The 55,070-nt window shown below is 68.0% G+C and carries 58 protein-coding genes and 1 tRNA gene (2 of these 59 running past the window's edge); 32 read left to right on the top strand and 27 right to left on the bottom strand.

Annotated elements, in window-relative coordinates; all coding sequences use genetic code 11:
- A protein-coding gene (locus ABE424_RS06800; RefSeq protein ID WP_176989816.1) for a LysR substrate-binding domain-containing protein crosses the window boundary here: on the top strand, positions 1-658 show its 3' portion. Its footprint begins 254 nt before the window's first position; 658 of the gene's 912 nt are visible here — the last part of the coding sequence; its start codon lies beyond the left edge, outside the window; it ends in the stop codon at positions 656-658.
- Here the strand turns inward: ABE424_RS06800 and ABE424_RS06795 are convergent.
- The 8 genes from ABE424_RS06795 to ABE424_RS06760 form a co-directional block, all read right to left on the bottom strand.
- Entirely contained in the window at positions 628-1,824 is a 1,197-nt protein-coding gene (locus tag ABE424_RS06795; RefSeq protein WP_346490911.1) for a hypothetical protein, read from the bottom strand. The genes ABE424_RS06800 and ABE424_RS06795 overlap by 31 nt on opposite strands.
- On the bottom strand, positions 1,821-2,825 hold the full coding sequence (bla, locus tag ABE424_RS06790; RefSeq protein ID WP_346490912.1) for a class A beta-lactamase: 1,005 nt from the start codon (positions 2,823-2,825) through the stop codon (positions 1,821-1,823). The genes ABE424_RS06795 and bla overlap by 4 nt, the downstream gene beginning before the upstream one ends.
- On the bottom strand, positions 2,822-3,865 hold the full coding sequence (locus ABE424_RS06785; RefSeq protein WP_176989819.1) for a DUF1611 domain-containing protein: 1,044 nt from the start codon (positions 3,863-3,865) through the stop codon (positions 2,822-2,824). Before ABE424_RS06785 ends, bla begins: the two co-directional genes overlap by 4 nt.
- Before the next feature lie 159 nt (positions 3,866-4,024).
- Positions 4,025-6,220, bottom strand: a complete 2,196-nt coding sequence (locus ABE424_RS06780) for a TonB-dependent receptor (protein WP_346490913.1) — start codon at positions 6,218-6,220, stop codon at positions 4,025-4,027.
- 155 nt (positions 6,221-6,375) lie between these two features.
- Positions 6,376-7,707, bottom strand: a complete 1,332-nt coding sequence (locus ABE424_RS06775; protein ID WP_346490914.1) for a peptide MFS transporter — start codon at positions 7,705-7,707, stop codon at positions 6,376-6,378.
- 19 nt (positions 7,708-7,726) lie between these two features.
- Positions 7,727-9,727: a serine hydrolase domain-containing protein gene (locus tag ABE424_RS06770; protein WP_346490915.1), complete on the bottom strand. Its 2,001-nt coding sequence runs from the start codon at positions 9,725-9,727 to the stop codon at positions 7,727-7,729.
- Positions 9,724-10,722: a dipeptide epimerase gene (locus ABE424_RS06765; protein ID WP_176989823.1), complete on the bottom strand. Its 999-nt coding sequence runs from the start codon at positions 10,720-10,722 to the stop codon at positions 9,724-9,726. The genes ABE424_RS06770 and ABE424_RS06765 overlap by 4 nt, the downstream gene beginning before the upstream one ends.
- 33 nt (positions 10,723-10,755) lie before the next feature.
- Positions 10,756-12,738 carry a serine hydrolase domain-containing protein gene (locus ABE424_RS06760; RefSeq protein WP_346490916.1) on the bottom strand — a complete coding sequence of 661 codons (1,983 nt, stop codon included), beginning with the start codon at positions 12,736-12,738 and terminating at the stop codon, positions 10,756-10,758.
- A 324-nt stretch (positions 12,739-13,062) separates the two neighbouring features.
- Between ABE424_RS06760 and ABE424_RS06755 the strand changes: the two genes are divergently transcribed.
- Positions 13,063-13,698 carry an XRE family transcriptional regulator gene (locus ABE424_RS06755; protein ID WP_176989825.1) on the top strand — a complete coding sequence of 212 codons (636 nt, stop codon included), beginning with the start codon at positions 13,063-13,065 and terminating at the stop codon, positions 13,696-13,698.
- Positions 13,699-13,785: 87 nt separating this feature from the next.
- Here ABE424_RS06755 and ABE424_RS06750 read toward each other — a convergent pair whose 3' ends face one another.
- The 4 genes from ABE424_RS06750 to ABE424_RS06735 form a co-directional block, all read right to left on the bottom strand.
- Complete coding sequence (locus ABE424_RS06750; protein WP_346490917.1) at positions 13,786-14,247, bottom strand: SRPBCC family protein; 462 nt, start codon at positions 14,245-14,247, stop codon at positions 13,786-13,788.
- Between the two features lie 2 nt (positions 14,248-14,249).
- Positions 14,250-14,564, bottom strand: coding sequence for a metalloregulator ArsR/SmtB family transcription factor (locus tag ABE424_RS06745; RefSeq protein WP_176989827.1), 315 nt, complete (start codon positions 14,562-14,564; stop codon positions 14,250-14,252).
- A 222-nt stretch (positions 14,565-14,786) separates the two neighbouring features.
- Complete coding sequence (locus ABE424_RS06740) at positions 14,787-17,906, bottom strand: discoidin domain-containing protein (RefSeq protein WP_346490918.1); 3,120 nt, start codon at positions 17,904-17,906, stop codon at positions 14,787-14,789.
- 97 nt (positions 17,907-18,003) lie between these two features.
- Positions 18,004-18,867: a LysR family transcriptional regulator gene (locus tag ABE424_RS06735; protein WP_346490919.1), complete on the bottom strand. Its 864-nt coding sequence runs from the start codon at positions 18,865-18,867 to the stop codon at positions 18,004-18,006.
- 122 nt (positions 18,868-18,989) lie between these two features.
- Between ABE424_RS06735 and ABE424_RS06730 the strand changes: the two genes are divergently transcribed.
- Both ABE424_RS06730 and ABE424_RS06725 read left to right on the top strand, forming a co-directional pair.
- Positions 18,990-19,769 (top strand): NAD(P)H-dependent oxidoreductase, encoded by a 780-nt coding sequence (locus tag ABE424_RS06730; protein ID WP_346490920.1) that lies wholly within the window; start codon positions 18,990-18,992, stop codon positions 19,767-19,769.
- A 126-nt stretch (positions 19,770-19,895) separates the two neighbouring features.
- Positions 19,896-20,924, top strand: coding sequence for an aminoglycoside phosphotransferase family protein (locus ABE424_RS06725; RefSeq protein ID WP_346490921.1), 1,029 nt, complete (start codon positions 19,896-19,898; stop codon positions 20,922-20,924).
- 9 nt (positions 20,925-20,933) lie between these two features.
- Here the strand turns inward: ABE424_RS06725 and ABE424_RS06720 are convergent, their stop codons facing one another.
- The 10 genes from ABE424_RS06720 to ABE424_RS06675 form a co-directional block, all read right to left on the bottom strand.
- Positions 20,934-22,241, bottom strand: a complete 1,308-nt coding sequence (locus ABE424_RS06720) for a HipA domain-containing protein (protein WP_346490922.1) — start codon at positions 22,239-22,241, stop codon at positions 20,934-20,936.
- Complete coding sequence (locus ABE424_RS06715) at positions 22,238-22,588, bottom strand: helix-turn-helix transcriptional regulator (protein ID WP_346478030.1); 351 nt, start codon at positions 22,586-22,588, stop codon at positions 22,238-22,240. The genes ABE424_RS06720 and ABE424_RS06715 overlap by 4 nt, the downstream gene beginning before the upstream one ends.
- A gap of 230 nt (positions 22,589-22,818) precedes the next feature.
- Positions 22,819-23,706: a DMT family transporter gene (locus ABE424_RS06710; protein WP_346490969.1), complete on the bottom strand. Its 888-nt coding sequence runs from the start codon at positions 23,704-23,706 to the stop codon at positions 22,819-22,821.
- A 32-nt stretch (positions 23,707-23,738) separates the two neighbouring features.
- On the bottom strand, positions 23,739-24,788 hold the full coding sequence (gene murB, locus ABE424_RS06705; RefSeq protein ID WP_176989834.1) for a UDP-N-acetylmuramate dehydrogenase: 1,050 nt from the start codon (positions 24,786-24,788) through the stop codon (positions 23,739-23,741).
- A complete protein-coding gene (locus ABE424_RS06700) occupies positions 24,785-25,840 on the bottom strand; it encodes a quinone-dependent dihydroorotate dehydrogenase (protein ID WP_346490923.1) in 1,056 nt (351 codons plus the stop codon). Before ABE424_RS06700 ends, murB begins: the two co-directional genes overlap by 4 nt.
- A 9-nt stretch (positions 25,841-25,849) precedes the next feature.
- The gene (locus ABE424_RS06695) at positions 25,850-26,620 is read right to left on the bottom strand and encodes a class I SAM-dependent methyltransferase (protein ID WP_346490924.1); all 771 of its coding nucleotides are present in this window, start codon (positions 26,618-26,620) and stop codon (positions 25,850-25,852) included.
- A gap of 7 nt (positions 26,621-26,627) precedes the next feature.
- The gene (locus ABE424_RS06690) at positions 26,628-26,912 is read right to left on the bottom strand and encodes a DUF4190 domain-containing protein (protein WP_346478034.1); all 285 of its coding nucleotides are present in this window, start codon (positions 26,910-26,912) and stop codon (positions 26,628-26,630) included.
- 50 nt (positions 26,913-26,962) lie between these two features.
- Complete coding sequence (locus ABE424_RS06685) at positions 26,963-27,748, bottom strand: SDR family NAD(P)-dependent oxidoreductase (RefSeq protein WP_346490925.1); 786 nt, start codon at positions 27,746-27,748, stop codon at positions 26,963-26,965.
- Positions 27,748-29,280, bottom strand: coding sequence for an aldehyde dehydrogenase family protein (locus tag ABE424_RS06680; protein WP_346490926.1), 1,533 nt, complete (start codon positions 29,278-29,280; stop codon positions 27,748-27,750). Before ABE424_RS06680 ends, ABE424_RS06685 begins: the two co-directional genes overlap by 1 nt.
- A 183-nt stretch (positions 29,281-29,463) precedes the next feature.
- Positions 29,464-30,108 carry a phosphatase PAP2 family protein gene (locus ABE424_RS06675; protein WP_346490927.1) on the bottom strand — a complete coding sequence of 215 codons (645 nt, stop codon included), beginning with the start codon at positions 30,106-30,108 and terminating at the stop codon, positions 29,464-29,466.
- Positions 30,109-30,252: 144 nt separating this feature from the next.
- Here ABE424_RS06675 and ABE424_RS06670 point away from each other — a divergent pair.
- Positions 30,253-30,329: transfer RNA gene (locus ABE424_RS06670), tRNA-Arg, on the top strand.
- Between the two features lie 87 nt (positions 30,330-30,416).
- Here the strand turns inward: ABE424_RS06670 and ABE424_RS06665 are convergent.
- Positions 30,417-30,581 carry a hypothetical protein gene (locus tag ABE424_RS06665; RefSeq protein ID WP_346490928.1) on the bottom strand — a complete coding sequence of 55 codons (165 nt, stop codon included), beginning with the start codon at positions 30,579-30,581 and terminating at the stop codon, positions 30,417-30,419.
- Between the two features lie 16 nt (positions 30,582-30,597).
- Complete coding sequence (locus tag ABE424_RS06660; protein ID WP_346490971.1) at positions 30,598-30,969, bottom strand: hypothetical protein; 372 nt, start codon at positions 30,967-30,969, stop codon at positions 30,598-30,600.
- A 156-nt stretch (positions 30,970-31,125) separates the two neighbouring features.
- On the opposite strand from ABE424_RS06660, the gene ABE424_RS06655 reads away from it, so the two are divergent.
- From ABE424_RS06655 to ABE424_RS06610, 10 genes are all read left to right on the top strand, one after another.
- Positions 31,126-31,614 carry a YetF domain-containing protein gene (locus tag ABE424_RS06655; protein WP_346490929.1) on the top strand — a complete coding sequence of 163 codons (489 nt, stop codon included), beginning with the start codon at positions 31,126-31,128 and terminating at the stop codon, positions 31,612-31,614.
- 93 nt (positions 31,615-31,707) lie between these two features.
- Positions 31,708-31,947 carry a hypothetical protein gene (locus ABE424_RS06650; RefSeq protein ID WP_346490930.1) on the top strand — a complete coding sequence of 80 codons (240 nt, stop codon included), beginning with the start codon at positions 31,708-31,710 and terminating at the stop codon, positions 31,945-31,947.
- 190 nt (positions 31,948-32,137) lie between these two features.
- Positions 32,138-33,301, top strand: coding sequence for a zinc-dependent alcohol dehydrogenase (locus ABE424_RS06645; RefSeq protein ID WP_319207935.1), 1,164 nt, complete (start codon positions 32,138-32,140; stop codon positions 33,299-33,301).
- Position 33,302: 1 nt separating this feature from the next.
- Positions 33,303-34,295 carry an acyl-CoA dehydrogenase gene (locus ABE424_RS06640; protein WP_346490931.1) on the top strand — a complete coding sequence of 331 codons (993 nt, stop codon included), beginning with the start codon at positions 33,303-33,305 and terminating at the stop codon, positions 34,293-34,295.
- Positions 34,283-35,041 carry a PIG-L family deacetylase gene (locus ABE424_RS06635; RefSeq protein WP_346490932.1) on the top strand — a complete coding sequence of 253 codons (759 nt, stop codon included), beginning with the start codon at positions 34,283-34,285 and terminating at the stop codon, positions 35,039-35,041. Before ABE424_RS06640 ends, ABE424_RS06635 begins: the two co-directional genes overlap by 13 nt.
- Entirely contained in the window at positions 35,038-35,625 is a 588-nt protein-coding gene (locus tag ABE424_RS06630) for a class I SAM-dependent methyltransferase (RefSeq protein WP_346490933.1), read from the top strand. The genes ABE424_RS06635 and ABE424_RS06630 overlap by 4 nt, the downstream gene beginning before the upstream one ends.
- Positions 35,622-36,335: a glycosyltransferase gene (locus ABE424_RS06625; RefSeq protein ID WP_346490934.1), complete on the top strand. Its 714-nt coding sequence runs from the start codon at positions 35,622-35,624 to the stop codon at positions 36,333-36,335. The genes ABE424_RS06630 and ABE424_RS06625 overlap by 4 nt, the downstream gene beginning before the upstream one ends.
- Positions 36,335-36,604, top strand: a complete 270-nt coding sequence (locus tag ABE424_RS06620; protein ID WP_346490935.1) for a hypothetical protein — start codon at positions 36,335-36,337, stop codon at positions 36,602-36,604. Before ABE424_RS06625 ends, ABE424_RS06620 begins: the two co-directional genes overlap by 1 nt.
- A gap of 169 nt (positions 36,605-36,773) precedes the next feature.
- The gene (locus ABE424_RS06615; RefSeq protein ID WP_019183020.1) at positions 36,774-37,223 is read left to right on the top strand and encodes a PA2169 family four-helix-bundle protein; all 450 of its coding nucleotides are present in this window, start codon (positions 36,774-36,776) and stop codon (positions 37,221-37,223) included.
- Positions 37,224-37,382: 159 nt separating this feature from the next.
- Positions 37,383-37,670, top strand: a complete 288-nt coding sequence (locus ABE424_RS06610) for a hypothetical protein (RefSeq protein ID WP_046272599.1) — start codon at positions 37,383-37,385, stop codon at positions 37,668-37,670.
- A 54-nt stretch (positions 37,671-37,724) separates the two neighbouring features.
- Here ABE424_RS06610 and ABE424_RS06605 read toward each other — a convergent pair whose 3' ends face one another.
- Positions 37,725-38,213, bottom strand: a complete 489-nt coding sequence (locus ABE424_RS06605; RefSeq protein ID WP_346490936.1) for a GNAT family N-acetyltransferase — start codon at positions 38,211-38,213, stop codon at positions 37,725-37,727.
- A gap of 89 nt (positions 38,214-38,302) precedes the next feature.
- Between ABE424_RS06605 and ABE424_RS06600 the strand changes: the two genes are divergently transcribed.
- Positions 38,303-38,992 carry an AraC family transcriptional regulator gene (locus ABE424_RS06600; protein WP_346490937.1) on the top strand — a complete coding sequence of 230 codons (690 nt, stop codon included), beginning with the start codon at positions 38,303-38,305 and terminating at the stop codon, positions 38,990-38,992.
- Positions 38,993-39,058: 66 nt separating this feature from the next.
- The gene (locus tag ABE424_RS06595) at positions 39,059-40,006 is read left to right on the top strand and encodes a DMT family transporter (protein WP_346490938.1); all 948 of its coding nucleotides are present in this window, start codon (positions 39,059-39,061) and stop codon (positions 40,004-40,006) included.
- Here the strand turns inward: ABE424_RS06595 and ABE424_RS06590 are convergent.
- On the bottom strand, positions 40,003-40,137 hold the full coding sequence (locus tag ABE424_RS06590) for a hypothetical protein (protein WP_346490939.1): 135 nt from the start codon (positions 40,135-40,137) through the stop codon (positions 40,003-40,005). The genes ABE424_RS06595 and ABE424_RS06590 overlap by 4 nt on opposite strands.
- Between ABE424_RS06590 and ABE424_RS06585 the strand changes: the two genes are divergently transcribed.
- The 4 genes from ABE424_RS06585 to thrC all read left to right on the top strand — a co-directional run bounded on the left by ABE424_RS06585 (position 40,136) and on the right by thrC (position 45,129).
- Positions 40,136-40,264, top strand: a complete 129-nt coding sequence (locus ABE424_RS06585; RefSeq protein WP_346490940.1) for a hypothetical protein — start codon at positions 40,136-40,138, stop codon at positions 40,262-40,264. The genes ABE424_RS06590 and ABE424_RS06585 overlap by 2 nt on opposite strands.
- 89 nt (positions 40,265-40,353) lie before the next feature.
- Positions 40,354-42,876: a bifunctional aspartate kinase/homoserine dehydrogenase I gene (thrA, locus tag ABE424_RS06580; RefSeq protein ID WP_346490941.1), complete on the top strand. Its 2,523-nt coding sequence runs from the start codon at positions 40,354-40,356 to the stop codon at positions 42,874-42,876.
- On the top strand, positions 42,873-43,805 hold the full coding sequence (locus ABE424_RS06575) for a homoserine kinase (protein WP_346490942.1): 933 nt from the start codon (positions 42,873-42,875) through the stop codon (positions 43,803-43,805). The genes thrA and ABE424_RS06575 overlap by 4 nt, the downstream gene beginning before the upstream one ends.
- Positions 43,806-43,836: 31 nt before the next feature.
- Positions 43,837-45,129, top strand: a complete 1,293-nt coding sequence (gene thrC, locus ABE424_RS06570) for a threonine synthase (RefSeq protein ID WP_346490943.1) — start codon at positions 43,837-43,839, stop codon at positions 45,127-45,129.
- Positions 45,130-45,178: 49 nt separating this feature from the next.
- Here thrC and ABE424_RS06565 read toward each other — a convergent pair whose 3' ends face one another.
- Complete coding sequence (locus ABE424_RS06565; RefSeq protein WP_179459088.1) at positions 45,179-45,940, bottom strand: helix-turn-helix domain-containing protein; 762 nt, start codon at positions 45,938-45,940, stop codon at positions 45,179-45,181.
- A 141-nt stretch (positions 45,941-46,081) separates the two neighbouring features.
- Here ABE424_RS06565 and hisS point away from each other — a divergent pair, with 141 nt between their 5' ends.
- From hisS to hisIE, 11 genes are all read left to right on the top strand, one after another.
- Positions 46,082-47,479: a histidine--tRNA ligase gene (gene hisS, locus ABE424_RS06560; protein WP_346490944.1), complete on the top strand. Its 1,398-nt coding sequence runs from the start codon at positions 46,082-46,084 to the stop codon at positions 47,477-47,479.
- 23 nt (positions 47,480-47,502) lie between these two features.
- Positions 47,503-47,769 (top strand): hypothetical protein, encoded by a 267-nt coding sequence (locus ABE424_RS06555; protein WP_346490945.1) that lies wholly within the window; start codon positions 47,503-47,505, stop codon positions 47,767-47,769.
- Positions 47,770-47,933: 164 nt separating this feature from the next.
- Positions 47,934-48,254 carry a YerC/YecD family TrpR-related protein gene (locus ABE424_RS06550; protein WP_346488947.1) on the top strand — a complete coding sequence of 107 codons (321 nt, stop codon included), beginning with the start codon at positions 47,934-47,936 and terminating at the stop codon, positions 48,252-48,254.
- A gap of 11 nt (positions 48,255-48,265) precedes the next feature.
- Positions 48,266-49,177 carry an ATP phosphoribosyltransferase gene (gene hisG, locus ABE424_RS06545; RefSeq protein WP_121036643.1) on the top strand — a complete coding sequence of 304 codons (912 nt, stop codon included), beginning with the start codon at positions 48,266-48,268 and terminating at the stop codon, positions 49,175-49,177.
- A complete protein-coding gene (gene hisD, locus ABE424_RS06540; RefSeq protein ID WP_346490946.1) occupies positions 49,174-50,469 on the top strand; it encodes a histidinol dehydrogenase in 1,296 nt (431 codons plus the stop codon). Before hisG ends, hisD begins: the two co-directional genes overlap by 4 nt.
- Positions 50,466-51,554 (top strand): histidinol-phosphate transaminase, encoded by a 1,089-nt coding sequence (gene hisC, locus ABE424_RS06535; RefSeq protein WP_346490947.1) that lies wholly within the window; start codon positions 50,466-50,468, stop codon positions 51,552-51,554. Before hisD ends, hisC begins: the two co-directional genes overlap by 4 nt.
- Positions 51,551-52,624 carry a bifunctional histidinol-phosphatase/imidazoleglycerol-phosphate dehydratase HisB gene (gene hisB, locus ABE424_RS06530; protein ID WP_346478063.1) on the top strand — a complete coding sequence of 358 codons (1,074 nt, stop codon included), beginning with the start codon at positions 51,551-51,553 and terminating at the stop codon, positions 52,622-52,624. The genes hisC and hisB overlap by 4 nt, the downstream gene beginning before the upstream one ends.
- Positions 52,621-53,223 carry an imidazole glycerol phosphate synthase subunit HisH gene (gene hisH / locus ABE424_RS06525; protein ID WP_176989876.1) on the top strand — a complete coding sequence of 201 codons (603 nt, stop codon included), beginning with the start codon at positions 52,621-52,623 and terminating at the stop codon, positions 53,221-53,223. The genes hisB and hisH overlap by 4 nt, the downstream gene beginning before the upstream one ends.
- Complete coding sequence (gene hisA, locus ABE424_RS06520; RefSeq protein ID WP_346490948.1) at positions 53,220-53,954, top strand: 1-(5-phosphoribosyl)-5-[(5-phosphoribosylamino)methylideneamino]imidazole-4-carboxamide isomerase; 735 nt, start codon at positions 53,220-53,222, stop codon at positions 53,952-53,954. Before hisH ends, hisA begins: the two co-directional genes overlap by 4 nt.
- On the top strand, positions 53,948-54,724 hold the full coding sequence (gene hisF, locus ABE424_RS06515; RefSeq protein WP_070472955.1) for an imidazole glycerol phosphate synthase subunit HisF: 777 nt from the start codon (positions 53,948-53,950) through the stop codon (positions 54,722-54,724). Before hisA ends, hisF begins: the two co-directional genes overlap by 7 nt.
- Positions 54,714-55,070 carry the 5' portion of a bifunctional phosphoribosyl-AMP cyclohydrolase/phosphoribosyl-ATP diphosphatase HisIE gene (gene hisIE, locus ABE424_RS06510; protein ID WP_346490949.1) on the top strand. Its footprint extends 282 nt past the window's final position, so the window shows 357 of its 639 coding nt (coding positions 1-357); its start codon is at positions 54,714-54,716; the stop codon falls past the right edge of the window. Before hisF ends, hisIE begins: the two co-directional genes overlap by 11 nt.

Genomic DNA, 55,070 nt, shown 5'->3' with positions numbered 1-55,070 from the left:
CAGCGAGCCGATGTTCCTGGCCAACACCCTCCCGGGCCGGGTGCGGATCGGCGCGTCCTACACGGTGCTGGGCTACTTCCTGCCGAGCCTGCTGGCGCGCTTCAAGCGCTCCTACCCGCAGGTGGAGGTCGACCTGGTCGACATGGACCGCGCCGCGATCGAGCAGGGCGTCAGCAGCGGCGACCTCGACTTCGGCTTGTGCATCATTTCCAACATGGCCGAGCCCTATGTGCTGCGGCGCCAGGTGCTGATCCGCTCCCGCCGCCAACTGTGGCTGGCCGAGTCGCATCCGCTGCTGCAGCTGCCGGTGATCAGCCCGGCCGATGTGGAGCCGTATCCTTACATCATGCTGATGGTCGACGAGGGCCAGGAGTCGGCGATGCGCTACTGGCGCTCGGTCGGGCGCGAACCCAACGTCGTGTTCCGGACCTCGTCGCTGGAAGCGCTGCGCGGCATGGTCGCCTACGGGTTCGGGGTCAGCATCCTGTCGGACATGGTCTATCGGCCGTGGTCGCTGGAGGGGCGCCGGATCGACGTCCGCACCCTCACCGACGCGGTGCCGCCGATGGAAGTCGGCCTGGTCTGGCGCCCGGACGAAGACCTGTCCGCGCCGGCACGCGCACTGCATCAGTTCCTGGTCTTCGCCTGTGGCGGATGAGCGCCGATGGCATCGGCCAACGCGGGACGCGGATCGGGCAGGTCGCCCACGGGCGCGGTGAAGGCCTGCCCGCGGCGCGACCCGATCTGCCACGCCGAATAGGCCAGCAACGGTACCACGTAGGTGGCCAGGATCGCGTAGGCCAGCAGCCGGTATCCCTTCGCGATCAGTGCCACCAGGCCGATGCCATCGGCCATGAACACGGCCATCAGCAGGATCGCCACGATGATCGCCACGCGTACCCCGCGCTTGGGTGCGGCACCGGTGCGCTCCTTCCAGTTGACGCTGATGCGGCCATCCACGGAGGCCATCAGCGTGACCCCGGTTTCCACCAGTGCCACCATGATCATCAGGCGGAACAGCCACTGGAACCACGGCAGGCCGAGCTGGCCGAGCATGAGGTCCGACGGCAGCGGCGCGTCGGCGATGTCCGGCAGGAACGCGATCATGCAGACGTAGAAGACGATCGCCGGCAGGATCGCCAGCGGGCCGGCCAGCGCACCGGCGATCACCGCATCGCGGCGGCACAGCAGGTGGCGCACGACCAGCAGGATCGAGACGGCGGCGAACATGTTGTAGCCGGCGTAGGTGACGCCGTTGAGCACCCAGTCCTTGCCCAGTTCATGGGTGTTGGAGAGCTGTGCCATCGCGCCGCCGCCGAAGCGGTACAGGATCAGGCACGCCGCGATGGCGTACACCAGGTACATGAAGGCCGACATCAGCTTGAACATGCGTTCGACGGCATTGGTGCCGGCCTGCACGACGCCGGTGATGATCGCCACCAGCACCAGCGTGCCGACGATCCGCGGCCAGCCGAACATGGTCGCCGCCAGTTCGCCGGCGGCCGCGCCGAAGACCGCCAGCACCACCACGATCAACGCCAGGTAGGCGACTTCGAAGGTCCACCAGCCACGGCCCAGCAGATGCCGGAAGAAGGTGCGGTAGTCGTTGGCACGGATCGCCCGTGCCAACAGGAACGTCAGGATGCAGATCACGCTCCAGATCAGCATCGACAACACCATCGCGGCCAGGCCACCCCACGGGCCCGATGGCAGGAAAAACTCCGCCAGCTCACGGCCGGTCGCGTATCCGCCGCCGATCACGGCCGACTTGAACGCCAGACCGGGCAACAGATACCGCTGGAACCGGCTGGCGGCGGCGGTCACTTGCGGGCGGCCGTGGGCTGCAGCAGGTAGAAGTCGCGCACGGTGCGCGCGATCTCGGCGATCACCCGCTCGCGTTCGCTGCGCGGGGCATTGCTCGCTTTGACGAAGACCGAGATGGCGAACTGGTTGCCGTCGGGCAGGGTGACCACGCCGACGTCGTTGACGGTGCCGGCGACGGTGCCGCTCTTGTCCGCCACCTTGGTGCCCGGCGGCAGGCTGCCGCGCAGGCGCGCGCTGCAGGTCCGGCAACGCTCCATGATCTGCACCAGCACCTCGGTGCTGGCCGGGCTGAGTGCCTTGCCGGTGAACAGCTGGGTCAGCAGGGTCGACATCGCACGCGGCGTGGAGGTGTCGCGCGGATCCTTGTCGAAGGCCTCGCTGCCGGACTTGGTGCGCTTGACGACCTCGGGGTCGAGGGTCAGTTCCGCGACGCGCTCCTTGGTCAGCGGCTCATCGCCGAGGCCGAAGATGTCGCTCAGCAACTGCCGGGTGTTGCGGTCCAGGCGCTGGCCTTCGATGCCGTGTGCGCGCAGCCAGGCGGTGACCGCGGCCGGTCCACCGGCCTGGGCCACCAGCACGTCGGTGGCGGTGTTGTCGCTCTGGGTCAACATCACTTCGAGCAGGTTGTGCACCGACAGGCTGACGCCGTCGTGGATGAAACGGTCGGCGATCACTTCCGAATCGACATAGAAGGATTTCGGCACCGGCACCATCGTGGTCAGCGCCAGTTCGCCGGCATCCACCTTGCTCAGGATCACGGCGGCGACGGCGACCTTGAACGTGCTGGCCATCGGGAAGCCTTCATCGGGATTCAGATGCACCTGCTCGCCCTTGCCATCCAGGCGCCATGCCGAGACACCGACCTTGCCGTCGATCAACGTGGCCAGGCGTGCGACTTCGGTTTCCACCGGACTGGTCCGGCTGGCGCTGAAGGCGGCGAGCGGGCTCAGGCCCAGCATGGCCGCGACGCACAGGCTCAAGGTACGGGATGTCATCTTCATGCGATGCAGGCCTCCAGCAAACGGTTGAATTCCCCATCTTGCCGCATCGGGTCGGCCACCGGCAGACCCAGGCGCGCGCTGACCTCCGCACAGGCGGCAGACGCCGCGGCTTCGGTCATGCCATGGGTGTTGAGACTGACGCCGACGCAGCGGATGTCCGGGTTGGTACGGCGCCCGAGCTGCACGGTCAACGCGATCACTTCCTCGATGGAGGGCAGTGGATAGTCCGGATAGCCGAGCACATGCTTGCGCCCCGGCTGGTGGCAGACCACGAACACATCCGGCTGGCTGCCGTGCAGCAGTCCGAGGCTGACGCCGGCGTAGGCGGGATGGAACAGCGAGCCCTGGCCTTCGATGACGTCCCAATGGTCGTCGGCTGCATTCGGGCTGAGCAGTTCGGCGGCGCCCGCCGAGAAATCGGCGACCACCGCGTCCATCGGAATGCCGCTGCCGGCGATCAGGATGCCGGTCTGGCCGCTGGCGCGGAAGTCGGCATCCACGCCGAGCCCGCGCAGGCCGCGGGCCAGGGCCAGTGCGGTGTACTTCTTGCCCAGCGCGCAGTCCGTGCCGACCGTGAGCACGCGCTTGCCGGTGCGCTTGCGCCCGTTGCCGACCGGAATGCCGCGCGGCGGCACGCGGACGTTGATCAGCTCGCGCCCATGGCGTTCGGCGGCGGCGGCCAGTTCCGGGATGTCACCCAGCTTCTGGTGCATGCCGCTGACCAGGTCCAGGCCGTTCTCGAGGGCGTCGACCAGCGCCGGCAACCACTGCGGGGGAATCACGCCGCCGCCGTTGGCCACGCCGATCACCATCGCACGCGCACCGGCGGCGCGCGCCTGGGCCGGCGTCATGGTGGGCAGGCCGGTGGTGATCGGGCAGCCGGGCAGGCTCCATTCGGCTACACACACTTCCGGCGCCCAGTCGTGCAGGCCGATCGCGGTCTTGGCGAAGCCGGCTTCGGTGGTGTCGCCCAGGAACAGCAGGTACGGCTGGGGGAGGGCGGCGAGGGCCTGTACGGCAGCGGTGGGCGTCGGGCTCATGAGGGTTCCAGTGGTCGCGGGAGAGAAGAGAGGAGAGGCGTTCACGGCGAGGACTCGCTGTTGTTTGACCTGGTTCGATCTGTATAAGTCCTAATCAGAGAATATGCAACCTAATCAGGATAATTCTCTACTCTCTTCTGACGGTGTGCCGGGAGCCCCTCAGTAGCGATAGTCGATCGACATGCCGATGGTGCGCGGCTGCAGCGGAACGCCGGTCACGGCGACGTAGCGGTTGAGTGCGTCCCGAACGGCGCCGGTCGAGACATAGGCGCGCTCGTCGGTGGCGTTGCGCGCGTACAGACGCACGGTCCACGTCATATTGGTCAGCTCGGCGTGCAGGTCCAGCGCGTTGTAGCTGTCGATGTCGTACGCACCGGCCACCCGCTCGCCGGTGACGCGATACCCGGCGCCGATCCGGCCCTGCCACTGGTCGCTCACATCGATGTCGTAGTCGATGGTGCCCGACCAGCTCAGCCGCGGCGTCATCGGCATGCGGCTGCCGGAGACCAGGCCGCTGGACGGCGGCACGTCACCGATCTTCGAATCGATGTAGGCGGCATTGAGGCCGAGCGTCAGGCGCTCGGCCGGCCGCACCATGAAGCTCAGTTCCGCGCCCTGGCTGCGCGCGCTGCCGGCGTTGCCCATCCAGCTCAGGCCGTTTTCCGAAACGCGCACCTGGATGTCGTCCCAGTCGATCCGGAACAGGGCCATGTCGATCATCGCGCGACGGTCCCAGAAGTGCGATTTGAAACCGAGTTCGAGGTTGTCCAGCGTATCGGCCTTGGTCATCGGCACCACGCCGGAGGTCGATACGTTCGGCCCGCCCGGGCGGTAGCCGGTGGCGTAACGCGCGTAGATCATCGAGCTGTCGTTGAGGTGCCAGCGCGAGGCCAGCTTCCACGTCGTCACGTTGTCATCGGCGGAGTCGGCCAGATCGATCGGCCGCGGGCCGTACAGCAGGCCGATGCTGTGCTGCTCGAAATCCTGCTGGTTGCGCGCGTGCCGCACACCGGCGGAGACATCGAAGCGGGGGCTGAACTTGTAGGTGACATCGGCGAAGATCGCCTGCTCGTCATAGGTGCCGGGCAGGCTCGCGGTGCCGGGATTGAAGGGCAACGGGATGCCATTCGCATCGTAGGCGCTGACCTGCTGGCGGTTGGTGTTCTTCTCACCGGTGAAGAAGGTGCCGAGCAGCCATTCGAAGCGCTCGCTCTCCTTGGAGCTGAGCCGGAACTCCTGGGTCCATTTGCGGGTGCCGAGGAACACATCGAACTGCGCCTGGCCGGCCGGGTACGGGGTCAGCAGGGGCCATGCCGCGCCGTACACCAGCGTGGAATCCTGCACTTCATCCATGCGGGTTTCGGAGAAGCTGATGGCCGACACGAAATCGACGTTGCCCAGATCCCAGTCCAGGATCGCCGAGTAGTAGTCGGTCTCCATCCGGTACGGCGTCGCGCGCTGCAGGATGCCTTCCAGCGGCCCGCGGATCGGCTCCAGCGTGGGATAGGTCAGGCCCACCGCACTGGAATTGTCGGCGTCCACGATCTGCGACAGCGCCTGCACGCGCAGGTTGGCGGTGTCGCTGATGCGCCAGGTCAGCGCCAGGCGCGAGGCCAACTGGTAGTAGCCGTTGCTGTCCTTGGCATCCTCGCCGCTGAGGTCGGGCTGGTCGACGTAACCGGGGGTGCCCTGGCGCGACAGACTGGCGCGCATGCCCAGCTTGCCTTCGATCAGCGGCACGTTGAAGGAGGTGCGCACGCCGCTGCCCACGTCGCCGGCTTCCTTGGTGGCGTTGACGTCCATCCCCGCGCGGAACTCGAAGCCGTCCGGATCGGCCGCCTTGGTGATGTACTTGAACAGGCCGCCCATCGAGCTGGCGCCGTACAGCGTGCCCTGCGGGCCGCGCAGCACCTCCACGCTCTGGATGTCATACGGCAGCAGATCCAGCGCGTAGGTGGTCGCGCGCTGCTTGTTGCTGCTCGGGCCGATCGGGGTGTCATCGATGTAGGTGCCGATGATCGAGCCGCCGCCAAGCGGTGCCACGCCGCGCAGCGCCATCGTGGTCTGGCCCGGTGCGCCGCCACTGTCGACCTGGAAGCCGGGCACGTAGGCGGCGAAGTCGTTCAGGCGGGTTGCGCCGAACGCTTCCAGGCGCTCTTCGCTGATCACGCTGACGCCGGCCGCCACCTCCATGACGTTCTCGCTGCGCTTCTGTGCGGTGGCCACCACGCGATCGAGCTCGACGACATCGGGCGTGCTGCGGCCGCCTTCGGCATCGGCGTCCTGGGCCATCGCCGCGGTGGCGAGGCTCATGCAGCACAGCGTGACGGTGGAGGCGAGGATCGAACGTTTCATCGGCTTGCGCATGTGGCGGGCTCTCTGGAATCAGGAACGAAGTCGGTCAGTAGGCACAACAGTCATCCACGGCCGGGGCGGCTGTGTGGCGGGCTGACGCGGGGGGAGCAGGGGCACGCGTGCCGTCGACACCGTGCCGTGCCGGCACGGCGACCTCATCGCGCGGTCACTGCATCGTCAGCCGGGGCGGCCTCCTGCGCTGCAGGTGACCCATTGCCAGCGAGCAAGGGCCGGGCACGTCGCTCCAGGCGCAGCAGCAGCACGGCGACGATCAGGCAGGTCCCGGCCATCAGCGAGAAGAACACCGCGCTGGAGAGCGTCGACCACAGCGTGCCGACCGCGCCGGCCAGCAGGTTGCCGCCGAACGACGCGAGGAACCAGAACGCGATGATCGTGGCGCCGAAGCCGACCGGCGCCAGGCGGGCGAACAGGCCCAGCCCGACCGGCAGGATGAAGAGCTCGCCGAAGGTGAAGATCGCAAAGAACAGCGCGGCCCACAGCCAGCCGACCTTGGCCGTTGGTTCGCCACCGAGGATCGCCACCAGCGCGAACGACAGTCCGACCACGGCGGCACCGATCGCCATCTTGGTCAGTGCGGCCGGCTCGCGCCCATCGCGGGCCTGCCGCATCCAGCGTCGCACCAGCAGCGGGGTGATCAGGAAGACCAGCAGCGGATTGAGCGAGAAGAACCACGTCATCGGAAGGGTGAAATCCGCGGTGAGCACGCGGTCCACGCCGGTGTCGAGCCAGATCGCGATGGTGTTGCCGATCTGCTCGTAGGCAAGACGGAACACCACGATCAGGCCGGCAATCATCGCCATCAGGTGCAGCAGCGGGCGATAGGCCGGTTGCCACAGCGCGGAGAAGGGCAGCGTGGCGCGCTCGCTGCGCGGCGGATCCGGCGGCAGGTGGCGGCGGCCGGTGATGTAGATCACCAGCCCCAGCAGCATGCCGATGCCGGCCGCGGAGAATCCGACGTGCCAGCCATACACCTCACCGAGCGTGCCGCAGACCAGCGGGGCGAGGAACGCACCGAGGTTGATGCCCACGTAGTACACATTGAACGCCGAGCCACGGCGCGGATCATCGCGCTGGTACAGGTCGCCGACCTGGCCGGGCAGGGTGGGCAGGAACAAACCATTACCGAGCACGATCGCCAGCAGTGCGGGATACAGCAGCGCATCGAAGGCCATCAGGAAGTGCCCGAACGCCATGATCGCGCCGCCCAGGATCACCGCACGTCGCTTGCCCAGCCAGCGGTCGGCGAGCATCCCGCCGAACACCGGGCTGAGGTAGGCCAGCGCGGTGTACAGGCCATAGACCATCGAAGCCTGTTCCTGCGAGAACAACAGCTGCTTGGTCATGTAATAAACCAGCAGCGCCCGCATGCCGTAGTAGGAGAATTTCTCCCACATCTCGGTGAGGAACAGGATGGTGAGGCCTGGCGGTTGCCCGAACCAGGACTTGCGCGGTGCGTCGAGGGTCATCGGGCGGCGCGTCCGGGGGTCAGAGCTGCAGGCCGGTACTGATCAGGCGCTGGGTAATGGCGACGAACGCCACCACCAGGCCCGACAGTGCGACCACCCAGGCGCCATAGCGGCGCATGCGCGGCCAGCTGGCCGGCGCGCGGACGGCCACCCAGACCAGTGCGACCGCGGCAATCACGCTCAGCCAGGACAACGCCTGGACCAGGATCAACGGCCCGTTGCTGTAACTGGAGATGCCACCCGGCGCGGACATCGACTTCACATACGCCACCCAGGCGATGACGCTGCCCAGCAGCACAGTGATCGACAGCGTCTGCAGCCAGCGCAGGCCACGGCCTTCGAGCGGCGCGCTGGCACGGTAGTAACGGCGCACGAACACGCCACCCACGCGCAGCACGGCCGACAGCGTCAGCAGCCCCAGTGCGACGATCAGCGCAGGGCGCAGCCACGCCGGCGAACGCCAGCCGGGGATCGGTTCGAAGCCGAACACCGAGGCGAACGGGCCGCCGGAGAAGTACACCGGCCGGCCGTCCTTGACCTTCACTTCCAACAGGCCGCGACCGTTTTCCTGCTGCCACAGCCACGGCGACACCTCGCGCCAGCGCAGCAGCTGGCCGTTGAGGCCCTTCTGGCCATCGACGGTGATCGTGCCGTCTTCCTGCGGGTGCACGCGGATCGGTGCGAACAGGGTCAGCATGCGCAGATACGAACTGTCCGAGCGGCGCGTGCTCTGCCAGCTCACCCCCGCCAGCGCCGCGGCGTGTTCGCGCGCGGTTGCCGCATCCACGCCCGGGCCGGCGGCCTGGATCGGCAGGGTCGGCAGGAAGTTCTCGACGAAGCGCTCCCACACCTGGGCACGCAGCGCCGAGCCGGCCGCATCACGCCCGACGCTGTTGGTGGAGACGAACACGCCGATGTTGCGCTCCGGGATCATCCACAGCCACGAGTAGAAGAACAGCATCGTGCCGCCGTGCGAGCGGGTGTCGTAGCCACCGGTGTCCGAGGCCATCCAGCCCAGGGCCATGCGCGGCAGATGCGGCAGGATCGCCGGCTGCGGGGTCAGCATCTGTGCGTTGGTCTCGGCGCGCATGATGCGCTGGCCGTCGAGCTCACCATGATTGAGCGTGGCCATCATGAAACGCGCCATCGCCGACCCCGAGGCATACAGGCCGCCCACGCCCGGTGCGGTGTTCTTCTCGGCCGGGTAGCTTTTGCCCGAGCCCAGCAGATAGCCCTTGGCGGCGTGTGGCAGCAGCTCGGCCGGCAGCTTCTGTTCGAAGCTGGCGTACTGCATGTCCAGCGGCTGCAGGATGTGCTGCCTGGCGTAGTCCTCGAAGCGCTGTCCGCTGACGCGCTCGACGATGTACGAGGCGATGCCGGTGGCGTAGTTGGAGTACGCCGGTGTCGTGCCCGGTGTGGAAATCTGGTTGGGCACCCATTCCTTGAGGTAGTTGTCGCGGTTGGCCGGATGATCCGGACCCAGCACGATCAGGTAGCGCATGCGCTCTTCCAGACCGCTGGTGTGGGTCATGATCTGGCGCAGCGTGATCGGCTCACCCTTGGCCGGGACCTTGATGTCCAGGTAGGTGTTGATGTCGGTGTCCAGGTCCAGCTTGCCCTGTTCGACCAGCTGCATCACCGCGGTCCAGACGAACAGCTTGGAGATCGAGCCGGGGCGGAACAACGTGGTTTTGGGATCGACCGGCGTGCGCTTCTCGACATCGGAGAAACCAAAGCCGCGCTCGGTGACAACCTTGCCGTTCTCGACCACGGTGACCACGGCGCCAGCGAGATCACCCTGGGCCATCAGGTAGGGCACCAGGCCATCAAGGAAGGTGTCCACGCGTGCGGCATCCAGCGTGCCGGTGGCTGCCTGCGCGGGCGCGATGCTGTCAGCCGCTTCGGTGGTCGCGGGGGCCGCCGGTGCAGCGACGGGGACCGGTGCCTGTGCATGCACTGGCGAGAACGCGGCAGTCGAGGCCAGCAGCAGGCCGGAGATCAGCGGGCGCCAGATGCTCATGCGTGCACTCCCTTGCCCCACACGGCGTCGTCGCAATGCACCAGTCCGTCGTCGTAGCGCAGGCCCGGGGTCCGGTCATCGCGCAGGAACAGCGGGCCATCGAGATCGACCACGTCGCAATGCTGGCCCACGATGAAGGCCGGGCCCATCGCCCAGCTGCTGCCGATCATGTTGCCGACCATCACCTGCATGCCCAGCGAGCGGGCCTTGCCGACCATCGCCAGGCTTTCGGTGAGCCCGCCGGCCTTGTCGAGCTTGATGTTGATGACGTCGAACAGACCCGCCAGCGCCTCGATCTCCGAAGCATCCTGCACGCTCTCGTCGGCGGCGAACGGCAACGGCCGCGCGAAGCCCTTGAGCTCGGCTTCGCGGCCGCGCGGCAAGGGTTGTTCCAGCAGCTTGATGCCGTTCTCCAGCAGCACCGGAATCAGCGCATCGAGCACGTCCACGCTGTAGCCCTGGTTGGCGTCCACGCCCATCCACACATCCGGGCGTACCTTGCGCACCGCACGCACGCGCTCGATGTCGATATCCAGATCACCGCTGAGCTTGAGCTTGAGTGCCTTGGCCGGCGCATAGCGTCCGGTCGCGATCGACTGCATCGTCGCCGGGTCATCGGCGCCCAGGGTCCAGGTGGTCAGCAGCGGCCGCGTCTGCGACAGCCCGGCCAGCGCCCAGGCATGCGTGCCGCTACGGCTCGCTTCCAGATCCCAGAGCGCGCAGTCGAGTGCGTTGCGCGCGCCGCCGCGGGGCAGCAGCTGCTGCAGCTCGTCGCGGGTGATGCCGGCTTCGATGCGCGCACGCAGCAGTTCCAGCGTCGCCAGCATCTGCTCGGGCGTGTCATCGAAGTAGTACACACCGCTGGCTTCGCCACGGCCGCGATGGCCGCCGTCTTCCAGTTCCACGCGCAGTACCGGGGCGTGTTCGAACACGTAGCCGCTGATCCGGAACGGGGCCAGCAAGGCAAGCGTATCGATCTGCAGGGTCAGTTTCACAGGATGTCTCCAGCCCCGTGGCGGGGCCATGGGTCAGTAGTTGAGAGCGAAGTCGGCCAGGCCCATCAGGACCAGCGAATAGGCGAGCACGCAGGCCGCGATCAGCAGCAGCGCGGCCCAGAGGCGGGCGAGCCAGCCGCGACGAATGCGTACCGTCTCCACCAGATTCCAGGCCGTCGAACCGATCCCGCCGACGATCGCGATCACCGTGGCGATGCCGAGCCCGATCACTGCCGGATCGAGGCGGTCATCGAGGCGGGCGAAATCCGCCGATGCCCAGGTCATCACCGCCATGGCCGCAGCAGGCACCAGCAGCATGAACCAGCAGGCGAAGCGGCTCAGGCGATAGGCCAGCAGTGTCCTGCGTGGCCAGCCCAGCACGCGCCCATGACGGCGGCGCACGAACGCGGCGATCGGCCACGCCAGCGCGGACAGCGCCAGCACGGCCACTGCCCCGGTCAGTGCCGGCTTCAGCCACAGCGCCGAGCGGTAGCCTTCGGCACGCAGGAACACGTTGAACGGCGAAGACGAATCCACCGCAAAGCCGATCGGCGCGCCGTCCTTGACGATGGCGGCCAGGCGCAGCTCGCTGTTGCTGGCCTGCCACAGCCACGGGGCGATCGGCTTGAAGGTGGTGGGCTGCCCGTTGGGCTGCTTCAGGCGCGGCAGACGCAGGCCGCCATCGTCGAGGGCTTCCAGGCGGGTCTGGGTGAGGATGCCGGTGCGGCCGATGCCGGTCTCCGCACGCCGCGAATCCAGGTAGCTCGGCGCCGCCAGCAGGCGGGCCTGCTGCTTGGCCAGTGCCGCGTCCACAGGCGGTGCCGGGGCGGGTGCCGCGGCCGGGAAATAGCGGTCGGCGAAGTTCTCCAGCAGTTCACGCCGGATCGGGCCGGTGATGCCGTTGGCGCCCGCGCTGTTGAGCGAGACGAACAGGCCGACGTCGTGATCGCGGAACAGGAACAGCTGCGAGTGGAACGAGTAGGTGTCACCGGCGTGAGACACCACGCGCTGGCCATTGACATCGATCTCGTAGAAGCCGAGCGCCATGGTGTTCAGCGGCGGCGCGAAGCGCGTCTGCGGGGTCAGCATCAGCTGGCTGGTCGCGGCTTTCAGAATGGCCGTGTCGTGGCCGCCCGCCGCGCTCAGGTGCGCGATCATGAAACGCGCCATGTCGCTGCCGGTGGCCGACAGTGCGCCGGCCGGAGCGGACGGGGTGACTTCGAAGTCGCGCGGTTTGCCCGAACCCAGTGCATAGCCCTTGCTGACCAGTGCACGCAACGCCGGCGGCAGCGGTTGCCGGAAGCTGGCGTGCTGCATCTGCAGCGGCACGAAGATGTGCTGCTCGACGTACTCGGCAAACGGTTGGCCGGACACGCGCTCGACGATGTAGCCGGCCAGGCTGGTGCCGTAATTCGAATAGGCGGGCACGGTGCCCGGCGCGAAGATCTGCGCCGGCACCCGTCGCTTGAGGTACGGTCCCAGCGCGATGTCACCGGCTTCGGCCACCGCCTCGCTGGTCCACATGTACTTGATGTTGGCCTCGAAGCCACCGGTATGCGTCATCAGCTGGCGCAGCGTGATCGGCAGGCCGCGTTCGGGCACCTTGAAATCCAGGTACTGGTTGATGTCCGCGTCCAGATCCAGCTTGCCGGCCTCCACCAGCTGCATCACCGCGGTCCAGGTCATCAGCTTGGAGACCGAGGCCATCCGGAACAGGGTGCGGTCCGGATCCACCGGGGTCTGTTTTTCCACATCCGAGACGCCGTAACCGCGACGGACCAGGATCTGGCCGTCCTTGACCACGGTCACCACCGCGCCGGCGATGTCGCCGCGCGCGATGGCATACGGCATGAACCCATCCAGCCAGGTGGCCGCGTCATCCGCGGTCAAACGGGCAGCGGTGTCCACGCGGGTGGGCGCGGCCTCCGGGGGCGGGGACGACGGCCGCTGTGCATCGGCCTGGAAAGACAGCAACAGCCCACAACACAACGCGACAAGCCCTGACAACGCACGCATGTGACGATCCCCTCTGGAACTGGAAGACGAGGCGCCCCGCGGAAACGATCGGAGGACCCAAAACCATCTCAATCAGACAACAATATTCCTGATCAGAGAAATGTCAATTGCGCGTGATCTCGTCCGGCGGTCGCCGGACAGGGGTGATTGCGAGCGTTATGTGCCCTGGATACGCCATTCCGGGGCCAATGAGAACGATTACACGGCGTTGACAGGCGCCATAAGAGGCGAACGCGACAAGAAACCATCCTGATCAGGATGGCATTCATCTCTACGTAGTATCGTATCGACAACTTCACCAGCAATAGCCCAAAGGTCCTGTCGATGAGCCCCAAAAGCCCGACGCTCGGAACCCTGCTGCGCGGCCTGCGCACGCGCCAGGGTTGGACGCTCAAGGAAATGAGCGAGCACACCGAAATTCCCCTGTCCACGCTGTCCAAGATCGAGCACGACCGCCTGACCTTGACCTACGACAAGCTCCAGCACCTCGCGCAGCGCCTGAACCTGCGCATGTCCGATCTGTTCTCCGAGCCCGACGCCGACAGCGCGCCGAAGCCGGTCACCGCACGGCGCAGCCTCGGCTCGCTCGACAAGGCGTTGCGGGTCCAGACCGACAACTACGATTACTACTATCTGTGCACCGAACTGCGCCGCAAGCGGATGATCCCGATCCTGACCAAGGTGCGGGCCAAGACCACCGCCGAGTTCGGCGACCTGGTCCGCCACCCGGGCGAGGAGTACGTGCACGTGATGGAGGGCCGCATCCAGGTCCACACCGAGTTCTATGATCCGGTGGTGCTGGAGACCGGGCAGGGCATCTACATCGACAGCCAGATGGGGCACGCCTACATCGTCGATACCGGCTGCGAGGAAGCGGTGCTGCTGGCCGTGTGCGCGAGTGCGGACGAAGACCTGATGGAATCGCTGATCACCCTGCATGAGCATGAGGGGAGTGTCTGAGCGCGTTGTCGCGTACAGCGGTCGAGCGAGATGTGTTGAATGAAAAGGGCGCCCAAGGCGCCCTTTTCTGTGATCTTCCCGCCCGGATCAGGCCAGTGGCTTGGCGAAGACGTCCATTCCCCTGCCGGTCTCCAGCAGTGATTTCAGGCTGGACAGGACAAGCGGCCAGCCCTGCCGGATGCCGGTGTCCATGCCGCTGCCCGGCTCGAGCTGGTCATGGGTCACGGTGAGCCGGACCATGCCGTCATACGGCACGATATCGAACGTCACCCGGCTGTAGGCCTGCGCGTCATCGGCCTGCGACGCGGCGGCCCAGCTGATGACCAGGCGCGAGGGCGGAGTGCTTTCGACCACCTCGCCGACCAGCTCGACTTTCCTTGCCGCGTCGGCACGGACGTGCTGCCAGCGTGAACCGGGCTGCCAGTCCGATACGTTTTCATGGCCCCAATAGGTGCGGGCGATCTCTGGCCGGGTGATGGCCTCGAATACGCTTTCGGCGGTGGAGGCGATATAGATCACGTGGATGAAGCAGGTAGACACCGTGGACATCATCATTCTCCTTCGAGTTCTTTTTTCAGGTCATGCAGCAGGCTCAGCCGTTGGTGCTCGAACTTGCGTACCCACCGCTCGTAAACCTCGTGCAGGGGCACGGGGTTGATGAAATGCAGCTTCTCGCGGCCGCGCCTGACGGTGCTGATCAGGTTGGCGTCTTCCAACAGTCCCAGGTGCTGGGTGACCGATTGCCGTGCCATCTGCAGGTGCGCGCAGAGCTGCCCCAGCGACTGCCCGTTCGTCTGGCAGAGCGCATCCAGCAGCGCCCTGCGGGTTGGGTCGCCCAGCGCCTTGAACACCTTGTCTGCATCCATCCGCGTTCCTCGCTGCTCGTGATCCAGGTAACGCCCTGTGCATGTGATGGCGCCCGTCGACGATCCGATGATATGCAGGTAAATACCTGCATGTCAATGCCGGTCATGCCAGGCACCGCCACGACCGGACCAAGGCTTGCGTCGTCCCGTCGACCGGCAGGGCTGACCGGGTTCTAGCCCTTCATCGGCCGACAGAGCATCGCCATGCCGGCGGAGTCGGTCTCACCACGTCGCCTCCAGCCGGCGGAACGGCTGCTTCAGCGTCACCCCGCGCGCGTCGTAGTCACTCACGACGCGGCCATCCACCCGGACCGAGGTCGGGCGCGTACGGCTCGGCCACCACACACGGACCGCGGTGTCCGCGCGCAGCCCCTTGCCCAGCGTTACCTGCAGCGTGCCGTCGCGCTGCCGCGCCTGCAGGGCCAGGATGCCGTAGGCGGTCGGCAGGCGATCCACCGCCAGCCCGTCGCCGGCCACCCACGAGGGCGGGGTGCCTGGCAGCAGCGACAGCGCGTCATCGTCTTCGCGCATCAGCATCCCGAACAGCGTGCGTCCATATTCGGCGCCGATCCAGGTATGCGGCATGTCGCCGAGATAACGCGGGAAGCGCAGCCGCGAATGGACCACCTCGGCGAGCACCTGCCACTCCAGCGGGCGGCGGTCATGCAGCAGGCCCTGCAGCAGTTCGTCGGCGGCCTCGGGCTGGTCCAGATGCACATAGCTCAGCACATTGCGGATTTCGTACGGGGTATAGGCATACAACGCGCCCGGCTCGCCGCGCTTGCGGACATCGTCCAGATAGCGGGCGAACGTGGTGCGCAGCGCCTCGGCCGGCAACACATCCTGTGCGCCGGTGGGATCGAGCGCGATCGACACGCCGGTCGGATCACCATCGCCAAGGTCGGCCGAAGAAGGAATGAAGTCGATGCCCTTCCACGCCATCGTGGCGCGGATCGAGGCGGCCAGTGCATCGTGCAGGGCGGTGTACTGTTCGCGCGCCCACGCGGCGGTTTCATGATCGCCCAGCGACTCGGCCAGCCACGCGCCGTCATGCCACCCCTTCAGGCCCCAGTAGTCGTCCCAGTAGCTGTGCGTGGGCGAAGGGTAGCCCTCGTGGCTGATCGATGGCGCCAGGATGCCGGCGAAGCGTTCCGGGGAGGGCTGGCTGGCCATGTAGCCGGGCACCAGCGTGCGCTCGCGCAGTTCCTGCAGGAAGCGCATCGCGGCTTTCACCTTGGGCAGATAGGCGCGTACCGAGTCCGGTCCGCCATCCAGCCGCGCGACATCGGCAACCAGGCTGATGTACTGCCCCTGGCTGTCGTACTCGATGTCCGAGCCGAAGCCGGTGTTGACGCTGCCGTCGTCGTTGAGGATCGGCGAGACCAGGCCGTTGGCATGCACGCCGTGCTCGCTGTACCAGGCCAGGTAATCGCGCGCGACCCTGGATTCGCCCATGCGCAGCAGCACCGCGGAGGTGGCCATGCCGTCGCGGATGAAGGAGCGGTTGTAGTTGCGCGGGCCGGGCTGCATGGCCGGGCCGGTCTGGTTGATCAGCATGTACGCCGCCTGCGCGCGCAGCATGTCCACCAGCGAGGGATCGGGCAGGCGCAGGCCGACCTGGCCCAGGCGTGCCTGCCAGTCGTCGGATGCCCGCTTGGCGAGTGCGTCGTACGCCGCATCGGGTGCACGCGGGATGCCAGACAGCGCCAGTGGCGGTGCATCCGGCAGCGAACCGTCCTTGGCCGAAGCGGCGGTGCCCAGCGGGAAGGCGACCACCACCGAGCGGCTGGCACCCGGCGCGAGCTGCACGCGGTAGGCCAGCGCCGCGGACGCGAGACCCTCGGCATCGCGTGCCTGCGTGGCCGCGGGCAAGGTACCGCTGGCGATGGCCGCGGTGATCTCGGAACTGCCCTCCGTGCCGAACGGCGCCGCACCCGCGGCATCGATCGGGGTCAGCGACTGCAGCAGGGCACGCCCGTTGATGCGCACCTGCCGACCTTCCACGGCCACCTCGCGGATCGGCGAGAGGCCGCCATTCTGCCACGGTGGATTCATCTGCATCGGCCGTACCGCCAGTGTCAGGGTGCCCTCGAGAGGGGCGCTGCCGGTGTTGCGCAGTCGATGGCGCACGAAGGTGACCGGCTGTCCCCCCAGCTCGACCGCGAACGCCTCGCTCTGCAGTTCCAGCCCGGGTTGGGGCGACCACGTCGCCGAGGGCATCGGCTTCCAGCCATCGCGCAGCGCGTGCTGCACCGGCTGGTCGGCGGCACCTGCGGCAACACCGTCCGCGTTGCGCCAGATCGGCTGCACCAGCGGCGCGCCCTTGAAGGCTTCGATGTTGCCGTACTCGTCGAAGATCGATTTCTGTCGGCCGGCGTGGATGCCGACCGCGGTCCAGTAGGTCTGCTGCATGTGCAGCGAGGCCGGGAACAATGCGCGCTGCGCGCCACTGGCGGCGATCTGGTAGCGCTTCATCGGCGTCATCACTGCCTTGGGGCCGAGCAGGCGCAGGCGCTCGACCCGGGGGGCGTCACCGTCCACCGTCAGCCGCAGCGCGGTGGCGGTCACGGCAGCAGTGCCCGCCAACCAACTCTGCTGGCGTGTACCGGCCTGCGGATCGCGTGCGAGGTCCATCCAGTGGCCCTGCGCATCGCGTGCCTGCAGCCGTGCGGCACCGTGCTCACCGTTCCACTCCACGGACAGGCCGGTGGTGGAGACGGCACGCGGCAACGCGATCTCGAGCGTATGCGTACCGTCCTTGCCACGCGGCACGGCGATGGCACTGCCACCCTGCCACAGCGCCGCGGCCTGGGTCGCATCCACGCCGGACATGCGCGCGCTCGTGGTGGAATCCAAGGGCTCCAGCTCGAAGATCGACACGCCCCAGTCCGAGGTGCGCGCCGGGCTGGCCAGGCGCAGATAGCGGGCGTTGCGCGGCGCAAAGAACAGCGTCTCGATACCGCCGAGCGAATCGCGCATGGTGTAGGCCGGCTGCCACTGTTGACCGTCCAGCGAGGTCTGCAGGCTGTACCCTTCCGGATTGGAGACGTCCCAGGTGATCTGCGCGCCGCTGAGCATGCTCGGCCTGCCCAGGTCCACCTGGAACCAGTGGCCCGGGCTGAAAGCACCGCCGGTGACTGTTTTAGGGTCGCCGTCGATCAGGTGCCCGACCGCCATCGCCGGCACCTGCTGGGAGGAACTGCTGGCCTGCCACTGGCTGCGCGGTGGCAGGTCCTGGGCGGCCGCGGTGAGGCTCAGCGCGAGGGCGGAGAAGAGCACGCTGCCGGCCATGATGCGGCGCGGTCGGTGCACGACGGTCGAACGGTCAGCCTGCAGCCCCATCAACGTGCTCCTGATCTGAAACGACCCCGACGGCGGGGTGGGGACACGCTAGCAGGGGATGTAATCGTTTACATGACGCGTCGCAATATGCGCCGGATCATCCCTTGACCGCTTGGGCGATCTGGTCCCGCAGCCAGCGATGCGCCGGATCGCGGTGCACGCGCTCGTGCCACAGCATCACCATCTGGTAGCCGGGCACGTCGATCGGCGCCTCCACGACACGCAGTGACGGATCCTCGGCGACCAGCCGCGCGGGCACCATCGCGACCATGTCGGTCCGGCTGATCACACTGCGCAGGTACAGGAAGTGCGGCACTGACAAGGCCACCCTGCGCTGTGCACCCACCCGGGCGAGTGCCTCGTCGGTGACGCCGTGGAAGCCGCCGCCCATCGGCGAGACGATGACATGCTCGAGCGCGCAGAACTGGGCCAGGGTGGGGCGACGCTTCAATTTTGGATGACCGGCGCGGCCAGCCAGTACGTAGCGTTCGGTGAACAGAGGGCGGTGGTGCAGGGCGGGGGGCGCATCGGACGCGATGTGGAACGCCAGGTCGATATCGCCACGCTCGGCCTGCTCCACCATGCGCCGCGGTGCGAGTTCGACCACGGCCAGGCGCGTGCCCGGTGCGGCGCGACGCAGGCCGGCCAGGGCCGGCAGCAGCACGGTGGACTCGCCGTAGTCGGAGGCCATCACCTGCCAGGTGTTGCGGGCCTGCGCCGGGTCGAACGCCCGGGTCGGCGCCACCGCGCGCTCGACGGCGGCCAGCGCGTCGGCCAATGGCGCGCGCAGGGCCTCGGCGCGCGCCGTGGTCCGCATGCCGCGCGGGCCGGGCAGCAGCAGCGGATCGTCGAACAGATCACGCAGCCGCCCCAGCTGCACGCTCACCGTGGGCTGCGCCAGATGCAGGCGCGCGGCGGCGCGGGTGACGTTCTGCTCGTCCAGCAGGGCCTGCAGGGTCACCAGCAGGTTGAGGTCGATGCGACGCAGGGTATTGTCTATGGCAATGTCAGGGATTGCGGGAATTTATTTCTACTATAGCCTCGCCCTCTCTACCGTAGCGGCATCTCCTCCGTGGAACTGCCATGAACGTCCTGATCGTCTACGCCCACCCCGAACCGACTTCGCTCAGTGGCTCGCTGAAAACCTTCACCGTCGAACGTCTGCAACAGGCCGGCCACACCGTGCAGGTCTCCGATCTGTATGCCATGCAGTGGAAATCACAGGTCGATGCGGCCGACCATCCGGACCGCGATCCGTCGGCCCCGTTCCATGCCTCGCTGGACTCGCGGCAGGCGTACGCCAATGGCGCGCAGAGCGCGGACATCGCGGCCGAGCAGGACAAACTGCGCTGGGCCGATACGGTCATCCTGCAGTTTCCGCTGTGGTGGTTCTCGATGCCGGCGATCCTCAAGGGCTGGGTCGACCGGGTGTACGCCTATGGGTTCGCGTATGGGGTGGGCGAGCACTCGGACCGTCACTGGGGCGACCGCTACGGCGAGGGCACCATGAGCGGCAAGCGGGCGATGCTGGTGGTCACCACCGGGGGCTGGGCGTCGCACTACGCACCGCGCGGCATCAACGGTTCGATCGAGGATGTCCTGTTTCCGATCCAGCACGGCATCCTGTTCTATCCCGGCTTCGAGGTGCTGCCGCCGCATGTGATCTACCGCACCGGCCGCGTCGACGACGCATCGTTCCCGGCGCTGCTGGAGGACCTGGGTACGCGGCTGGATGGCCTGGCGACCGATGCCCCGATCGCGTACCGCCGCCAGAATGGGGGCGACTATGAGATTCCTGCGTTGCAGTTGCGGCCGGAGCTGGCGCCGGGTGAAACCGGAGCGGGCATCCACATCATCGGCTGAGTTCACCGCGATGTTGGCCCGCGCGACCACGCAAGCAGTGCGTGGCCGCTTTCGTGATGGACTGCGCTGCGCTGCAGGGTATCGATCTGCGATAGTCGATGCGTATCCATTACATGCGTTGGATTGATGCTCCATCCACAAGAGTTGTCCTCGGCGCAGATCATCCAGGTGCTGGGGGAGGCCTACGGCGTACGAGCCACCGCGGTGGTGCAGCGCGCCTGTGGCGCCGATGCAGGTGCGACCGTGTACCAGGTGGGTGGGCCTGATGGCATGCGCTGGTGGCTGAAGTGCCGGCGTTATGCGGTGGATGCCGTGGTGTGGGACGTGCTGCACCATCTGCGTGACCACCTGGGACTGCGCGAGATCATCGCGCCGCTGCCGACCCGCGACGGTGCGGCCGCGGCAACCTGGGCGGGCCTGCAGTGGACGCTGTTTCCCTATGTCGATGCGTTTTCCGGTTTCGAGGAGGCGCTGTCGCGAGGACACTGGGAACGGTTCGGGCGCGTGCTGCGCCAGGTTCACGACGCGCGGTTGCCGGAGGCACTGTCCGGGCGTCTGCGCCGCCCTGGATTCGACGACGACACTGCGGTGGAGCGCGTCGGCGCATGGCTGCAGCGCGCCGACGCGCGGATACCGGTGCGCGATGCATTGGGCGAGGAGTATCTGGCCCTGTGGTGCCGGTACCGTCAGCGCATCGAGGCGATCTGGCAGCGCTGCGGCGCGCTGCGTGCGCGCATCGGCGATGGTCGCCCCCGCCGCGTGCTCTGTCACGCCGATCTGCACGCGGGCAATGTGCTGGTCGGGCCAGATGAGGGAATCCATCTGATCGATTGGGACGAGATGGTGCTGGCGCCGCGCGAGCGCGACCTGATGTTCATCGGCGCCGGCATCGGCGGGCGCTGGGGGCGTGAGCAGCCGCCGGGGTTCGCCGAGGGCTACGGCCCGGTCGAGGCGGATCCGCTGTGGGTGGCGTACTGCCGCCACTGGCGGATCCTGCAGGATCTGCAGGAGTTCCACGATCTCCTGCTGGAACCCGGCGCCACTGCACGGCCGCCTGCACAGCGGCGCCAGGCGCTGCGCTACATGGCCGAGCAGTTCGCGCCCGGCAACGTGGCCGATTGCGCGACCCGTGCGTGGCAGGTTGTGCAGGGCTGAGGCTGCACGTCAGCGAATGTCCGTACGCAGGCTGCCGCGGATCTGATCGCGCCAGTGCTCGGCGACGCCGGCCTCGTCGGCAAACCGGGGCCAGCGCAGCACGCTGTGCCGGACCTGCTCGATGATGTCCCGGGCGCGGCGGGCATTGATCGAGGCGGTCGCGGCACAGGCGGCCAGGTCGGCCACGTCGAAACCCTCGCGCTTGGCGTTGATCGACATCTGGTGCCGCGCTGTCCAGTCGCCGTCCGGGTTGTACGCCCAGGTGATGTCGAACGCAGGTGACAGCGACCACTGGCCTTGCCGGTCCATCAGGTAGGCGATGTTCTTGACGTGGTCGTCCTGATTGCGTGCGATCACGTTGAACACCATCCGCCGGAACTGTTCCTCCAGCTGCGCCATCGGCAGGCGCAACTGGCGCATGACCAGCAAGGCCTGCTCGTAGGAGTAGGCAGTGGGGTTATTGAAGTCGAAGTGGGCCATCGCCGCCAACGACTGCATATGGCGCTTGCCGCCTGCATCGGTGCGGTCGAAGCGTTGGGTCATGAAGTGGCGGCGGCCGCCTTCCTCCAGCAGTCGGCACTCGCTGATCTGGATGCCCGCGTCACGCGCCATCAGCGCGTAGGCGTACTCGACCACGCCGTAGCCCTTGGGATCAGCCAGTTCCTTGTCGCGGTTGTTCTGGACGCCATCGAACTTGAGCAGCCAGTAACTGAAGCCTGGCGCCGCCGCGGCCTGGCCCGATCGGACTTCGCCAGTGGCTTCGTTCCAGGCGATCACGGCTTTGGCGCGTGCGCCACCGGCCGAGGTGCCCACGCGCAGAATGTCGCGCAGCGCATCGGCGCGTTCTTCATCGCCGAACGAGGCACGCAGGTTGTCGCGATTGCTCAGGACCTCGGTGGCCAGCGCAACCAAGGCATCGATCTGAATTCTGTGTGCCGTGCGGACGCGCGGACCATGCACAGGGGAGAATTCCAGCGCCCCCATACCGCGCGTGCCGGTATAGCACAGCCGCTCCACCGCATTGAAGCTGTCCGGCGTGCGGCCCTGGGTGGCCAGCCACGCATTGATCAGGGTATTGCCGTACTTGTCCGGCAGGGCGTCGGCGAGCAGGCCGGGCAAGCCATGGAAGCCTGCCGGGTTGAGGGAGGGGAAACCGTAGATCCGATCCGTTGCGAGCGGCATGGTCAGCGGGGCGACCTCAATGCTGGAACGTGCGAATGCCGGGTCGTAGGCAAATTGTGCGATACGCTCGCCGTCGGCCAGCGTCACCGCGCCGATCCGGCTGCCCCACAGGCGCACCTCGGCCGTGGTGCTCATTGCTCATCGCCCCAGGTCCAAGGCTTGGCCGGGGCGGCTTCTGCCACCCCCGGTCGCGCGCGCTGGCGTGGGTGGCCGCGGCGCTCCAGCAGATCGATCGGATTGGGGCCGTCGCTGGGCAGCATCACGTCCAGCGCATCCAGCCTGCCGAGGGCGCGCAGGCATCGGATCAGGTTGGCCAGCTGGGCGGGCGTACCGTCTTCCAGCCGCTGCACGGTGCGTTTGGAGACGCCCGCAGCATCGGCCAGCTGCTCCTGGGTGATGCCTTGCGAGAGCCGCACGCGGGCTAGACGTTGCCCCAGCTCAGCCAGAACAGCCTCGTCCGTCATCAGATGTGTGATTGTCATAAAGTGACCCTCCTGACGCTTTATATCGCACTATAGCGATAAGGCGTCAAGTTTGGCTAGTTACGACGTATAAAGTGTATTTCAACAAAGTGACGAAAATGGCGTGTTATGGCGATTTAGAGGGTTAAGGCGCCAGATGTGACGCTTAACGAGATCCGTTTATCGTCGGAGTGCATCCACGCATGGCGTGGATCTACGCTGGACGGGGCGGACCCCCGCGACGCGTCGGTTCATTCCCCGGGCTTCGCCGCCGCTGTCGCCGCCTGCGATTTCGCCCGCCGTGCCAGCACCGCTTCGCGGTGGGCGATATAGGCGTTCGCGCCGAGGATGATGCCGGCGCCGATCACGGTCCAGCGGTCCAGGGCTTCATTGAACAGCAGCCAGCCCAGCAGGCTGACCAGCGGCAGCTGCATGAAGCTGATCGGGGTCAACGCGGAGACCTCGCCCAGGCGCAGGGCGCGCGTCCACAGCAGCTGGCCCAGCGTGCCGAGCACACCGGTCGCGACCAGCCAGACCCAGGCCAGGCCGGTCGGCCAGACCCAGACGAACAGCGCCGGCACCAGCGACAGCGGCACCCAGAACACATAGGTGTAGAACACCACCGTATCGGCGCTGTCGATGCGGGTGAGCTGCTTGATCTGGATCGCCACCAGCGAGCTCAGCACCGCGGCACCCACGGCGACCAGGGTGCCGGGCGTGAAGCTGGTCGAGCCGGGGCGCACGATGATCAGCACGCCGATGAAGCCGATGATCACCGCCGCCCAGCGGCGCATGCGCACGGTTTCGCCCAGCCACAGCACGGCAGCGATGGTCACGAACAGCGGTGTCGAATAGGACAGCGAGATCGCCTGGGAGATCGGCAGGTGCCCGATCGCCCAGAACGCGCACAGCATCGAGGCCAGCCCGATCGCGCTGCGCAGGAAGTAACGCGGCAGCTGCTGCGTCTTCAGCGGCGCGCTGCCGGGGCGGATCAGCATCGGCAGCAGTGCCAGCAGGCCGAACGCGTTGCGGAAGAATGCCACTTCCTGGGTCGGCACGTAGCGGGTGGCGTAGCGGATCGCGATCGCCATCAGGCCGAAGGCCAACGTACTGCCGAGCATCAGCAGGGCGGCCCGCAACGGCGTGGCCACCGGTAACGCGGGGGCGGGGTTCACCACTGTGCGCCGATCAGCCTGGGTTCCGGTTCGATCGGTACGCCGAATTTCTCCAGGACCGAGGCGGAGATCCGCCGCGCCAGCGCGAGCAGTTCTTCACCGGTGGCCTGGCCGTGGTTGACCAGCACCAGCGCATGGCTCGGCGCCACGCCGGCATCGCCATCGCGGTAACCCTTCCAGCCACAACTTTCGATCATCCAGCCCGCGGAAATCTTGCGGCGGCTGTCGTCGTCGGCCGGGTACACCGGCAGCTCCGGGAAGTGCTGCAGCAGCACCTCCACCTGTTCCAGCGGCAGGATCGGGTTCTTGAAGAAGCTGCCCGCGTTGCCGAGTACGTCCGGATCCGGCAGCTTGCGGCGGCGGATGTTGATCACCGCGTTGGCCACATCGGCGGCCACCGGCAATTCAACGCCCATCGCCTCCATTTCCTCGGCGATCCCGGCATAGCCCAGGCGCAGGCCATGCAGCAGCGGCAGGCGCAGCTCGATCGCGGTGATCAGGTAACGGTCCGGGTCGTGCTTGAAGATGCTGTCGCGGTAGGCGAACTGGCAGCCTTCCGCATCGAAGCGCACCCAGTCGTTCTCGTGTCGGTCCCAGGCATCCACGGCCTGGATGAACTCGCCGACCTGCGCACCATAGGCGCCGATGTTCTGGATCGGGGAGGCGCCGGCGGTGCCGGGGATCAGGGCCAGGTTTTCCAGCCCGGACAGCCCGTTCTGCAGCGACCACATCACCAGCCCATGCCAGTTCACGCCGGCACCGGCACGCACGATGGTGTGGTCGGCGCGGTGTTCGAGGATCTCGATGCCGCGGTTGGCGAACACCAGCACGGTGCCTTCCACGTTGTCCGCGATCAGCACGTTGCTGCCGCTGCCCAGGACGAGCAGCGGCTGCTCTGCGACGCGCGGCAGGGCCAGCACCTCGGGCAGCACGGAAGGATCGAAGACCTCCAGCAGCTGCGCGGCCGTGGCGTCGACATGGAAGGTATTGAGCGCCTTCAGCGAGGCGTTTTCAGTGATGGCCCAGGCAGTCATGGCGTCGTTCACAGCGGTGCCACCGCGCCGCGGCTGGGCGCCTCTCTCCGGCGACGGATCGCCTCCACGCAGTCATGTACCAGCTCCGGGCCACGGAAGATCAGGCCGCTGTAACACTGCACCAGCGCGGCGCCGGCGGCCATCTTGGCCACCGCATCCGCACCGGATTGAATGCCGCCCACGCCGATCAACGGCATCGACTCGGGCAGGCGCGCGCGCAGGCGGCGCAGCACCAGGGTCGATTGGCCCAGCAGCGGTGCACCGGACAGGCCACCGGCTTCGTTCGCGCGCGGGTCACCGGCCACGGCACTGCGGTCGATGGTGGTGTTGGTCGCGATCACGCCGTCCACCTTGAGCTCGCCGAGCACGCGCGCGGCCGCATCGATGTCGCGATCGCTCAGGTCCGGGGCGACCTTGACCAGCATCGGCACCCGCTTGCCGTGCTTGGCGGCGAGGCTTTCCTGGCTTTCGCGCAGCTGCGAAATCAGCTGGCGCAGCGCGGTCTCTTCCTGCAGTTCGCGCAGGCCGGCGGTGTTCGGCGAGGAGATGTTGACGGTGATGTAGTCGGCCAGCGGATACACCTTCTGCAGGCAGTGCTGGTAATCGTCGAACGCCTGCTCGTTGGGCGTGTCCTTGTTCTTGCCGATGTTGATGCCGAGCAGGCCGGTGCGGCGCTTGGCACGTTCGACATTGCGCACCAGCGCATCCACGCCCAGGTTGTTGAAGCCCATGCGGTTGATGATGGCGTGGTGGTCCGGCAGCCGGAACAGGCGCGGCTTCGGGTTCCCCGCCTGCGGACGCGGGGTGATCGTGCCGATCTCGACGAAGCCGAAGCCCAGGGCCAGCAGCGCATCGATGTGCTCGCCGTTCTTGTCCAGGCCGGCGGCCAGGCCCACCGGATTCGGGAAACTCACTCCGAACGCGTTGGTCGGCAGCGGGTCGATGCGGCGGCCCATCAGCGGCGTGGTGCCGGTGCGGTAGGCCAGGTCCAGCGCACTCAGGCCAAGGCCGTGGGCGCGTTCTGCATCAAGGGCGAACAGGAAGGGGCGGGCAAGCGAGTACATGGCGTTCAATCAGTCCAGCGTGCCGACAAAGGCACGGGTTTGGTATTCAAAGGCGATCTGGCCGTCCACCGCGTGGGCGTCGAACAGCTGTTGCAGTGCGTCCAGCATCGCCGCGTGGCGCGGGTGACCGGGCTGTGGTGCATACGAGGAAGACAGCAGGCGGCCGCGCAGGCCGTCGTAGTCCATGCGCTGCACATTCGGCAGCCGGGCCATGCCACGCAGACCCTCGCCAAACCACGCGCGCATGGTGTCATCGTCCTGGTAGCGCTCGGCGACCTCGGTGTAATCGGTGCCGAACTCCAGCAGCAGCTGCTCGTAGCCGATCAGGAACGGCGAGGCATCGAGCAGGCGCGAGTTCCAGAACACCAGGGCCATGCCTTCGGGCTGCAGGATGCGCGCCCACTCGCGGCGCACCGCGGTGGTGTCGAACCAGTGGAAGGCCTGTGCTGCGGCAACGAGGCCAACGCTGTTGTCGGCCAGGCCGGTGGCCTCGGCGGTGCCGTCGGCGACCTTCAGACGCAGATAGTCCGGCGCGAGCAACTGCTCGGCGGCCTCGCGCATGGCCGCGTTCGGTTCCACCGCGATGACCGGGTGGCCGGCGGCCAGGAACAGCCGGGTGGAAATGCCGGTGCCGGCGCCGATATCGGCGACCAGGGTTTCGGTGGGCACACCGATGTCCTGGTGCAGCCAGTCCAGCAAGGCCGGGGGATAGTCGGGACGGTAGCGGACGTAGTCGGCAACCCGACTGCTGAAGCGTTCGGTCGAATCCGAGCGGCTCATGTGCACCTCACGATTGGGTAGCGGCAAACCAGGCCAGTCCGCCGAAGAACAACAGCACCACCACCAGGGCGAGCAGGCTGCCGATCACCACGATCCAGCCCAGGATCAGGCCGGCCAGCGCCATGCCGTCGCCTTCCAGTTCCAGCGGCCGGCGGCGGATCTCGGCACGGGCCAGGTGGCCGGTGATGATCGCCGCGATGCTGCCGATGAAGGGCAGGGCGGTCCAGCCGAGGATGCCCATGATCAGGCTGACCACGGCCATGGCACTCGTTTGTCGGGGCGGAAGGCTCATGCAGGTCCTGGTCGCGGTGGGAGGGTTCGATGATAGGGCCAGCGGCGGTTTTATCCCATCAGGACCTGGCCACCATCGACATTCAAGGTATGCCCGGTGATCCAGCCCGCCAGCGGCGAGCACAGGAACAGCGCGGCGTTGGCGATGGCCGCCGGCTCGCCGAAGCGGCCGAACGGAATCTTCGCCAGGGTGTTTCGATACAGCTCGGGGTCCTGCTCGCGCCGGCGCGCCCACAGGCCATCCTCGAACTCGATCGAGCCGGGGGCGATGGCGTTGACGCGGATGCGGTGCGGCGCCAGGGCCAGGGCCTGCGAAGTGGTGTAGTGCATCAGCGCGGCCTTGGCGGCCGCATACGGCGCGCCACCCGGGCGCGGCTGCTGGGCGGCGATCGAGGCCAGGTTGAGAATGCAGGCATCGCTGGACTGCTGCAGCCAGGGCAGGGCCAGCCGCGAGGCGCGCACGGCCGACAGCAGATCGACGTTCAAGCTGGCTTCCCAGCCCGCCTCATCGTCGGTCATGCCGTACCCGGTCGCGTTGTTGACCAGCACGTCGATGCCGCCGAGGGCCTGCGCGGCATCGGCCAGCCAGCGGCCGATGTCGTCCAGCCGGGAGAGGTCGGCACTGGCCGTATGCACGGCCAGGCCGAGCGCCCCGGCATCCGCACGCAGCGCGGCCAGACCGGCCTCACCGCGGGCGCAGACCGAGACGCGGGCGCCTGCCGAAGCAAACGCCAGCGCCATCGCGCGCCCGATGCCCTTGCTGCCCCCGGCGATCAGTACCCGGCGCCCGGTGAACTCCAGGCGCGGGCCGGTCGGCAGGTGGGGCGTCGGATCCATCACAGGTCGAACTTGATGCCCTGGGCCAGCGGCAGCGAGTCGGAGTAGTTGATGGTGTTGGTCTGGCGGCGCATGTAGACCTTCCAGGCGTCCGAGCCGGACTCACGACCACCGCCGGTGTCCTTCTCGCCACCGAACGCACCGCCGATCTCCGCACCCGAGGTGCCGATGTTGACGTTGGCGATGCCGCAGTCCGAACCCGCTGCCGAGAGGAAGCGCTCGGCGGTCTTCAGGTTGGTGGTGAAGATCGAGGACGACAGGCCCTGCGGCACGCCGTTCTGCATGTCGATCGCTTCGTCCAGCGTGCTGTACTTCATCACGTACAGGATCGGGGCGAAGGTCTCGTGCTGGACGACCTCGTCGCTGTTCTTCAGGCCGGTGACGATGGCCGGCAACACGAAGTTGCCCGCGCGGTCGATGCGGGTGCCGCCGGTCTGCACGGTGCCGCCGCTGGCTTTGGCCTTCTCGATCGAGGCCAGGAACTGCTCCACCGCGCCCTCGCTGTTGAGCGGGCCCATCAGGTTGGCCGGGTCGGTCGGATCGCCGATCTTGCCTTCGACCTGCTTGTACGCCTTGATCAGCGTGGCCAGCACGTCGTCATGGATGGATTCGTGCACGATCAGGCGGCGCGTGGTGGTGCAGCGCTGGCCGGCGGTACCGACGGCGCCGAACACGATGCCCGGGACCGCCAGCTTCAGGTCGGCGGTTTCGTCCAGGATGATCGCGTTGTTGCCACCCAGCTCCAGCAGGCAGCGGCCGAGGCGATGCGCGACCTTCTCGGCGACCTGGCGGCCGACCTGGGTCGAGCCGGTGAAGCTGATCAGCGGCACGCGCTTGTCGGCCACCATCTTCTGCGACAGCTCGGTGCCGGCATCGTTGATCAGGAAGAACAGGTCCGGGAATCCGCCCTCGCGCAGCGCTTCATTGCAGATGCGCATGGAGGCGATCGCGGTCAGCGGGGTCTTGTTGGACGGCTTCCACAGGCAGATATCGCCGCAGATCGTGGCCAGGAAGGAGTTCCAGGCCCACACCGCGACCGGGAAGTTGAACGCACTGATGATGCCGACCAGGCCCAGCGGCTGGTACTGCTCGTACATCCGGTGGCCCGGGCGTTCGGAATGCATGGTGTAGCCATAGAGCATGCGGCTCTGGCCCACCGCGAAGTCGGCGATGTCGATCATCTCCTGCACTTCGCCATCGCCTTCGGGCTTGCTCTTGCCCATTTCCAGCGCGACCAGCGAGCCCAGGTCATCCTTGTTGGCGCGCAGGGCGTTACCGCACAGGCGCACGGCTTCGCCGCGGCGCGGGGCCGGGGTGGTGCGCCAGACCTTGAAGGCCTCCTGGGCGCGGGCCACGATGGTTTCGTAGTCGGCGTCGGTGGTCGCGTAGACCTGGGCGATGGCTTCGCCGGTGGTCGGGTTCACCGGGGTGATCACACCGGCATCGGTGGCCGTGGACCACTCGCCGTTGCCAAGGTAGGTGCCAGCGTTGGTCGCGTCGAGGCCGAGGGCCTTGAGCAGGTCAGAGGACATGCAAACTCCTGTTGCGTTGCGTTTGTAAGGCGCTGGCCGCTGGCAGGGTGGGGGGCGGCAAGCTGAACCCCGAATGGTAACAGAGGGGGGCAATGCCTCATCTGGCGGTGCAGCGGCCTCGGCGCCTCCATTGCCCGGCGTATGGCGGTCGTCGCACAGACTCCCTTCGCCCCGCCAGGGTGATCAGCGCTTCGGCTGGCAGGCAGGCGCCGCGTGCGAGGCCGGGTGGCTGCAGGCGCTGGCGCGGGTAAACACCTCGCCGCGTCCGGACAAACCGGTCGCCAGGCGCATCACCAGATCGTGCGTCCGCACGCCCGACAAGAGCACCAGGGCCATCGCTGCGCCAAGCACGGCGGCGGCGATGGCAGGCAGTGGCGTCCTGGCGGTGTCATCCCGCGCCTTCAGGACCATGGCGCTGACGGCGATGCCCAACAGCCCTCCGCTGACGACCTCCGACACCGAATGGGCGTTCAATGGCAGCCGTGAGTAAGCGATTGCGGCGGCGAGCAGTGCACCGAGCACCGCGCCGGCGAGCGGCCACCGCACCCGCCCCTGGAGCGTCAGGTAGAAGACGACCGGATACACCGCCGTCGTCATCGTCGCGTGGCCGCTGAATCCGGTGAAATCCAGGCGCGCCCAGCCGATGCCCCACCCCAGGAACGCCAGTTTAGAGGCGAGGGACAGTCCGCCGACAACGACCAGGCCGACCGCCCATCGAATGCGCAGCGCACGGTTCGCCCGGGCACCGAAGAGGATCAGCACCCCGCTTAAGGGGAGCAACCATCGGCTGTCGCCCAGTTGGGACAGCAGGACCCACAGGGAATGCATTTACGTCACTCATCGCGGGGGCACAGGAGCATAGGGCAGTTGCCGCTGTCGGGGATGAGTGGCGGGTAACGGGGCACTCGTGGTGCGTGCGCAGCGGTGATTGGATGGAATGCGCGGTTTGCCTGTATCCTTTACGCCCTCCGTGGCCCCGTAGCTCAGCTGGATAGAGCGTCCCCCTCCTAAGGGGAAGGTCGCCCGTTCGAATCGGGCCGGGGTCACCATCGTCGACCATTCAGGGCCGTGCGATGCTGACGGCGGAAGGCTCCATGGCCCTGGCAGTGAAGTGACGCTATCAGGCGCTCCAGACCTCACACCTTCCCGGGCCGCTCATAATCCTCAGGCGTCGCCCCATGCTCCGCCTCCGGCATGTCCTTCTCCTTCCACCGGGCGTCATCGTTCCTCAGCTTGTCCGGCGTGTGGCTCTTCTGCTGGTCGTCTTCTTTCGTGGCCGGTACTCGCGGGCTCGTGGTCATGACATGTCCTCGTTGATCAGTGATCCAGCGTCTGTTTGCCGGCCGTGCCGTGCTGGCCGAAGTTCGGCTGGGTAACTCCGTCGTCCTCGCGCACCCCGTCCGGCTCACCTTCACCGGCTTTGCCGCCCTTGCCGTGGCCGTGCTGGTTGTAGCCCTCGCTTTCGGTCTTCAGGTGCGCCGCATCCGGATCTTTCGCGTCCTTGTCGTCCGTCGGTGGCTTGGCCGCGACGAACGGCGAGATGGGGTCACTGGCCGGGAAGGTCTCTTCCAGCGCTTCGTCGTGGTTCTCGGAAGTGCGCTTCCTGTCGACCTTGCCTTCCGCCGGCGGCAGGTTGTGCGTGGCGTGGGCGTCTTCGGTGGAGGCGGGCGGTGTCTTGTCGTGCTGCATGGTGTAGCTCCTGCGCGAACGGGTAGGGCGGTTATGGCGCGACGCTAGTCCTGCGGCTGTTACGAAGGAGCGGGGGTGCTGTGAAGGGCGGGTGCTCCCATCGGCTTCACCTCTGACTTCCTATCGTCCAGACCTCGCCACACGGAGGCTGCCGCGATGCATGAGATGTTCGAGTTGGGGATGGAATGGTGGGAGTTCGTGGTCCGCGCGGTCGCGGTGTATGTCGTGGTCCTGCTGCTGACCCGGATGAGTGGCAAGCGTTCGATGGGGCAGTCCACACCCTTCGATATCCTGGTGATCGTGCTGCTGGGCACGGCGGTTCAGAACTCGCTGATCGGGGAGGACACCTCGCTGCCCGGCGGGCTCATCCTGGCCGCGACCCTGATCGGGCTGAACTGGTTCGTTGGGTTCGTCGGGGCGCGCAGCAAGCGACTCAACCAGATCGTGGAAGGCGTGCCGGTGGTGCTGGCGCGGCACGGCACGATCTACTGGGATCAGGTGAAGCGCTGCAATGTCAGCCCGGCCGATCTGGAGGTGGCGATGCGTGCCAATGGCTGCGAGGGCTTCGGGCAGGTCGAGCTGGCGGTGCTGGAAACCTCCGGCGAGATTACCGTGAACAAGAGTCGCTCCGAGGGAGGTGACTGAGCGAGCGCGTTCGTCCGCCAGTTTCGCCATCGCTGGATGTTGACGGTACGCCGCGTAGCGTCGGGCGCGGCCCCACAATCAGGAACACGCGCGATGTACATGACACTGGATAGTGAAAGGATTGCCTCATTCGATGATGTGATCGCCCAGGTGCCGGCCCCGACCCCGGACCCGCTGCCACCTGCGCCGCCGGTGGAAGAACCTGGCCGTGGCGACCCGCCGGCACAGGACCCCCCGCAGGAAATTCCGCCGGAGGGTGATCCTGCGCCGGCGTCGCCGCCGCAGGAACTGCCGCCGGATCCAGAGACGCCGTCGGCGCCCTCGGTGGAGTAAGCGACCGACGCGAGCGTCACTCGCCGCGCCTGCAGAATGAATGATTCAGTCCTCACGCACTACGGAGCGCCACGCGTTCCGGTCCTGCCGCGCGGCGCATTCACCCGGATAGACACCCCGCACACGGTGCGGTCACGACGCTGCCACGCCGTACCACGTACCAAAGAGGTACCTGGACACGGAGTTTGCTATGCGCGCACTGACTTACCACGGCAGCAAGGATGTACGGGTCGATACCGTGCCGGATCCTGCGCTGGCCGCCCCGGACGACATCATCCTGCGGGTGACCGCCACGGCGATCTGCGGCTCGGACCTGCATCTGTACCGCGGCAAGATTCCCGATCTGCACACCGGCGACGTACTCGGCCATGAATTCATGGGCGTGGTGGAGGAGGTCGGCGCGGGGGTGATGGACCTGCGCCCGGGCGACCGCGTGGTGATTCCCTTCGTGATCGCGTGTGGCGAGTGCTTCCACTGCCGCCTGGCCGAGTTCGCGGCCTGCGAGACCACCAATACCGGCAAGGGCGCTGCCGTGAACCAGAAGGGCATCCGCCCGCCGGCGGCGCTGTTCGGTTACAGCCATCTTTACGGCGGCGTGTCGGGCGGGCAGGCGGAGTTCGTGCGCGTGCCGAAGGCCAACGTCGGGCCGCTGCGCATCCCCGATGCGCTGTCCGATGAGCAGGTGCTGTTCCTGTCCGACATCCTGCCGACCGGTTACCAGGCCGCGATCAATGCCGGGGTGAAGCCCGGCTCCACGGTGGCCATCTTCGGTGCCGGTCCGGTCGGGCTGATGAGCGCGGCGTGCTGCCGCCTGCTGGGGGCGGAGACGATCTTCATGGTCGACCATCTGCCGTATCGCTTGGCCTTCGCGCAGCAGACCTACGGCGTGACCCCGATCGATTTCACCCAGGTGGAGGATCCGGCGGAGTACATCATCACCCAGACCAACGGACGCGGCGTGGACGCCACGATCGAGGCGGTGGGTTTCGAAGCGGAGGGCAGCGCGCTGGAATCGGCGCTGACCACGCTCAAGGTGGAAGGCAGCAGTGGCGTGGCGATCCGGCAGTGCATCGCGGCCACCCGTCGCGGCGGTACGGTGAGCATTCCCGGCGTGTATGCCGGCTTCATCCATGGCTTCCTGCTCGGCGATGCGTTCGACAAGGGCCTCACCTTCAAGATGGGCCAGACCCATGTGCAGAAGCTGATGCCGGAGCTGCTCGACCACATCGGCGAAGGCCGCTTGGACCCGGGCGTGATCGTGACGCATCGCCTGTCGCTCGAAGACGCGGTGCGTGGCTATGAAATCTTCGACCGCAAAGAGGAGGATTGCCGCAAGGTGATCCTGACGCCCTGACATGAATGCCGTGGCTCCCGTTGCAGTACCGGCCGCTCCGCAGCCGGTGACCGAGACCGATGACCTGCAGGCACAAGCCCGCACATGGATCGAACATCAACCCTCATTGCCGCGCCCCGGCAGCGGGGACACGCTGTTGCGCTGGCAGGCGCTGGCCCATATAGCGGCACGTGATCTGTGCCTGGCCAAGGTGCTCGAAGCGCATTACGACGCACAGGCGATCCTGGAAGAACTGGGCGCCACCGCTCCCGACCGGGATCGGCTGGGGGCGGTTTGGGCGGCCGAAGGGCCAGCGGCAACCCTGCGGTTTGATCGGGCCAGCGGCACCCTCTCCGGTGACAAACCCTGGTGTTCCGGTGCCGGCTGGGTCGACCACGCATTGGTGACGGTGCGCGATGACGGGCGCTCGCGCCTGTTCCTGGCGCCGGTGCGCCGTGCCAGTGTGAGTTTCCTGCCGCAGACCTGGCAGGCGACGGGGATGGGGCGGGTGCCGAGTGGAACCGCGCGCTTCGATCAGGTGCCGGCCATCGAGGTCGGGGCGGCAGATGCTTACCTGCAGCGCCCCGGGTTCTGGCACGGCGGCGCAGGTATTGCCGCCTGCTGGTTCGGTGGCGCCAGTGCCTTGGCCGAGCCGCTGCTGCACACCGCGCGGGCCGATGAGCCGGGCACGGCGGCCGGCCTGCTGGGCGAGATCGATCTGGCGCTGTCGCCGTGCGCCTCACTGCTGCGCGAGCTGGCCGCGCTGATCGATGCGCAGCCCGAGCTGCCTCACCAGAAGGAAATCGTGCGGGCACGCAGCGCGGTGGAAAGGGCTGCCACCCTGACCCTGGACCGGGTGGGGAGGGCACTGGGTCCCGGGCCGATGTGCATGGATCCGGCCCACGCGCGGCGCTGGTCCGACCTGACCGTCTTCATCCGCCAGAGCCACGCTGACCGCGACTGGCAGCATCTCGGCAACCTGATGCACCGGGAGGGGCGTGCGTGGACGCTGTGAATCGTCAGATCGCAGGCGGCGGCGTGACGGAAGCGCAATGGTCGGCATCGCCTTGGTTGCAGACGCTGCCCGTTGGGTCGCTTGCGGCGTTGTTCGGCGATGCGCGGCGGCTGGTAGTGGTATCGCCGCATCCCGACGATGAAGTGCTGGCCTGCGGCGGGCTGATGGCGCTGGCCCACCAACAGGGCCTGCGAATTGTGGTGGTGTCGGTGACCGATGGCGAGGCCTGCTATCCCGATCACCCCGCGTGGACGCCGGAAAGGCTGCGCGCGGCCCGCGCCGCCGAACTGGACGAGGCGCTTCGGTGCCTGGGTCTGGCGAGTGCCGAGCGGCTCTCCTGGCACATCGACGACGGCGCGGTGACGGCCAGCGAAACGTGGATTGCCGGGCAGCTGGCGGACGTGCTGCAGGCCGATGATCTGGTGCTCGCGCCATGGCGCTTCGACGGACATCCGGACCATGAAGCGGTCGCCCGCGGGTGTGTGCAGGCCTGCGCCACGCGAGGTGCGGCACTGAAGGAATATCCCGTCTGGGGTTGGCATTGGCTGGACCCGCAGGCGGCGCCGACGGCCTGGGTGCCGGCCACGCGCTATGTGCTGGATGACGCGATCGTGGCGCGCAAGCGCGAGGCCATCCGGCAGTTCGTGACCCAGACCGGTGCGGTGCAGGGGCTGGACTGCGATCCCATCCTGCCTGCCGCGGTGCTGCAGCGTTTCGAACGGAATTACGAGGTACTGATCGGATGAGCGATGTCGCCTATTTCAACGCGCTGTACCAGGAAGAGGATCCCTTCCAGTACCGCACCCGCTGGTACGAGCGCCGCAAGCGCGCGCTCACGTTGGCGAGCCTGCCGCGCGCGCGCTTTTCCCGGGGTTGGGAGCTGGGCTGCTCCAACGGGGTCCTGACGGCGGCCCTGGCCGAGCGCTGCGACCAGCTGCTCGCCACCGACCTGAGCGAGGGCGCGGTCGCCGCGGCGCGCGTGATGACAGGGGGCCTCGCGCACGTCACCATCGAACAGGCACGACACCCGCAGTCATGGCCGGCCGGCAAGTTCGATCTGATCGTGCTCGGTGAGATGGGCTACTACATGACCCCGGAAGACATGCAGCAGACCGCCGCGCAGGTGGTCACCTCGCTGGCGCCGCAGGGTGTGGTGGTCGCCTGCCATTGGCGCGTGCCGTTCGAACAGGCGCGGTGCAGCGCGGCGTTCGTGCACGCGCAGTTGGATGCCTGTCTGCCTCGCCTGTTTTCCTATCGTGACGAGGACATGCTGCTGGAGGGGTGGTCAGCCGACACGACCTCCGTCGCAGAGCGCGAGGGGCTGCGATGATTGCCGTGACCCTTCCCGCGCACAACGAAGAACAACTGATTGCTGCCTGCCTGCAGTCGCTGCACGTAGCCGCCCTGCATCCGGCCCTGCGCGACGAGCCGGTGGTCATCGTAGTGGCGCTGGACCGCTGTACCGATGCGACCGGCTGGATCTGCCAGCGCATGGGAGTGGAGGTGGTCAGCGTGGAGGCGGGCTGCGTCGGCGTCGCCCGTGCGGCGGCCAGCGAGCGGGCGTTGGCGCTTGGCGCCCGCTGGATCGGCTGCACGGATGCGGACAGCGTGGTGCCGCCGGATTGGCTTGCGCGGCAACTTCGCTGCGGCGCGAGTGCGTTCTGCGGCGTGGTGGCGGTGGGCGACTGGCTGGACTATCCGCAGGCCGTGCGCGAGCAGTTCCTGCAGGGTGAGCATGCGGTGGACGGGCATCCGCACGTGCACGGCGCCAACATGGGCTTCAGCGCGGCGGCGTATCGGCAATCGGGCGGCTTCGCGCCACTGGCGACCGGTGAGGACGTCGCGCTGATCCAGACCATGCAGGGCGCGGGCATGCGGGTCGCGCGCCTGGCCAGACCGCGGGTGATCACCAGCGCCCGCCGGCAGGCGCGTGCGCCGCATGGCTTGAGCGACTTCCTGCGTCGGCTGGAGCAGCGCGTTGCGCTGGCGACGGATGAGGTGATGGGCGACGTCGCGCCGACGTCGTTGCTGGCGCGCTGATGGAGCCGATCGACCTGCTCGGTTGGGCGGCGACCGCCGTGTTGATCGCCACGCTGTGGCGGCAGATCTGGAAGCAGTGGACGGCCGACGACGCGCAGGCGGTATCGACGTGGTTGTTCGTCGGCCAGATCACTGCGTCGGTGCTGTTCATCGCGTACAGCGCGGCCACCGGATCGATCGTGTTCGTGGTGACCAATTCGCTGATCCTGCTCACTGCGGTTGCTGGGCAATGCCTGTCATGGATGAAGCGGAAAAGGGCAGCGAAGTAACACGCATTTCGCACGCCGACGACGCGCCGTGCACATCGATCACGCAGGGCGTTGAGCTCGCTGAACACTTGTATTTCAGTGTCACGCCGACTTCATGGCCGATGCGGAAAAGTCGACTCACCCCGACAACAACTCACGGGCCAAACCGGACCAACAGGAGTACATCGCAGTGAATACCGAATCGAAGACCGCGCATAACTTGAACGACCTGATCGAAATCGCCCGCGATGGCCAGGAGTTCTACACCGAGGCCGCAGGCAAGGTCGAAGATGCCGAGTTGGCGGCGCTCTTCACCCGTATTGCCGGTGTCAAGAATGAGATCGTCCGCTCGCTGAGCGCCACCGTTGTCGCCGCAGGCGGCAAGCCGGCCGACCATGGCACCTTCGTCGGTTCCATGCAGCAGTTCTACGGCAAGGTGCGCGCCACCCTGGGCGACAAGCAGTACGGCTACGTGGCCGAGCTGGAAGAATCCGAGGATCGCCTGCTTAAGGCGTTCAAGGACACCCTGACCGACGCCGACACCTCGCCGGCCGCGCGTCAGGAAGTGCAGCGTCTGCTGCCGCAGGTGCAGGAATGCCATGCGGTGATGCGCGACCGCAAGCACGCCATGAAGCACTGAGTTCCAGTCGCTTCCTGAAGCGGTACCAGAACAGCCCCGGCACTGCCGGGGCTGTTCGTTTGTGCCCGGCAACCCTGGCGTTGGCCAGGGCCCGCACGGCGCCGAACGGTGGTGCGGGAATTGGTGCATACTCGGGACAAAGAGCCGCTTGGATTTGTCATGGAACACATGCGTTGGCTGACGCTTCGTCTCAGCAACAATCAATCCATCGGCCCTAAGGTGCTGATGGACCTGTGGGCCAACGCGTGCGAGACCAATCAGTCCTCGGTGACCCGCGAAACGCTGCCCGGGAAATCGACCTCGTACGCGCTGCATGCACCGACGTCGCTGGCCTATCCCAAGCGCGCGGAGCTGCGCATGCGCAAGCTGCTGGAAGAAGCCGGTTACACCTTCACCCTCGGCTCGCTGGCCGACCGCCCTGCACCGCAGCCGGTGCGCTTCCGCTGACGCCGTTCAACGGCGTCGCATTCATCCCTGCGGCCCGCGGCGGCCACCGCGCGTTCAGTCGACCGGATCGGCAGCCACGCTGCGGACCATGATCCGCACCGGCATCCCGGCGGCATGCGGCACGGACTCCAACGGGACCCACCCGAGCCTGCGATACAGGCCGCCATCATCGGCTTCGGTCTGCAGGTAGATATCGCGGACGCCGAGCGCCCGGCCGCGCACCACCAGTTCAGCGATGACCTTCTCGGCCAAGCCGCGCCCGCGGTGCGCCGGATCGACATACACGCCGCCCAGCCAATGCAGGCGTTCGGGGCGTTCGGTGCGTTCATGGAACTTGAGCTGCGCGGCAGCGACGGGAACCTCACCGTCCAGCGCGATCAGCAGCAGCGGCAGCTCATCGTCCTGCAGGAAGACCTCCAGCCGTTGCTGCTCATCCAACAGCGCCATTCCGGGAACATGGTGTCCCCATTCCTGGAAGTACCACCCGGCCACGAGGGGCAGCAGGTCGGGGCGATCACTCAGCGGAACGATGGTGCAGGCCACGGTAAACGCTCCATGTTGTACGGGTCGGCCGCCATGGTACGCGCAAGCGCGGCTTGCGGTGCCCTTTGCCCTGCGCGCAGACTATCGGCATGCCTGCCAGCGCCTGCCACCTGCGGTGTTACGGAACGTCCAGCGACGTGGACCGGCACGACTTTGCGCAATGGGTGCTGCCGCTGCGCGGAGACCTGGATGTTGAGGTCGATGCGGTTGGCGGACGCCTGGATGTGCTGCAGGGGGCCTTCGTGGCGCCCGGCGAGGGACATGCGCAGACCGGCGATGGCGACCACCTGATGCTGATCGTCGACTGCCCGGCCGGGGTGATCGATGACGATACGCTCGACCACCTGCGCCGCCAGCGCTGGCTGGCCCTGCCCCAGGGGTTGCGGCAGCGCCTGACGGGTACGGCAGAGCACGCCAACCACGATCTGCTGGCCGTGCTGTTGCAGCAGTACGCGCCCGCCGGCAGCGCAGGGCGGCTGCATGCGCTGTGCACGCGGCTGACGGCCCATCCTGGCGCGGACTGGAACGTGGCCCGCATGGCGGCGCTGGTCGGGATCAGCGGCAGCCGCCTGCACGCGGCCTTCGTGCAGGAGTTCGGGGTGCCGCCGCAGGCTTGGCTCAGCGCCTGCCGGCTGCGCTGGGCCAAGCATCGGCTGCTCACCAGCACCGACAGCATCGCCACGATCGCACTGGATGCCGGGTATTCCGAGCACAGTGCGCTGACCCGTGCCCTGCGCCGGGAAACCGGGCTGACCCCGCAGGCGTTCCGGCGGCAGTAGCCTCGGTCAAGACGCCGCCGCCCGCGGCTCCTACACTGCGCGGCCAATGCACAAGCGCGAGCCACAATGAAACGATCGATGGGCGTGGGCATCGCCAATGGCATCGCCGCCGGCGCGCTGTGGGGCGTGGTGTTCCTCGCCCCGGCGATGCTGCGCAGCTTCAACGCCGTGCAGCTCTCGGCCGGCCGTTACCTGGTCTATGGCCTGATCGCCGTGGTACTGCTGGCACCGCGCTGGCGGCAGCTCAAGGACCGGCTCGGCTGGGCCGAGTGGCGGGGCCTGTTGTGGCTGAGCCTGGCCGGCAACCTGGTCTATTTCCTGCTGCTGGCCAACGCGGTGCAGTGGGCCGGCGGTGCCGCCGCTTCGCTGATCGTCGGGTTGATTCCGGTGGTGGTGACCCTGGCCGGCGTGCGCGAGGAAGGCGCCGTGCCGCTGCGACGCCTTGCCCCTGCGCTGCTGCTGTGCCTGCTCGGCGTGGCGCTGGTGGGCTATGAGGCCGTGCTGGCCGAACACGCCGAGGGCTCGGCCGGGCGAAGGCTGCTGGGCCTGCTGTGCGCGGTCGGTGCCTTGTTGTCCTGGGCGGTGTATTCGATCGGCAACAGCCGTTGGCTGGCGCGCCGGCCGGACCTGTCCGGGCACGACTGGTCGCTGCTGACCGGCATCACCACCGGCGGGCTCGCCCTGGTGCTGGTGCCCTGCGCCTTCCTGACCAGCGCGACGGTGCATCCCCCCGGCGAGTGGCTGAACTTCTGGCTGATCAGCGCCGGCGTTGCCGTGGTCGCCTCGGTGCTCGGCAACGCGTGCTGGAACCGCGCCAGCCGGAACCTGCCGTTGACCCTGACCGGGCAGATGATCGTGTTCGAAACCCTGTTCGCGCTGCTCTATGGCTTTGCCTGGCAGCAGCGCTGGCCGACGCTGATGGAGACGGTGGCGATCATCTGCCTGGTGTCCGGCGTGCTGATGTGCGCGCATGCGCATCGGCGGCCCGCGGCGGTGGCCGAGCACGTTGGCTAGGGCAGCCGTTGTGCCGCCTGGATGGTGTCATTCGCAACTTGTTGGCCGACGATCAGTGCAGATGACGTGCGGCGATCTTTTGCGATGCAGCACTTGACAAGCAGGGCGGCGGCGTAGTTTTCTTTGCCCATGGTCATCACCGTCGCCCACGCCTACCTGCTCGTTCCCGCCTCCGCGGGCGGCCAGGCCGTGTCGACCGGTACCACCATCATTACCACCGCCACCACTCGCCCGGTGCGGCCCGTCGTCTTCGCGTAATTTCCGAAAACCACGGCCCCGCACCCAGATCAGGTGGCGGGGGAGACTCTCGAACCTGATATGACGCGGGGCCTCCCATCGAGGTCAGCATGTCTTCTGTCGCCGCTTCCGCTCCACCTTCCGCCCTGCCTGCCGTCTCCGTCGCGTCGCGGGCCGGCGTGGCCACCGTGGTCCACAAGTTCGGCGGCACCTCGGTCGCCGATGCCGAACGCTATCGCCACGTGGCGCAGCTGCTGCTGGCGCGTGACGAGGCGATGCAGGTCACCGTGGTCTCGGCGATGAAGGGCGTCACCGATGCGCTGATCGCGGTGGCGACGTTGGCGGCCGAAGAGGGCTCGGCCTGGCGCGAGCAGTGGCATGCGCTGCGGGCGCGCCATCGCGGCGCGGCGGTGGCCCTGCTCGGTGAGCACGCCGGCGCGACCGTGGAGTGGCTGGACCAGCGCTTCGACGAATTGGCCGAGGTGCTGGGTGCGCTGGCGGTGATCGGTGGCTTGCCCGCCGAGGTGCTGGACCGCGTGCAGGGCATGGGCGAGGTGTATTCAGCCCAGCTGCTCGGGAAATACCTGCAGACGCTGGGCGAAGACTGCGCGGTGCTGGATGCGCGCGATGTGCTGGTGATCGAACGCGGTGAGCTGGGCGTGGATGTGGACTGGGTGCGCAGCGCCGAACGCCTGGCGCAGTGGCGCCTGCAGCACCCGCAGGTGCGCATCGTGGCGACCGGCTTCGTCGCCCGCGACCGCCAGGACCGCATCACCACGCTCGGCCGCAACGGCAGCGACTATTCCGGTGCGATCTTCGCCGCGCTGTTCAACGCCGATGAGCTGCATATCTGGACGGACGTGGACGGCGTACTCTCGGCCGATCCGCGGGTGGTGCCCGAGGCGGTCCAGCTGGAAGCGCTGAGTTACGACGAGGCCTGCGAGCTGGCGTACTTCGGCGCGAAGGTGGTGCACCCGCAGACGATGTCCCCGGCGATCGAGCGTGGCCTGCCGATCATCATCCGCAACACGTTCCACCCGGATCATCCGGGTACGCGCATCACCGCCGAGCGCACCGCCTCCGGCCCGATCAAGGGGCTGACCCTGAGCCCGGACCTGGCCGTGCTCAATCTGGAAGGCACCGGCCTGATCGGCGTGCCGGGCACGGCCGAGCGTGTGTTCGCGGCGTTGCGCAATGCGCATGTGTCGGTGGTGATGATCTCGCAGGGCTCCTCCGAACATTCGATCTGCTGCGTGGTGAAACAGGCCGAGGCCGTGCGTGCGCGCGAGTCGCTGTTGCAGGCCTTCGCCCACGAGTTGAGCCTGGGCCAGGTGCAGCGCGTGCAGCTCACCGACAACGTCAGCGTGCTGGCCGCTGTGGGCGATGGCATGGCCGGGCAGCCCGGCGTGGCCGCGCGCCTGTTCGAATCGCTGGGCCGCGCACAGGTGAACATCCTGGCGATCGCGCAGGGCTCGTCCGAGCGGAACATCTCCGTGGCCGTGGACAGCCGCCACGCCACCAAAGCGCTGCGTGCGGCGCATGCCGGCTTCTGGCTGTCGCCGCAGACGTTCTCGGTCGGTGTGATCGGTCCGGGCAACGTGGGTGCGGCGCTGCTGGATCAGCTGCAGGCGGCGCAGGTGCAGTTGCTCGGCCGCGCCAATGTGGATCTGCGCCTGCGCGCGGTCGCCTCGCGCACGCGGATGGTGCTGGACGAGCGCGGCCTGAAAGGCGACTGGCGCGCGGCGCTGTCCGGTCCTGCGCAGCCGAGCGATCTGGACGCATTCACCGAACACCTGCTCTCCGCCCACCTGCCGCACGCGCTGATCATCGACTGCAGCGGCAGTGCCGACGTGGCCGACCGCTATGCCGGCTGGCTGGCGGCGGGCATCCACGTGGTCACCCCGAACAAGCAGGCCGGCGCCGGTCCGCTGGAGCGCTATCACGCGATCCGCGAGGCGGCCGCCGGCAGCGGCGCGCGTTTCCGTTACGAGGCCACGGTGGGTGCCGGCCTGCCGGTGATCACCACGCTGCGCGACCTGGTCGATACCGGCGATGAAGTGCTGGCGATCGACGGCATCTTCTCCGGCACGCTGGCGTGGCTGTTCAACAAATACGATGGCCAGGTGCCGTTCTCCGCGCTGGTCAGCCAGGCGCGGGGCATGGGGTATACCGAGCCGGACCCGCGTGATGATCTGTCCGGCGTGGATGTGGCGCGCAAGCTGGTGATCCTGGCGCGTGAGGCGGGCCGTGAGCTCAGCCTGGAGCAGGTGCGCGTGGAGAGTCTGGTGCCTGAAGCACTGCGCCAGGCCAGCGTGGACGATTTCATGGCCGGCCTGCCGCAGATCGATGCGGTGTTCGCCGAGCGCCTGGCCGTCGCCAAAGCGGACGGCGCGGTGCTGCGCTATGTGGCGCGCCTGACGCCGGACGGCGCTGAAGTCGGCCTGGTCGCACTGCCGGCCGGGCATGCCTTCGCCAACCTGCGACTGACCGACAACGTGGTGCAGTTCACCACGCGCCGCTACTGCGACAACCCGCTGGTGGTGCAGGGCCCGGGCGCCGGGCCGGAGGTCACCGCCGCCGGCGTGTTCGCCGATGTGCTGCGCGTGGCGGTGGGCGAAGGAGCACGCCTGTGAGTGACGGCAGCATCGTTGAAGCACGTGCGTTCGCGCCGGCCTCGGTCGGCAATGTGGGGGTGGGATTCGACATCCTCGGCCACGCCATCGAGGGCGTCGGCGATACCGTGACGGTGCGGCGGATCGCGGAGCCCGTGGTACGCATCCACGCGATCCGCGGCACCACGGTGGATCTGCCGCGGGTGGCCGAGGACAACACCGCCGGCGCCGCGTTGATCGCGCTGCGCGCCGCGCTGGATCTGCCGTTTGGATTCGAGCTGGAGATCGACAAGGGCATCGCGCTGGGCTCGGGGATGGGCGGCTCGGCCGCCTCGTGCGTGGCGGCGCTGGTCGCGGCCAATGCGCTGTTGCCGCAGCCGTTGTCGCGTGAGGCGCTGTATCCGTTCGCGTTGACCGGCGAGGCGGTGGCCAGTGGTGGCCGCCATGGCGACAACCTCGGCCCGATGCTGCTGGGTGGCTTGGTCCTGAGCACCGCCGATCGCCTGGTGCCGGTGCCGGTCCCGGCGGCGTGGCACAGCCTGCTGGTGCATCCGGATGCGGTGCTGGAGACGCGTCGCGCACGCGCCGCGCTGCAGGGGCATTACGCTCTGGGCGAATTCGTTGCGCAGAGCGCGAACCTGGCGCTGGTGCTCAGTGGCTGCTACACCGGCGATGCCTCGCTGGTCCGCGCCGGCCTGCGTGACGTACTGATCGAACCGCGTCGGGCCGGTCTGATCGCCGGGTTTGCCGCCGCGCGCGATGCTGCGTTGGATGCCGGGGCGATGGGCGCCAGCATCTCCGGCGCGGGGCCGAGCGTGTTTGCCTGGTTCGAGCGGCGTGACGCCGCGCTTGCTGCGCAGGGCGCGGTCCAGCAGGCGTTCGCGGACGCAGGCTTCGCGAGTCAGGGCTGGGTGTCGCCCTTGAATGCCCCCGCCGCGCGCCTGCTGTGACGCTTCCACTCTCTCTACGTTGGGATATCCGATGAAGTTCGTTTCGACGCGTCACGCTGCACCCGCCGCTTCGCTCAGCCAGGCGCTTGCCGCCGGCCTCGCCCCGGACGGCGGCCTGTATGTTCCCGACCATCGCCCGCAGCTGCAGAGCTGGTCAGCGCAGGGTTCCTTCGCACACACCGCCGCGGCGGTGCTGGCCCCGTATTTCCATGACGATGCCCTGGAGAAAGCGCTGCCCGAGCTGTGCGGGCAGGCCTTCGATTTCGAGGCGCCGCTGCGTCCGCTGGCGACCGCCGATGATCATGTCCTCGAGCTCTTCCATGGCCCGACCGCAGCGTTCAAGGACTTCGGTGCGCGCTTCCTGGCCGCATGCCTGGCCCGCTTGCAGCAGGGGCGAGAACGACCGCTGACGATCGTGGTCGCCACCTCGGGGGACACCGGGGCCGCCGTCGCGGCTGCGTTCCACCGCCAGCCCGGGATCCGTGTGGTGGTGCTGTACCCGGATGGCCGGGTCTCGCCGCGGCAGGCGCATCAGCTGGGCTGCTTCGGCGACAACATCCAGACGCTGCGGGTGGCGGGTTCCTTCGACGATTGCCAGGCGATGGTGAAGCAGGCGCTGGGCGATCGCGAGCTGCAGGACCAGGTGCCGTTGAGCTCGGCCAACAGCATCAGCCTGGGCCGCTGGCTGCCGCAGATGAGTTACTACGCGCATGCGGCGCTGGTGCACCAGGCGCAGACCGGCCACGTGCTGAACCTGGTGATTCCCACCGGCAACCTCGGCAATGCGATGGCGGCGATCCTGGCGCGCGCGATGGGCCTGCCACTGGGGCAGATCGCGTTGGCCACCAATGCCAACGATGTGCTGCCGCGCTACTTCCACGGCGAGGCCTACCAGGCGCGGACCAGCGTGGCGACGATCGCCAATGCGATGGACGTGGGCGCGCCGAGCAACTTCGAGCGGCTGCGCTGGCTGTACAACGAAGATGATGTGGCGCTCCGGGCCGCGTTCACTGCCGAGGCGGTGGATGATGCGGCGATCCGCAAACTGATCCGCCGCCGCCATGACCTGCATGGCGAAGTCTTCTGTCCACACACGGCAACCGCAGTGGCGCGCCTGGAGCATCTGCGGGCCGCGGGCGTGCAGGGACATTGGGCGGTCGCGGCGACGGCGCATCCGGCCAAGTTCGAGTCGGTGGTGGAGCCGCTGATCGGGAAGCCGCTGGAGGTGCCGCCGGCACTGGCCGCCTTGCTGGAGCGGCCCGCGACGGCCGAGGCATGTGCCCCCGAGTATGGCGCGCTGCGCGAGGTGCTGTTGCGCGGGTGAGGCGGCTGACGCGCGGAACGCCGGAGCAGCCGGGCAGCGCCCGGCACGCCTAGTAGGATTCGTCGGCAGAGAGCTTCTGCAGGCCGGCCTCGTCCAGAATCTCGACGGTGTTCAGATGGGGCAGGGCGATCAGGCCCTGCTGGCGCAGCTTGGTGAAGGTGCGGCTGACCGTTTCCATGGTCAGGCCAAGATGGTCGGCGATGTCGCCACGGCCCATCGGCAGGGTCACGCGCAGGCCGGGTTCACCGAGCAGTGCTTCGCGCGCGGCCAGGCGCAGCAGGAAATCGGCGACTTTCTCGGCCGGCTGCAGCCGGCCCAGCGCCATCGCGGCGTCCTGGGCGGCATCCAGCTCCTGGCAGGCGCGCTGCAGCAGCTTGCGTTCCAGGTGCGGGAAGCGCGAGCGCAGGTCCTTCATCTGCGGCAGGGCCACGCGGCAGACGCGGCTGTCGGCGATGGCTTCGATATCGTAACGGTGATGATCGCTGCCGCTCAGTCCCAGGAAATCGCCGGGCAGCACGAAGCCGCTGATCTGGCGCCGACCGTCGGCCAGCGTGCGGACCAGGCGCAGCGCACCGGCCGTAATCGTATAGACATGTTGGCGCGGCTCACCGGCACGGGCCAGCGTGGAGCCCAGCGGCAGTGCCAGGGAGACGGTGACCCGTTCCAGCGCCTGCACTTCATCCGGCGACAGCGCCGAGCAGACCGCCAGGTGCCGGACCGAGCAATGCAGGCAGTCGCGCAGGGGCGAGCAGCCGGGGGCGGCGGGGTCTTCAACAGCGGAAAGCGCGGTACCGGGGTGAGGCCGGGTCATGTCAGGTCAGCAAGCGGGGCCTGCCCATGATACTTCATGCCGCCCTTGGCCCGGCTCCCGGCTCCCGGATGCGGCTCGTTGCGCCGGCTGCGGCTAGAATATGCCGCTCGCTCATCCCCCGTTTCCGCAGGAGTCCCGCAAGTGATCAAGCCCCGTACGCCGCCCGGCATCATGGAATTGCTGCCGCGTGAGCAGATCGCGTTCCAGCGCATGCTGGACGTCATCCGCCGCAACTACGAGCGGTTCGGGTTCCTGCCGGTGGAGACGCCGGTGTTCGAGCTGTCCGATGTGCTGCTGACCAAATCCGGCGGCGAGACCGAGCGCCAGGTGTATTTCGTGCAGTCCACCGGTGCGCTGGCCAACGCCGCCGAAGCGGAAGAGAAGGCGCTGCCGGAACTGGCCCTGCGCTTCGACCTGACCGTGCCGCTGGCACGCTATGTCGCCGAGCACGAGCACGACCTGACCTTCCCGTTCCGCCGCTACCAGATGCAGCGGGTGTACCGTGGCGAGCGCGCCCAGCGTGGCCGCTTCCGCGAGTTCTACCAGTGCGACATCGATGTGATCGGCAAGGACACGCTGAGCACCCGCTATGACGCGGAAGTGCTGGCGGTCATCCATGCGGTGTTCGCTGAACTGCGTATCGGCGATTTCTCGGTGCAGCTCAACAACCGCAAGTTGATGCGCGGCTTCTTCGAAAGCCTGGGCGTGGCCGATGGCGAGCGCCAGCTGGCCGTGCTGCGGGAAGTGGACAAGCTGGACAAGCGCGGCGCCGATTACGTGCGCGAGACGCTGGTGGGCGAGGGCTTTGCGATTCCAGCCGAACAGGTCGAGCGCATCCTGGCGTTCGTGGCCGTGCGCTCGAGCAGCCATGCCGATGCGCTGGCACAGCTGGATGCGCTGCTGGTTGATGGCGCCGCCAGCGAAACGCTCACGCAGGGCGTGGCCGAACTGCGCGAAGTGCTGCAGCTGGTCAAGGCACTGGGGGTGCCGGAGACCGCTTACTGCCTGAACTTCTCCATCGCGCGCGGCCTGGATTACTACACCGGCACCGTCTACGAGACCACGCTGACCGACCACCCGCAGATCGGCTCGATCTGCTCCGGCGGCCGTTACGAAGACCTGGCCAGCCACTACAGCAAGTCCAAGCTGCCGGGCGTGGGCATTTCCATCGGCCTGACCCGCCTGTTCTGGCAGCTGCGCGAAGCCGGCCTGATCGCCGGTATCGAGGACAGCAGCGTGCACGCGCTGGTCGCCCTGATGGACGACAACGGCCTGCCCGAGTCGCTGGATATCGCCCGTCGCCTGCGCATCGGCGGCATCAATGCCGAAGTGCAGATGGAGCCGAAGAAGATCGGCAAGCAGTTCCAGTACGCGGCCAAGGCGGGCATCCGCTTCGTCGTGCTGGCCGGTGAGGACGAGCTGGCGCGTGGCGTGGTCGCGGTCAAGGATCTGCTGCGCGAGCAGCAGTTCGAGGTCGCCCGCGACGAGCTGGCCAGCGCGCTGCAGGTCGAGCTGGAGCAGGCCAAGGCGATGGCATGAAGCAGGCCGCCGCAGGGGCAGTGATGCTGCTCCTGCTCGCCGGCTGCCAGAGCGACCCGCAGCTGCGCAGCAAGCGGATCGGCCCCGGGCATTACCGGTTGACCGTCGAGCGCTGCCACATGGTTGACCAGCAGCTGTTGGAGCACGACCTGCGCGAGCTGGCCAGCAGCGTGTGCCCCAACGGCGCAGGCCCCCTGGAGGCCTTGGAGCAGCTTCCCAGCCGCCAGGGCAGCCTGTTGGGCGAATGCCTCGGCAGCGGCGCCCTGCGCGCCGAGGTCCACTGCCGGTAGGTGCCGACCGTGGGTCGGTACGCTTCCTGGATACCCGGAACAACGCCCGCCCACGCGGGCGTTGTTCGTTTCCGGACCCTGAACAATCCCGTTCCGCTCAATACAACGGTTTGACCGTGCCCCTCGCTTGGGCTAATGTAATAGCACGCTATTACATTGATACGATGAAACTACGTCCGATCCCCCGTGAAAAAGATGCCCAGGCCGATCTGGCCTCGCTGGCGCGCGCCTTTGCTGCCCTCTCCGATCCCGGGGCGGTGACCGCGTTCCTGCGCGACCTGTGCACGCCGGCCGAGCTGGAGGCGCTGTCCGACCGCTGGAAGGTCGTGCCGCTGCTGCAGCAGGGCGTGCCGTATCGCGAGATCCATGAGTTGACCGGGGTCAGCGTGACCACCACCGGGCGCGTGGCGCGCTCGCTGGACCACGGCCACGGCGGTTACGCCGCCGCCATCGCCGCCACGCCGACCTCCCCCGAATCCGAGTAGAGACCTCTCCCATGAGTGCAACCCAGACCGCCCCGGCACGTGACCGGCTGCGTATCGCCATCCAGAAGAACGGGCGGCTGGCCGAGCCTGCGCGCAGCCTGCTGACCGCCTGCGGGCTGAGCTGGCGGCAGAGCCGCGACAAGCTGTTCTGCTACGGCGAATCGCTGCCGGTGGACCTGCTGCTGGTCCGCGATGACGACATTCCCGGCCTGATCGCCGACGGTGTGTGCGATTTCGGCATCGTCGGCCGCAATGAGCTGGACGAGCAGGGCGCTGCGCGCCGTCGGATCGGTCTGCCGGACGCCTACCAGGCGCTGCGCGGCCTCAACTTCGGCCAGTGCCGCTTGATGCTGGCGGTGCCGGAGGAGTGGGAATGGACGGGCGTGGAGCAGCTGGCCGGCAAGCGCATCGCCACCAGCTACCCCGCGATCCTGGCCGACTGGCTGGCCGAGCGCGGCGTGGATGCGCAGGTGGTCGAACTGTCCGGCTCGGTCGAGATCGCCCCGCGGCTGGGCACCGCCGATCTGATCTGCGATCTGGTCTCCAGCGGCGCCACCCTGGCCGCCAATCAGCTCAAGCCGGTCGAAACCCTGCTGGAAAGCGAAGCGGTGCTGGCCGGTCCGGTACGCACGCCCGATGATGCCCGCGCCGGCCTGATGGCGATGCTGCTGCGTCGCCTCGATGGCGTCGTGAAGGTGCAGGACAGCAAGCTGCTGATGTTCCGCGCCGCGCTGGATCGCGTCTCCGAGCTGACCCGCCTGCTGCCCGATGCCGATCCGCTGGTGCAGCTGCCCGATGACGGCGGCCACCTGCGTTTGCAGACGATGTGCCACGGTGCGTTGACCTGGCAGCGGTTGGAGGATCTGGAGCGCGCGGGCGCGCAGGGCTTGATGGTATTGAGTGTGGAGCGGTCGCTGGCATGAATCGTTTGACGTGGTCCCAATTGGATGCCGGCGCCCGGGCGCAGGCGCTGCAGCGCCCGGTCCAGGCCGTGGCGGCGCGTACCCGTGAGTCCGTCGCGACCTTGATCGCGGCCGTGCGCGACGGCGGCGATGCCGCGCTGCGCGAGATCACCCTGCGCTTCGACGGGGTGGCACCGGAGAGCTTCGAGATCAGCGAGGCGGAGTTCGCCGCTGCCGAACAGGCCGTCCCGGCCGAACTGCGCCAGGCGATGATCGATGCCGCCGCGCGTATCCGGACCTTCCACACGGCCGGCATGAGCCAGGGGTATGCGGTCGAAACCGCGCCCGGCGTGCGTTGCGAGCGTGTGGTGCGCCCGATCGGTCGGGTGGGGCTGTATGTGCCGGCCGGCAGCGCGCCGTTGCCGTCGACCGCGTTGATGCTGGGCGTGCCCGCACAGCTGGCCGGCTGCCGGGAAGTCGTGCTGTGCACGCCGCCGCGCAAGGACGGCAGTGCCGATCCTGCGGTGCTGGTGGCCGCGCGCCTGACCGGCGTGCACCGCGTGTTCAAACTGGGCGGCGCGCAGGCGATCGCGGCGATGGCGTACGGGACCGACAGCATCCCGGCCTGCGACAAGCTGTATGGCCCGGGCAACAGTTACGTGACTGAAGCGAAGCAGCAGGTGGCCCAGGACGGCGCCGCAGCGATCGACATGCCGGCCGGGCCGTCGGAAGTGCTGGTCATTGCCGACGCCGGCGCCAATCCCGCGTTCGTCGCGGCCGATCTGCTCTCGCAGGCCGAGCACGGTCCGGATTCGCAGGTGCTGTTGCTGACCGACGACGCCGGGATGGTCGACCGGGTTGAAGCTGAGGTTGAAGCGCAACTGGCGCAGCTGTCGCGCGTGGAGATCGCCGCGCAGGCGCTGGCGTCCTCGCGCCTGATCCTGGTCGATTCGCTGGACGATGCGTTCGCGATCAGCAACCGGTATGCCCCGGAACACCTGATCCTGGCGCTGCGCGATCCGCGCGCGTGGCTGGAGAAGGTGGAAGCGGCCGGCTCGGTATTCCTGGGCGACTACACCCCCGAAGCGTTGGGCGATTACTGCAGCGGCACCAACCACGTGCTGCCGACCGCGGGCGCCGCGCGCGCCTACAGCGGCGTCAGCGTGGCCAGTTTCCAGAACCTGATCAGCGTGCAGTCGGCCACCGCCGCCGGCATCGCCGCGATCGGCGAGTGCGCCCGCGTGCTGGCGCGCGCCGAAGGCCTGGATGCGCACGAGAATGCCGTGACCCTGCGCATGGAGGCGGCGGCATGAGCACCGGCTCCCTTCTGTCGCTGGTCCGCGAGGACCTGCAGGCGTTCACCGGGTACTCCTCGGCGCGCAGCAGCGCGCTGGTCGGCGATGTCTGGCTCAACGCCAACGAATCGGCCTGGGCCAATCCGGCTGACGTCACCGGTGGCGCGCGCCGCTACCCCGATCCGCAGCCGGCCGCCCTGCGTGATCGGCTGGCCGAGCTCTATGGCTGCGCGCCGGAGCAGCTGCTGATCGGCCGTGGCAGTGACGAGGCCATCGACCTGCTGGTGCGCGCGCTGTGCGAGCCGGGCCGGGATGCAGTGGTAACCACGCCGCCGGTGTTCGGCATGTACGCCGTCTGCGCCCGCCTGCAGAACGCGCCGGTGATCGAGGTGCCGCTGGTCGAGCGGGGTGATGCGCTCGCCGCCGATATCGATGCCGTGATCGCCGCTGCGCTGGCCGGCACCGCCAAGCTGGTGTTCCTGTGCTCGCCGTCCAATCCCGCTGGCAGCGTGATCACGCTGGCCGAGATCGAGCGCGTGGCCACCGCATTGCAGGGAAGGGCGCTGGTCGTGGTGGACGAGGCCTACGGTGAGTATGCGGAGCAGGCCTCCGCCAGCACCCTGCTGGGCCGCTACGAGAACATCGCCGTGCTGCGGACGTTGTCCAAGGCGCATGCGCTGGCCGCCGCCCGCATCGGCAGCCTGATCGCCGATGCCGCCCTGATCCAGGTACTGCGCCGCTGCCAGGCCCCGTATCCCGTGCCCGCACCCTGTGCCGAGCTCGCGTTGGCAGGCCTTGACCCCGAGAACCTCGCAGTGACCAGCCAGCGCATCGCACAGATCAAGGCCGAACGCGCGCGGCTGCAGGCCGGCCTTGCCACGCTGCCCGGCGTGCTGCGCGTCTATCCCTCGCAGGGCAACTACCTGCTGGCCCGCTTCGCCGACGCACAGGGCGCGTTCGATGCGCTGCTCGCGGCCGGTGTGGTCGTGCGTGACCAGCGCGCCGCGCCGCAGCTGGGCGATGCGCTGCGCATCACCCTCGGCAGCCCGGAACAGAACGACCGCGTACTCGCTGCCCTGACGGCCCGGAGGGCTGCCGCATGACCCCGATTCTGTTCGTCGACCGCGACGGCACCCTGATCGAAGAGCCCGCCGATTTCCAGATCGACGCCTACGAGAAGCTGCGCTTCGTGCGCGATGTGATCCCGGCGATGCTCAAGCTGCGCGATGCCGGCTATCAGTTCGTGATCGTCAGCAACCAGGACGGCCTGGGGACCGAGGGCTATCCGCAGGCCAGCTTCGACGGCCCCAACGACCTGATGCTGCAGATCTTCGCCAGCCAGGGCATTACCTTCCGTGACGTGCTGATCGACGGCACCTGGCCGCAGGACAACGCGCCGACCCGCAAGCCGGGTATCGGCCTGATGCTGCCGTACCTGCAGGACCGCAGCATCGACTGGGCACGCTCGGCGATGGTGGGCGACCGCCTGACCGACATCCAGTTCGCCGAAAACATGAAGATTCGTGGCTTCCAGCTGCGCACCGAACAGTTCGGCGGCGACTGGGACTGGACCTCGATCGCGCACGAGCTGGCCGATGCGCCGCGTCGGGCCACCGTGCAGCGCAACACCAAGGAAACCAGGATCCGGGTCGAGGTCGATCTGGATCGCACCGCCGAACCGCAGACCCACACCGGGCTGCCGTTCTTCGATCACATGCTGGAGCAGATCGGCAAGCACGGCGGCTTCGCCCTGAGCGTGCAGGCCGAGGGCGACCTGCACATCGACGAGCACCACACGATTGAAGACACCGGCCTGGCGCTGGGCCAGGCCCTGCGCGAGGCGCTCGGCGACAAGCGCGGCATCGGCCGCTACGGCTTCACGCTGCCGATGGATGAGACCCTGGCCAGCGCCGCGCTGGATTTCAGCGGCCGCCCGTATTTCGTGTTCGAAGGCGAGTTCAAGCGCGAGCGCGTGGGAGACATGCCGACCGAGCTGGTGCCGCACTTCTTCCGCTCGCTGTGCGATGCGGCGGGCTTGAACCTGCACCTGAGCGTGCGCGGCGACAATGACCATCACAAGGTCGAAGCCTGCTTCAAGGCGCTGGCCCGCGCGCTGCGCCAGGCCCTGCCACGCCAGGGCACCGCGCTGCCGAGCACCAAGGGGGCGCTGTGACCGAGGTTGCGCTGATCGATGCGGGCGGCGCCAACCTCGGTTCGGTCCGCTATGCGCTGGAGCGGCTGGGCGTGCAGGTGCGGCTGGTCCGCGATGCGCAGGGCCTGGAGGGCGTCTCGCGGGTGATCCTGCCCGGCGTCGGCGCGGCCCCGCACGGCATGGCACGCCTGCATGCACAGGGTCTGGTCCAGCCGCTGCGCGACCTGCAGGTGCCGCTGCTCGGCATCTGCCTGGGCATGCAGCTGCTGTTCGATGGTTCTGAAGAAGGCCACGTCGAATGCCTGGGCCTTTTGCCCGGGGTCGTGCGCCACCTTCGCCCTGCAACCGGCATCCGCGTGCCGCACATGGGCTGGAACCGGCTGCTGCCGCTGCGTGAGTCGCCGCTGCTGGCCGGCGTGCCGGCACGGGCGAGTGCCTACTTCGTCCACAGCTACGCCGCGCCGCTGGGCGAAGACACCGTGGCCGCCTGCGATCACGGCGGGCTGTTCGCGGCCGTCGTGCAGCGCGGGCGGCACAGTGGTGCCCAGTTCCACCCGGAGCGTTCGGCCGACACCGGCGCGCGCATCCTGCGCAATTTCATCGAGAACGAACCGACATGAGTTTCATCGTCTATCCCGCCCTGGATATCCGCGAAGGCCGCGTGGTGCGCCTGCTGCAGGGCGACTACGCGCAGCAGACCACCTACGGCGATGACCCGCTGCCGCGGGCGCAGGCGTTTGCCGCGGCGGGCGCGGGCTGGATGCATCTGGTGGATCTGGATGCAGCCCGTGCGGGCGGTTACACCCTGGCACCGCTGCTCTCCTCGATCGCGGCGCAGACCGGCCTGCAGGTGCAGACCGGCGGCGGCGTGCGCTCGCGCGATGACGTTGCGCGCATCCTCGATGCCGGTGCCACCCGCGTGGTGGTCGGCTCGGTAGCGGTCCGCGAGCCGGACACGGTGATTGGCTGGCTGCGCGAATTTGGCCCGGAACGGCTCACCATCGCGCTCGACGCGCGCCAGGCCGAGGATGGTCGCTGGCTGCTGCCGGTGCATGGCTGGACCGAGACTGCCGAGGACACCCTGGACATACTGGCGCAGCGTTACGCCGAGGCCGGCATGCGGCACCTGCTGTGCACGGATATCGCCCGCGACGGCATGCTTTCGGGGCCGAACATCGATCTGTACCAGCATCTGGCGCGCCTGCTGCCGGGCGTGGCGGTACAGGCCTCCGGCGGCATGCGCGATGCCGACGACGTGGCCCAGGCCAAGGCCGTCGGCTGTGACGGCGCGATCCTCGGCAAGGCGCTGCTGGAAGGGCGCATGACCCTGGAAGGAGCGCTGGCATGCTGAGCCGCCGCCTGATCCCGTGCCTGGACGTCCGCGATGGTCGCGTGGTCAAGGGCGTGCGTTTCCGCGACCACGTGGACATGGGCGACATCGCCGAGCTGGCGATGCGCTATCGCGACCAGGGCGCGGACGAACTCGTGTTCTATGACATCGGCGCCAGTCCGGAGGGGCGCGCCGTAGACGTGGCCTGGATCGAGCGCATCGCGCGCCTGATCGACATCCCGTTCTGCGTGGCCGGCGGCATCAGCGATGTCGAGACCGCGCGGCGCGTGCTGCACGCCGGCGCCGACAAGATTTCGATCAACTCCCCGGCGCTGGGCCGGCCGGAGCTCATTGAAGAACTGGCCGATGCGTTCGGCGTGCAGTGCGTGGTCGTCGGCATCGATTCGGTCCGCGAACCGGATGGCGAATGGCGGGTGCGCCGCTTCAGTGGCGACCCGGACAAAACCCAGGCGGTGGCGGTGCGCACCCTGGACTGGCTGGTGGAGGCGCAGCGCCGGGGTGCCGGCGAGATCGTGCTGAACTGCATGGACAGCGATGGCGTCCGCCGCGGCTACGACGTGGCCCAGCTGCGTCAGGCGCGCGCGCTGTGCCAGGTGCCGTTGATCGCCTCCGGTGGCGCCGGCGAGATGCAGCACTTCGCCGATGTGTTCGACCAGGCCGACGTCGATGGCGCGCTTGCCGCCAGTGTCTTCCACAGCGGGGCCATCGCCATTCCCGCGCTCAAGCAGTTCCTGCGCGAGCAGCAGATCGAGGTTCGAGATGTCTATTGAAGTAAATTCCATTGACGTGCGCCCGTCGCGCGCTGCGCTGGCGCAACTGGACTGGGGCAAGGGCGATGGCCTGCTGCCGGTGGTGGTGCAGGATACGGACACGCTGCGCGTGCTGATGCTCGGCTACGCCAACGCGGCTTCGCTGGAGCAGACCCTGGCCACCGGCCACATGACCTTCTACAGCCGCAGCAAGCAGCGGCTGTGGACCAAGGGCGAGTCCTCCGGCAATGTGCTCGCGGTGACGGCCGTGCGGATCGACTGCGACAACGACACCCTGCTGGTCAGTGCGCGCCCGGCCGGGCCGACCTGCCACACCGGAAGCGAAAGCTGCTTCCCGCAGGCGCCG

It is taken from the genome of Stenotrophomonas sp. TWI1149 (genome assembly GCF_039673155.1).
Classification (GTDB): Bacteria; Pseudomonadota; Gammaproteobacteria; order Xanthomonadales; family Xanthomonadaceae; genus Stenotrophomonas; species Stenotrophomonas maltophilia_AA.
This window is presented reverse-complemented; position numbering and strand designations above follow the sequence as displayed.

Excerpts from the sequence above, each read along its gene's own strand:
- bla (WP_346490912.1), bottom strand. The coding sequence starts at position 2,825 with ATGAAGATGACATCCCGTACCTTGAGCCTGTGCGTCGCGGCCATGCTG.
- ABE424_RS06785 (WP_176989819.1), bottom strand. The coding sequence starts at position 3,865 with ATGAGCCCGACGCCCACCGCTGCCGTACAGGCCCTCGCCGCCCTCCCC.
- ABE424_RS06780 (WP_346490913.1), bottom strand. The coding sequence starts at position 6,220 with ATGAAACGTTCGATCCTCGCCTCCACCGTCACGCTGTGCTGCATGAGC.
- ABE424_RS06775 (WP_346490914.1), bottom strand. The coding sequence starts at position 7,707 with ATGACCCTCGACGCACCGCGCAAGTCCTGGTTCGGGCAACCGCCAGGC.
- ABE424_RS06770 (WP_346490915.1), bottom strand. The coding sequence starts at position 9,727 with ATGAGCATCTGGCGCCCGCTGATCTCCGGCCTGCTGCTGGCCTCGACT.
- ABE424_RS06760 (WP_346490916.1), bottom strand. The coding sequence starts at position 12,738 with ATGCGTGCGTTGTCAGGGCTTGTCGCGTTGTGTTGTGGGCTGTTGCTG.
- ABE424_RS06755 (WP_176989825.1), top strand. The coding sequence starts at position 13,063 with ATGAGCCCCAAAAGCCCGACGCTCGGAACCCTGCTGCGCGGCCTGCGC.
- ABE424_RS06750 (WP_346490917.1), bottom strand. The coding sequence starts at position 14,247 with ATGTCCACGGTGTCTACCTGCTTCATCCACGTGATCTATATCGCCTCC.
- ABE424_RS06745 (WP_176989827.1), bottom strand. The coding sequence starts at position 14,564 with ATGGATGCAGACAAGGTGTTCAAGGCGCTGGGCGACCCAACCCGCAGG.
- ABE424_RS06740 (WP_346490918.1), bottom strand. The coding sequence starts at position 17,906 with ATGGGGCTGCAGGCTGACCGTTCGACCGTCGTGCACCGACCGCGCCGC.
- ABE424_RS06730 (WP_346490920.1), top strand. The coding sequence starts at position 18,990 with ATGAACGTCCTGATCGTCTACGCCCACCCCGAACCGACTTCGCTCAGT.
- ABE424_RS06725 (WP_346490921.1), top strand. The coding sequence starts at position 19,896 with ATGCTCCATCCACAAGAGTTGTCCTCGGCGCAGATCATCCAGGTGCTG.
- ABE424_RS06720 (WP_346490922.1), bottom strand. The coding sequence starts at position 22,241 with ATGAGCACCACGGCCGAGGTGCGCCTGTGGGGCAGCCGGATCGGCGCG.
- ABE424_RS06715 (WP_346478030.1), bottom strand. The coding sequence starts at position 22,588 with ATGACAATCACACATCTGATGACGGACGAGGCTGTTCTGGCTGAGCTG.
- ABE424_RS06700 (WP_346490923.1), bottom strand. The coding sequence starts at position 25,840 with ATGTACTCGCTTGCCCGCCCCTTCCTGTTCGCCCTTGATGCAGAACGC.
- ABE424_RS06695 (WP_346490924.1), bottom strand. The coding sequence starts at position 26,620 with ATGAGCCGCTCGGATTCGACCGAACGCTTCAGCAGTCGGGTTGCCGAC.
- ABE424_RS06690 (WP_346478034.1), bottom strand. The coding sequence starts at position 26,912 with ATGAGCCTTCCGCCCCGACAAACGAGTGCCATGGCCGTGGTCAGCCTG.
- ABE424_RS06685 (WP_346490925.1), bottom strand. The coding sequence starts at position 27,748 with ATGGATCCGACGCCCCACCTGCCGACCGGCCCGCGCCTGGAGTTCACC.
- ABE424_RS06680 (WP_346490926.1), bottom strand. The coding sequence starts at position 29,280 with ATGTCCTCTGACCTGCTCAAGGCCCTCGGCCTCGACGCGACCAACGCT.
- ABE424_RS06675 (WP_346490927.1), bottom strand. The coding sequence starts at position 30,108 with ATGCATTCCCTGTGGGTCCTGCTGTCCCAACTGGGCGACAGCCGATGG.
- ABE424_RS06665 (WP_346490928.1), bottom strand. The coding sequence starts at position 30,581 with ATGACCACGAGCCCGCGAGTACCGGCCACGAAAGAAGACGACCAGCAG.
- ABE424_RS06660 (WP_346490971.1), bottom strand. The coding sequence starts at position 30,969 with ATGCAGCACGACAAGACACCGCCCGCCTCCACCGAAGACGCCCACGCC.
- ABE424_RS06655 (WP_346490929.1), top strand. The coding sequence starts at position 31,126 with ATGCATGAGATGTTCGAGTTGGGGATGGAATGGTGGGAGTTCGTGGTC.
- ABE424_RS06650 (WP_346490930.1), top strand. The coding sequence starts at position 31,708 with ATGTACATGACACTGGATAGTGAAAGGATTGCCTCATTCGATGATGTG.
- ABE424_RS06645 (WP_319207935.1), top strand. The coding sequence starts at position 32,138 with ATGCGCGCACTGACTTACCACGGCAGCAAGGATGTACGGGTCGATACC.
- ABE424_RS06640 (WP_346490931.1), top strand. The coding sequence starts at position 33,303 with ATGAATGCCGTGGCTCCCGTTGCAGTACCGGCCGCTCCGCAGCCGGTG.
- ABE424_RS06630 (WP_346490933.1), top strand. The coding sequence starts at position 35,038 with ATGAGCGATGTCGCCTATTTCAACGCGCTGTACCAGGAAGAGGATCCC.
- ABE424_RS06625 (WP_346490934.1), top strand. The coding sequence starts at position 35,622 with ATGATTGCCGTGACCCTTCCCGCGCACAACGAAGAACAACTGATTGCT.
- ABE424_RS06620 (WP_346490935.1), top strand. The coding sequence starts at position 36,335 with ATGGAGCCGATCGACCTGCTCGGTTGGGCGGCGACCGCCGTGTTGATC.
- ABE424_RS06610 (WP_046272599.1), top strand. The coding sequence starts at position 37,383 with ATGGAACACATGCGTTGGCTGACGCTTCGTCTCAGCAACAATCAATCC.
- ABE424_RS06600 (WP_346490937.1), top strand. The coding sequence starts at position 38,303 with ATGCCTGCCAGCGCCTGCCACCTGCGGTGTTACGGAACGTCCAGCGAC.
- ABE424_RS06595 (WP_346490938.1), top strand. The coding sequence starts at position 39,059 with ATGAAACGATCGATGGGCGTGGGCATCGCCAATGGCATCGCCGCCGGC.
- ABE424_RS06585 (WP_346490940.1), top strand. The coding sequence starts at position 40,136 with ATGGTCATCACCGTCGCCCACGCCTACCTGCTCGTTCCCGCCTCCGCG.
- ABE424_RS06590 (WP_346490939.1), bottom strand. The coding sequence starts at position 40,137 with ATGGGCAAAGAAAACTACGCCGCCGCCCTGCTTGTCAAGTGCTGCATC.
- thrA (WP_346490941.1), top strand. The coding sequence starts at position 40,354 with ATGTCTTCTGTCGCCGCTTCCGCTCCACCTTCCGCCCTGCCTGCCGTC.
- thrC (WP_346490943.1), top strand. The coding sequence starts at position 43,837 with ATGAAGTTCGTTTCGACGCGTCACGCTGCACCCGCCGCTTCGCTCAGC.
- ABE424_RS06565 (WP_179459088.1), bottom strand. The coding sequence starts at position 45,940 with ATGACCCGGCCTCACCCCGGTACCGCGCTTTCCGCTGTTGAAGACCCC.
- ABE424_RS06555 (WP_346490945.1), top strand. The coding sequence starts at position 47,503 with ATGCTGCTCCTGCTCGCCGGCTGCCAGAGCGACCCGCAGCTGCGCAGC.
- ABE424_RS06550 (WP_346488947.1), top strand. The coding sequence starts at position 47,934 with ATGAAACTACGTCCGATCCCCCGTGAAAAAGATGCCCAGGCCGATCTG.
- hisG (WP_121036643.1), top strand. The coding sequence starts at position 48,266 with ATGAGTGCAACCCAGACCGCCCCGGCACGTGACCGGCTGCGTATCGCC.
- hisD (WP_346490946.1), top strand. The coding sequence starts at position 49,174 with ATGAATCGTTTGACGTGGTCCCAATTGGATGCCGGCGCCCGGGCGCAG.
- hisC (WP_346490947.1), top strand. The coding sequence starts at position 50,466 with ATGAGCACCGGCTCCCTTCTGTCGCTGGTCCGCGAGGACCTGCAGGCG.
- hisB (WP_346478063.1), top strand. The coding sequence starts at position 51,551 with ATGACCCCGATTCTGTTCGTCGACCGCGACGGCACCCTGATCGAAGAG.
- hisA (WP_346490948.1), top strand. The coding sequence starts at position 53,220 with ATGAGTTTCATCGTCTATCCCGCCCTGGATATCCGCGAAGGCCGCGTG.
- hisF (WP_070472955.1), top strand. The coding sequence starts at position 53,948 with ATGCTGAGCCGCCGCCTGATCCCGTGCCTGGACGTCCGCGATGGTCGC.